General features: G+C 40.6%; 44 protein-coding genes and 2 pseudogenes (1 of these 46 running past the window's edge). 23 read left to right on the top strand and 23 right to left on the bottom strand.

The genetic code is table 11. The features are described from left to right. Both V7L20_RS20505 and V7L20_RS20500 read left to right on the top strand, forming a co-directional pair. On the top strand, window positions 1-165 hold the 3' portion of the coding sequence (locus V7L20_RS20505; RefSeq protein ID WP_334745858.1) for a substrate-binding domain-containing protein. Its footprint begins 1,974 nt before the window's first position; the window shows 165 of its 2,139 coding nt (coding positions 1,975-2,139); its start codon lies off the left edge, out of view; the stop codon is at window positions 163-165. Between the two features lie 14 nt (window positions 166-179). Next, window positions 180-719 (top strand): FHA domain-containing protein, encoded by a 540-nt coding sequence (locus V7L20_RS20500; RefSeq protein WP_334745857.1) that lies wholly within the window; start codon window positions 180-182, stop codon window positions 717-719. 435 nt (window positions 720-1,154) lie between these two features. Here the strand turns inward: V7L20_RS20500 and V7L20_RS20495 are convergent, their stop codons facing one another. The 3 genes from V7L20_RS20495 to V7L20_RS20485 form a co-directional block, all read right to left on the bottom strand. Further along, the gene (locus V7L20_RS20495; protein WP_334745856.1) at window positions 1,155-1,349 is read right to left on the bottom strand and encodes a hypothetical protein; all 195 of its coding nucleotides are present in this window, start codon (window positions 1,347-1,349) and stop codon (window positions 1,155-1,157) included. Between the two features lie 519 nt (window positions 1,350-1,868). After that, complete coding sequence (locus tag V7L20_RS20490) at window positions 1,869-2,210, bottom strand: hypothetical protein (RefSeq protein WP_334745855.1); 342 nt, start codon at window positions 2,208-2,210, stop codon at window positions 1,869-1,871. 29 nt (window positions 2,211-2,239) lie between these two features. Beyond that, entirely contained in the window at window positions 2,240-3,568 is a 1,329-nt protein-coding gene (locus V7L20_RS20485) for a DUF3626 domain-containing protein (RefSeq protein ID WP_334745854.1), read from the bottom strand. A 279-nt stretch (window positions 3,569-3,847) separates the two neighbouring features. Here V7L20_RS20485 and V7L20_RS20480 point away from each other — a divergent pair, with 279 nt between their 5' ends. The 4 genes from V7L20_RS20480 (at window position 3,848) to V7L20_RS20465 (ending at window position 8,865) form a co-directional block, all read left to right on the top strand. After that, window positions 3,848-4,270: a GPW/gp25 family protein gene (locus tag V7L20_RS20480; RefSeq protein WP_334745853.1), complete on the top strand. Its 423-nt coding sequence runs from the start codon at window positions 3,848-3,850 to the stop codon at window positions 4,268-4,270. Then, the gene (locus V7L20_RS20475; protein WP_334745852.1) at window positions 4,260-6,470 is read left to right on the top strand and encodes a putative baseplate assembly protein; all 2,211 of its coding nucleotides are present in this window, start codon (window positions 4,260-4,262) and stop codon (window positions 6,468-6,470) included. Before V7L20_RS20480 ends, V7L20_RS20475 begins: the two co-directional genes overlap by 11 nt. 3 nt (window positions 6,471-6,473) lie before the next feature. Further along, a complete protein-coding gene (locus V7L20_RS20470; protein WP_334745851.1) occupies window positions 6,474-7,589 on the top strand; it encodes a phage tail protein in 1,116 nt (371 codons plus the stop codon). Between the two features lie 76 nt (window positions 7,590-7,665). Continuing rightward, the gene (locus tag V7L20_RS20465; protein WP_334745850.1) at window positions 7,666-8,865 is read left to right on the top strand and encodes a DUF4159 domain-containing protein; all 1,200 of its coding nucleotides are present in this window, start codon (window positions 7,666-7,668) and stop codon (window positions 8,863-8,865) included. 774 nt (window positions 8,866-9,639) lie between these two features. Here V7L20_RS20465 and V7L20_RS20460 read toward each other — a convergent pair. The 7 genes from V7L20_RS20460 to V7L20_RS20430 all read right to left on the bottom strand — a co-directional run bounded on the left by V7L20_RS20460 (window position 9,640) and on the right by V7L20_RS20430 (window position 16,272). Further along, window positions 9,640-10,101 carry a hypothetical protein gene (locus V7L20_RS20460; protein WP_334745849.1) on the bottom strand — a complete coding sequence of 154 codons (462 nt, stop codon included), beginning with the start codon at window positions 10,099-10,101 and terminating at the stop codon, window positions 9,640-9,642. Between the two features lie 966 nt (window positions 10,102-11,067). Further along, complete coding sequence (locus V7L20_RS20455; protein WP_334745848.1) at window positions 11,068-13,083, bottom strand: VgrG-related protein; 2,016 nt, start codon at window positions 13,081-13,083, stop codon at window positions 11,068-11,070. Between the two features lie 222 nt (window positions 13,084-13,305). Then, on the bottom strand, window positions 13,306-13,806 hold the full coding sequence (locus tag V7L20_RS20450; RefSeq protein WP_334745847.1) for a CIS tube protein: 501 nt from the start codon (window positions 13,804-13,806) through the stop codon (window positions 13,306-13,308). A gap of 33 nt (window positions 13,807-13,839) precedes the next feature. Then, complete coding sequence (locus tag V7L20_RS20445; protein ID WP_334745846.1) at window positions 13,840-14,253, bottom strand: hypothetical protein; 414 nt, start codon at window positions 14,251-14,253, stop codon at window positions 13,840-13,842. 21 nt (window positions 14,254-14,274) lie between these two features. Next, window positions 14,275-14,790: a phage tail protein gene (locus tag V7L20_RS20440; protein ID WP_334745845.1), complete on the bottom strand. Its 516-nt coding sequence runs from the start codon at window positions 14,788-14,790 to the stop codon at window positions 14,275-14,277. Window position 14,791: 1 nt separating this feature from the next. Next, a complete protein-coding gene (locus V7L20_RS20435) occupies window positions 14,792-14,986 on the bottom strand; it encodes a hypothetical protein (RefSeq protein ID WP_334745844.1) in 195 nt (64 codons plus the stop codon). 167 nt (window positions 14,987-15,153) lie between these two features. Further along, window positions 15,154-16,272: a hypothetical protein gene (locus tag V7L20_RS20430; protein WP_334745843.1), complete on the bottom strand. Its 1,119-nt coding sequence runs from the start codon at window positions 16,270-16,272 to the stop codon at window positions 15,154-15,156. 506 nt (window positions 16,273-16,778) lie between these two features. On the opposite strand from V7L20_RS20430, the gene V7L20_RS20425 reads away from it, so the two are divergent. From V7L20_RS20425 to V7L20_RS20365, 13 genes and pseudogenes are all read left to right on the top strand, one after another. Further along, window positions 16,779-17,624, top strand: a complete 846-nt coding sequence (locus tag V7L20_RS20425; RefSeq protein ID WP_334745842.1) for a beta-sandwich domain-containing protein — start codon at window positions 16,779-16,781, stop codon at window positions 17,622-17,624. Window positions 17,625-17,669: 45 nt separating this feature from the next. Further along, window positions 17,670-19,376 carry a phage tail sheath family protein gene (locus tag V7L20_RS20420; RefSeq protein WP_334745841.1) on the top strand — a complete coding sequence of 569 codons (1,707 nt, stop codon included), beginning with the start codon at window positions 17,670-17,672 and terminating at the stop codon, window positions 19,374-19,376. 52 nt (window positions 19,377-19,428) lie between these two features. Continuing rightward, window positions 19,429-19,887, top strand: a complete 459-nt coding sequence (locus V7L20_RS20415; protein ID WP_334745840.1) for a phage tail protein — start codon at window positions 19,429-19,431, stop codon at window positions 19,885-19,887. Between the two features lie 119 nt (window positions 19,888-20,006). After that, window positions 20,007-20,495, top strand: coding sequence for a phage tail protein (locus tag V7L20_RS20410; RefSeq protein WP_334745839.1), 489 nt, complete (start codon window positions 20,007-20,009; stop codon window positions 20,493-20,495). An 85-nt stretch (window positions 20,496-20,580) separates the two neighbouring features. After that, window positions 20,581-21,573, top strand: a complete 993-nt coding sequence (locus V7L20_RS20405; RefSeq protein ID WP_334745838.1) for a Pvc16 family protein — start codon at window positions 20,581-20,583, stop codon at window positions 21,571-21,573. 207 nt (window positions 21,574-21,780) lie between these two features. Further along, entirely contained in the window at window positions 21,781-23,817 is a 2,037-nt protein-coding gene (locus tag V7L20_RS20400; RefSeq protein WP_334745837.1) for an ATP-binding protein, read from the top strand. A 589-nt stretch (window positions 23,818-24,406) separates the two neighbouring features. After that, window positions 24,407-26,053 carry a sigma-70 family RNA polymerase sigma factor gene (locus tag V7L20_RS20395; RefSeq protein ID WP_334745836.1) on the top strand — a complete coding sequence of 549 codons (1,647 nt, stop codon included), beginning with the start codon at window positions 24,407-24,409 and terminating at the stop codon, window positions 26,051-26,053. 22 nt (window positions 26,054-26,075) lie between these two features. Then, window positions 26,076-27,356: a DUF1822 family protein gene (locus tag V7L20_RS20390; RefSeq protein ID WP_334745835.1), complete on the top strand. Its 1,281-nt coding sequence runs from the start codon at window positions 26,076-26,078 to the stop codon at window positions 27,354-27,356. Window positions 27,357-27,718: 362 nt separating this feature from the next. Beyond that, window positions 27,719-30,031: a CHASE2 domain-containing protein gene (locus V7L20_RS20385; protein ID WP_334745834.1), complete on the top strand. Its 2,313-nt coding sequence runs from the start codon at window positions 27,719-27,721 to the stop codon at window positions 30,029-30,031. Window positions 30,032-30,062: 31 nt separating this feature from the next. Next, on the top strand, window positions 30,063-30,890 hold the full coding sequence (locus V7L20_RS20380) for a DUF928 domain-containing protein (protein ID WP_334745833.1): 828 nt from the start codon (window positions 30,063-30,065) through the stop codon (window positions 30,888-30,890). 73 nt (window positions 30,891-30,963) lie between these two features. After that, entirely contained in the window at window positions 30,964-34,803 is a 3,840-nt protein-coding gene (locus V7L20_RS20375; protein WP_334745832.1) for a two-partner secretion domain-containing protein, read from the top strand. 215 nt (window positions 34,804-35,018) lie between these two features. Further along, on the top strand, window positions 35,019-37,913 hold the full coding sequence (locus V7L20_RS20370) for a CHAT domain-containing protein (protein ID WP_334745831.1): 2,895 nt from the start codon (window positions 35,019-35,021) through the stop codon (window positions 37,911-37,913). A 105-nt stretch (window positions 37,914-38,018) separates the two neighbouring features. Next, window positions 38,019-38,208 (top strand): annotated as a pseudogene (locus V7L20_RS20365) (ISAzo13 family transposase); the annotation flags it as partial. 96 nt (window positions 38,209-38,304) lie between these two features. On the opposite strand, the gene V7L20_RS20360 reads toward V7L20_RS20365, so the two are convergent. Together V7L20_RS20360 and V7L20_RS20355 are read right to left on the bottom strand one after the other, a co-directional pair. Beyond that, the gene (locus V7L20_RS20360) at window positions 38,305-38,985 is read right to left on the bottom strand and encodes a methyltransferase (protein WP_334745829.1); all 681 of its coding nucleotides are present in this window, start codon (window positions 38,983-38,985) and stop codon (window positions 38,305-38,307) included. Between the two features lie 213 nt (window positions 38,986-39,198). Beyond that, the gene (locus V7L20_RS20355) at window positions 39,199-40,029 is read right to left on the bottom strand and encodes a methyltransferase domain-containing protein (protein ID WP_334745828.1); all 831 of its coding nucleotides are present in this window, start codon (window positions 40,027-40,029) and stop codon (window positions 39,199-39,201) included. A gap of 931 nt (window positions 40,030-40,960) precedes the next feature. Between V7L20_RS20355 and V7L20_RS20350 the strand changes: the two genes are divergently transcribed. After that, on the top strand, window positions 40,961-42,157 hold the full coding sequence (locus V7L20_RS20350) for an acyl-CoA dehydrogenase family protein (RefSeq protein WP_334745827.1): 1,197 nt from the start codon (window positions 40,961-40,963) through the stop codon (window positions 42,155-42,157). Between the two features lie 374 nt (window positions 42,158-42,531). On the opposite strand, the pseudogene V7L20_RS20345 reads toward V7L20_RS20350, so the two are convergent. After that, window positions 42,532-42,819 (bottom strand): annotated as a pseudogene (locus tag V7L20_RS20345) (DUF4336 domain-containing protein); the annotation flags it as partial. Window positions 42,820-43,091: 272 nt separating this feature from the next. On the opposite strand from V7L20_RS20345, the gene V7L20_RS20340 reads away from it, so the two are divergent. Both V7L20_RS20340 and V7L20_RS20335 read left to right on the top strand, forming a co-directional pair. Beyond that, window positions 43,092-43,472, top strand: coding sequence for a hypothetical protein (locus V7L20_RS20340; RefSeq protein WP_334745826.1), 381 nt, complete (start codon window positions 43,092-43,094; stop codon window positions 43,470-43,472). Between the two features lie 798 nt (window positions 43,473-44,270). Then, window positions 44,271-44,726 carry a gamma-glutamylcyclotransferase family protein gene (locus V7L20_RS20335; protein WP_334745825.1) on the top strand — a complete coding sequence of 152 codons (456 nt, stop codon included), beginning with the start codon at window positions 44,271-44,273 and terminating at the stop codon, window positions 44,724-44,726. A gap of 13 nt (window positions 44,727-44,739) precedes the next feature. Here the strand turns inward: V7L20_RS20335 and V7L20_RS20330 are convergent, their stop codons facing one another. The 3 genes from V7L20_RS20330 to V7L20_RS20320 all read right to left on the bottom strand — a co-directional run bounded on the left by V7L20_RS20330 (window position 44,740) and on the right by V7L20_RS20320 (window position 46,688). Continuing rightward, window positions 44,740-45,354: an anti-sigma factor family protein gene (locus V7L20_RS20330; protein WP_334745824.1), complete on the bottom strand. Its 615-nt coding sequence runs from the start codon at window positions 45,352-45,354 to the stop codon at window positions 44,740-44,742. A gap of 157 nt (window positions 45,355-45,511) precedes the next feature. Then, entirely contained in the window at window positions 45,512-46,168 is a 657-nt protein-coding gene (locus V7L20_RS20325) for a sigma-70 family RNA polymerase sigma factor (RefSeq protein ID WP_334745823.1), read from the bottom strand. Between the two features lie 367 nt (window positions 46,169-46,535). Then, on the bottom strand, window positions 46,536-46,688 hold the full coding sequence (locus V7L20_RS20320; protein ID WP_334745822.1) for a hypothetical protein: 153 nt from the start codon (window positions 46,686-46,688) through the stop codon (window positions 46,536-46,538). 291 nt (window positions 46,689-46,979) lie between these two features. Here V7L20_RS20320 and V7L20_RS20315 point away from each other — a divergent pair, with 291 nt between their 5' ends. Further along, window positions 46,980-47,951 (top strand): L,D-transpeptidase, encoded by a 972-nt coding sequence (locus tag V7L20_RS20315; RefSeq protein ID WP_334745821.1) that lies wholly within the window; start codon window positions 46,980-46,982, stop codon window positions 47,949-47,951. Between the two features lie 4 nt (window positions 47,952-47,955). Here the strand turns inward: V7L20_RS20315 and V7L20_RS20310 are convergent, their stop codons facing one another. The 7 genes from V7L20_RS20310 to V7L20_RS20280 form a co-directional block, all read right to left on the bottom strand. Next, window positions 47,956-48,528 carry a late competence development ComFB family protein gene (locus V7L20_RS20310; protein ID WP_334745820.1) on the bottom strand — a complete coding sequence of 191 codons (573 nt, stop codon included), beginning with the start codon at window positions 48,526-48,528 and terminating at the stop codon, window positions 47,956-47,958. 120 nt (window positions 48,529-48,648) lie between these two features. After that, window positions 48,649-49,563, bottom strand: coding sequence for a M23 family metallopeptidase (locus V7L20_RS20305; protein WP_334745819.1), 915 nt, complete (start codon window positions 49,561-49,563; stop codon window positions 48,649-48,651). Window positions 49,564-49,774: 211 nt separating this feature from the next. Then, complete coding sequence (locus V7L20_RS20300) at window positions 49,775-50,473, bottom strand: DevA family ABC transporter ATP-binding protein (RefSeq protein ID WP_334745818.1); 699 nt, start codon at window positions 50,471-50,473, stop codon at window positions 49,775-49,777. Window positions 50,474-50,561: 88 nt separating this feature from the next. Then, window positions 50,562-51,734, bottom strand: coding sequence for an ABC transporter permease DevC (devC, locus tag V7L20_RS20295; protein WP_334746023.1), 1,173 nt, complete (start codon window positions 51,732-51,734; stop codon window positions 50,562-50,564). A gap of 337 nt (window positions 51,735-52,071) precedes the next feature. Further along, entirely contained in the window at window positions 52,072-53,271 is a 1,200-nt protein-coding gene (locus V7L20_RS20290) for an ABC exporter membrane fusion protein (protein WP_334745817.1), read from the bottom strand. A 752-nt stretch (window positions 53,272-54,023) separates the two neighbouring features. Beyond that, window positions 54,024-55,250 carry a pentapeptide repeat-containing protein gene (locus V7L20_RS20285; RefSeq protein ID WP_334745816.1) on the bottom strand — a complete coding sequence of 409 codons (1,227 nt, stop codon included), beginning with the start codon at window positions 55,248-55,250 and terminating at the stop codon, window positions 54,024-54,026. Window positions 55,251-55,510: 260 nt separating this feature from the next. Further along, entirely contained in the window at window positions 55,511-57,529 is a 2,019-nt protein-coding gene (locus tag V7L20_RS20280) for a hybrid sensor histidine kinase/response regulator (RefSeq protein ID WP_334745815.1), read from the bottom strand. Window positions 57,530-57,671 lie beyond the last annotated feature (142 nt).

Genomic DNA, 57,671 nt, shown 5'->3' with positions numbered 1-57,671 from the left:
GCCTATCCTAGAGATAATAATTTGCCTGGAAATGTATCAGGACCACTCTTTGCTAATTTTCTCAAAACTCAAGATGGCCAGTATCTCCTTCAGCAAGCGGGTCTTGTGCCGCTACAAACTGCACCTAAAAACTACACTTTATCATCATCTATTCTGAATCGTTAGGGAGTGCAATTACTATGGCAATCCAAACTCATCGTTGTCCGGAACCAAGCTGCTCTTTCTTTAATCAGGTATTACCGCACAACGCTAAGATTTGTCCAATGTGCGGTACTTCTTTAGCACAGGCAGTACAACCCCCTGCTAGGGTAGCCTCAGCAAGCTACCATGCTCAAACTTTGGCTCCTTCGCCCCAGTTCTCATCAACAAGCAATAACCAAGAACGTCCTCAGTTGAAGTTGCTTCATCCCAACAAACAAAGTTTTGTATTGCTTAGGGAGTCTGGCATCATCGGTCGTCAAAGTCTAGATAATGGTATGCGACCTGACATCGATTTAACAGGACTACCCCATGCAGGTATCATCTCTCGCACCCATGCTCATCTCTACTGGGATCTTGCTCAACAAGCTTACATGATTGTTGATGATAGCCGCAACGGTAGCTACCTTAATGATAAATTATTAGCTCGTGGAGCGCCCCATCCATTGAGTCATGGAGATAAATTACAGCTAGGTCAAGAGCAGTTGATTTGCTTGCAAGTTGAGTTGATTAATAATTAAACTTAAATTGCAATGTATGAAACTTATATTTGTTTAGTTAGCAAGTGATTTTTGAGTAAAAATATTAGTTTTGTAACTTTCTTCTGAGATAAAACATAAACCAGGGCGCTTAAAATATTATTAGATAGCAAAGAACAGAGCGATCACTTTGTTTTTTGCTACAATTTTGTAATCCAAAAAGCCGTTAGCAAAACCAGTGGTAAAACTAACGGCATTGAGAGATTTAACTGTACTTTACGTTACAAAATTTTACGTTTATTTAGATAAACCTTGTCATTCTCCAAAAACTTAGAAAACCATATCAGAGCTATTTAGTATTTCATCCATTAGAATAATGAGTTGCTACGGATTTAGGGCTATCTATCCTGACTATTTAGGACTAATAGACAGTTTTAATTGCTCTAATTTTATCTCAAGTAAGTGACATGCTCTCAATTAAGACTTGGTATTTTTATCTTGGCGATCAGTTGTTGTTTGCTGGTTGTTTGTTGTACTTTGATTAAATGGTCTTTCAACTGTTTCTCTGATTTTAGATTCAGCAATATCGGTTATCTTGTATCTCATTTGATCGGATAGCCTATCAATAAATCCGCCGAAAACTCTAGCAAAAAAGTATCCAATTGATTCCATGATTTTCACCTTTAATTTGAAACGATATTAAAGAATAGCCTCAATTAATTTCATACTAGTTCAGCAGACTATGAAATGTGAATAAACTTATGTCTAGAAACAAGGTTATTCCATTTCTTTACAAGACTCTAGGCATAATTATTAAATTAAAGCCATTAGAATCTGTACAGTAACTATATGCTGAACTAACCTATTTACTAGTTTTTGAGCAATGTTGCTAAGATAAAAATTTCACTTCTGATTACACTAAACACTCAGTGGAGGGTGTGGCAGTTTTCTTATTATTGGGACTTTTAGGGTACGCTACGCAGTTAATAACGCACCATAAAAGAGCAATAATCAAACTTGCTTAGTGTATATCAAACCTAAAATTTTTCCTTTTTCCTTCGACGACTTCTGACCTGATTCTTCTCTATTTCTATTTTTCTTTCTGAGACTAGAATCACAATTGCCCATAATATCCTTGATGTATTAATGACTGAACTTTCTGTTTCTATACGCAGGTGCATCTTCCTCTGTTTAAAACCTTAACTCCAGTGTAGGTAATTCGTCTAAATCTGATATTTTTGTTTCAGGTATTTCAAGAAACGGGCTATAGCCATTCCATTGCCCAGAATAAGGATAAAAACTAGGAAAGCTCTTAATAAATTCTAAGTTTTTCGCTACTAAAAAATAAAGTTTATTATCCTCGATACTTTTGTTTTGCTCAATTTCCTGGAGAATTAGCTCTGGAAACTTAGCGTAAGACAAAATATTCTCTATTTCTCCTTTTTCAACTTCAAGCCAATATGAAGTAACTACTTTATTACTCCAGCTACCATTCAGAAAGTTACAATCTTCCCAAACTAATTTTACTTTCATTTTTTTAACCAATTACTCGTAGGTAATTTCTATGTAGGCTTGTATGTGATTTTTATATTGGGATACTTTTGATTAAACTTATCTACATACTCTTGACCCCAAATTTCAGGCGACTCGTTTTTTGGAAAAGCTACAACTAATTCTGCTACATCATCCAGAGAAAGACCTCCATGAATTGCTGCTTCAATGTATCGGCTATTAAGTTCCTTGCTTGATAATTCTTGTCCTTGTACCATCTTTGTCAAAGCCAAAAGTACATCTTTATTCTGTGCTAATGTAGCTCCTATATGTTCGTGTGTGCCTATTGATTCTTCTCGTTTTACCCCTTTGTTTTTTTGATTGCTTCGCATTTCTAAACTATCAAATGCTGTATAAGTTGCACGTTTTTTAACATGTTCCTTCCAGACAAAATAGCATTTACCATAACCTGAAGAAGCACCTTTAGGATTATTGAGAACATTGACAGCAGTATAAGCTGGACGATTTTCTCTTTGCTCTTCTGTGAATGGGCTATAACCCAAGTATCGCTCTGCATCTTCTCGTTGCTTTGCTCCACCCAACTCTTCTGTTCCTAAATCTCCTCCAGGGCTTTGATCTTTGTACATAGTTTGAAAAGCATTTTGCCAGTCTGTTCCACCCTTAAGGAAGGAATTCAATGTTTCAGCACGGAAATTAGTTGTCAATGGAGCTTGTTTGACCTTATTCAATAAAGAATTGATAAATTCATGGTCAGATATTAAGTGCTTGTTCTCTAACTCTGCTTGTATAAGTTGCTTATTTAATTCAGCATTTGTAGCTGCATCACTATTAATTGGGTCGAATACTTCTCTGTTAGTTTTTGTTTTATAATATAGAACCTTAATAATTGGTCTAATGCGTCCAAGAAAACTTGCTTTTGCACGATCTCCCTCATTGTTGTTTTGTCTATCAGGATTCTCTAACCAGCGCACGATCAATGATTGCATTTCTAAAAGCTTCCGAGTTCGTGCATCTCTATCACTTTCATTAAGAGCATGGTATTTATCTATAGTGTCAAGCAGCTTTCCATAATTGGTTTCTCTAATTTTTTTGAATTGATAAGCTGGTTTACCACCTTCATTAATTGCCTCAGCTTTGGTAGGAAGTGTATAAGTGTGGTCATCAGTGGCTGATTGGTGTACCTGAGCAGATGGTGTATCCGTAGTTTTCTTTGCTTCTGCTTCTTGGGTAGATGGGAGCATTGTAATTTCGTCTCCCCCTGTTGATGGTCTACGCTTTAACTGGGGGACTTTTTCCGCTTCTTTTTTCCCTGTCTGTTGCCTCTCTCTCTGAGATGAAGTAGAACTCGATCTAGAGCGTGACTGTCTCTCTGCGTACATGCGTTAGCCTCTAGTAGGGTGGGTTTAAGAAATGTGTCTAGACTGAATTTAGGTACAGTAATTTAGGGCGTATCTCTTTAGCAAACAATTTCCTTACGAATTCAAGATAGTTACTTCTAATTCGTATTTTTGTTTAGTTTAAGCATTTCGATTTTAGTTCTAGAGTGTATTTATAGTTTAATTTCAGTCTTTCTCTAAGCATATAGACCTTCGGCTGATAAAATTTCTGCGATCGCCAGATATCCTAAACTGTATACCCGAAGTTTAGGGACAATAAGCATGGCAAACCTAATAGACGAGCAGCCAAAGTATTTAGGTACAGGCTTATCTTTCCCATTGCAAAGCAATGTACAGGGAGGATTCAAGCTAAGTGCTGAAGCTCAGAAAGTCAAAGAATCAATCTGGTTAATTTTGCGTACCGATCTAGGCGAACGTGTCTACCGCCCTGACTTTGGCTGTCGCTTATCAGAACTAGCTTTTGCCCCCTTAAATAACGATACTTTACTCAGAATTCGGATCTACGTACTGGAAGCATTACAAAAATGGGAGCCTCGAATTGACGTTGATGAAGTTCGCGCAGATCCCGATACCGCTGGGCGCGTCAATATTACCATTGACTATCGCCTCAAATCTTATCCCGACCCCTACAGTTTTGTCTACCCATTCTATTTAGTTTCAGAGGAGGAGAATAGTGAACTTTGACTTTTTACCTCGGCTTCCCAGTTCTAGGCTGGACGATCGCAACTTTGACGATTTAGTAGAAGAATGTCTGCTGCGTATTCCCCGCTATTGTCCAGAGTGGACTGACTATAATATTAGTGATCCTGGCATTACCCTAGTCGAGCTATTTGCTTGGCTCACCGACCAGATGCTGATGCGATTCAATCAGATTCCCCGCAAAAACTATGTAGCTTTTCTAGAAATATTGGGAATCCGTTTACAGCCGCCGACTCCGGCTCAAGTCAGGCTGACTTTTTACCTCAGTACTCATTTACTGGAAAACTACACCATCCCATGCGGAACAGAGGTGGCAACAGAGCGTACTGAAACCCAAGAAGCCATTATTTTTACTACTGATCGAGACCTGATAATCGCTCAACCGACTATAAAACATATATTGTTTGCACCAGCTGCGGGTAATACTCCTCAATCGCTCCACGATCGCACCGAGCAATGGCATCGTCAACATGACGGTCTTGCAGTAACTCACGAATTTGAACTATTTCCGCAAAAGCCGCAGTCTGGCAATAGCTTTTATCTCGTAGTTGAGCCTGATACCAGCTTAGAAGGAAATGTGTTGGCGATCGCTTTCACAGGAGCGCAAGGCACGCCTACAGGCATCAATCCAAAGCATCCTCCCCGTAGTTGGGAAGCGTGGGACGGCGAATCATGGGTAAAGGTGATGTTGCGGGAAGCAGACGACACTACCAATGGCTTTAGCTTTGATGAGAATGGGGGAGATGACGAGAGCTTCGAGCAGAGTGGTGATGTGATCTTACATCTGCCCGAACGCTGGCCTACAGCCAGTTTTGATGCCTATCGAGGTCGTTGGATTCGCTGTACCCTCAGCGAATTTAGCAATCGTCAGCCAGGATATGCAAATTCTCCTCGGATTAAAACAATTGCCATGCGTTCCATTGGCGGATCGGTGCCGGCTACTCAGTGCGTTCTGGTAGAGGAGGAAATATTAGGTATCAGCAACGGCAAGCCGGGGCAGAGTTTTGAAGTTGAGACTGCACCCATTCTGGAGCGCCGGGGAGACGAGCAACTGCTTGTTCTTCCCCTGGGAAGACCCGCCGAAATTTGGCACGAGGTGGAAGACTTTGCTGACTCAACTCCCCAAGATCGGCATTATGTCGTTGATGCCTTGGCAGGCACTATTCAGTTTGGCCCATTGATTCGCGAACCTCAAACGCTGAAGAAGCAAACTCAAGCTCGTGCCTATCAACAGCAAGTGCTCCCAGCAGAGCGATCGCCCAGTCGAGACCTGCACGAGCAAATGATTGAGCAACAGTATGGGGCAATTCCTCCCCGTGGTGCTGAAATTATGTTTACCTATCGTACCGGGGGCGGTAAACAAGGAAACGTGCAGGCGAACAAGCTAAGTTTTATGAAAGCGGCAATTCCTTATATAGACCGCGTGACTAATCATCATGCTGCCGTCAACGGTGCTGATGCCGAGTCTCTCGAACGAGCTGTCTTGAGAGCGCCGCAGATGCTGCGATCGCACGACCGAGCCGTGACGGCTGCCGATTTTGAAGCCTTAACTCTCAAAGGTAGCGGCGGGGCGATCGCCCGTGCATTGACCTTACCAATGTCCGCCAATCAAACTGCTGGGAGCGTCAGCGTGTGCGTTGTGCCTCAAGCCAATACCGATTTGATTGACTTAGGACGCGGGATTGCTCCAGAAAACTTCTATTTAAATTCAGCTTTGCGGGATCGGGTCTTACACTATCTAGACGAAAGACGTTTGCTAGGCATTCAGGTGCAGCTACAGCAGCCCAACTATGTGGGCGTATCAGTTCAAGCCGAAGTTACCCTAGAGCCTGCCTATAAGAACCCAAGCGCTCAAGCCGAGATTATCCAAAAACTCAAAGTCGCGCTCTATCGCTACCTCAATCCTTTAACTGGCGGCCCAGAGATGACGGGCTGGCCCTTTGGTCGCCCCCTTTATCCGTCAGACATAATGGTTCTTCTTCAGCAAATAGCAGGAATTCAATATTTGGGCGCTATTTTACTGTTTCCTATTCAAAAAAATGGAGAATCTTGGGAGCGGCAAACAACGCCTGTAAACTACATAGATCCCGGCTTCTTAGGTTTATTCTGCTCCTGGGCAGATTCCCAGGCGCGCACAGGACATACTGTGAACGTTCTGACAGACCAATCTGCGGTGAGGATTTAAAGTATGGTACCAGTACTTACCTCCAAATCAGCTAGTCTTCAGATTTCTCCTATGCAGATTTCTGCGACCACCTCCCAAGGAGGCAGTCGGATGCTGGGAGCTGAAGCCACAGAAGGCTCGCAACAGCAATCTGAAATTGTCGTTCATCCAGGAGAACTCTGTCGGGTTGTTCTTGAGATTAAAAACTGGGAGTCTCAACTTCAATACCTTACCTTAAGACTAGATGGAACGTTCCCTTTGGAATGGTGTCAAGTGCAGACGGATGTTGAGACCGCGCCTCAATTTGAGACAGCCCTAGAGCAGAACTCAGTGGCGCAAACGTCAAACACTGCAATCGACCTGGTAACACTAGAAGTAGCTGCCAAGAAAAGCAGACATGCTAACTTATGGTTTCTGATTCCTGACGATTTTTTTGAGGGGCGAGATGCCCTTGAGGGGAGTAAAGAAAAGCAACTTGACTTTCGAGGCTGTCTGTCGATTTATGCTAACCAAAGCCTGAGTCAAGGGTTAAGTCCACATCCGATACAAGAATCCAATTTTGAGCTAAAAGTTCGACCGCGAAGTACCTATACTACTTTTTTGCCGATAGTTTATCAAGAAGTTGACTACATTCATCGCTTCATCAAAATTTTTGAGCAAGCGTTCGACCCGGTAGTGAATAACTTCACTTCAATGTGGGCGCATCTAGACCCACTGACTGCACCTCAGGCGCTGTTGCCGTTTCTAGCTCATTGGGTGGACTGGCCAATTGATGCACAGCTAGATTTAACCCATCAAAGGCGGCTGATTCGACGCGCCGTAGAAATTTATCGCTGTCGCGGAACCCGTAAGGGACTTCGATTTTATCTACATTTATACACGGGTTTACCGCTCGACGAACAAATTGATCGGGAAGAAGATAAATCAATCAGCATCACCGAACCCTTTGGTCAAGGATGTGTATTTGGATTAGCCCATGTGGGAGAAGATGCGATTATTGGCGGTGGCAAGCCCTATCACTTTGATGTACGCTTGCGCGCCCAGCCGAACAGCCCAATCGACGAGCAGCTTGTGCGGCGAATAATCGAGCAAGAGAAACCTGCATTTTGCTCCTACAGCCTGCAGATAGAGACAGACTAGATAAAAACAGACCATTGTTGAGCATTCACCGAAAACTTATTTAACCAAATTAGTGTATTGAATTGGAAATATCCTCATGACCCATCCTTTTCCCAACCCAGCGATCGCTCCTATGCAGCGCCAACAAGTTAGAGATGGTTTGCTCTTAACTGCTGAGCGTTGGCAACGTGCCCATGACTATCAGCGCAAACGCCAAAATCTTCACTATCAGTCAATCAATCAGCCAGGGATTGTTTGCGGGTTAGGAGTACGGGTAATTCCAGCCCCAGAAGAAGTTGCCGCTCAATATCGAGATAATCGCTGGGTGCAAATTCAGCCGGGAATTGCCATCGATTTAGAAGGAAATCCGATTGTCGTGCCTCATCAAATCAATTTTCGGATCGCAACCGAGTTAAAGGAGTCGGAACCTGTCACTATTTATTTGGTCGCTCAGTATCGAGATCCCGATCGGTTGGGGGTAAGTCCCGATCAAGAAGTCGTACAGGAAACCTTCAGAATTGACGAGAGGAGCCGTCCCCCTGAGCGGTCAGACGTGGAGCTTTGTCGCGTCCTGCTGCGATCTTCACAGCAAGAATTGCTCCGCACACCTGCCGATGTCTTTTTTCCGGGATACGGCGATTTAGACTTGCGTTATCGCCGTCAAGCACAGGCAAGACCCCAAGGCTTGGTTCAAATTGCCGAAATCAATTCTGATGATGAAGATTGTAGCCGAAATTTTTTCAATCTCACCTACTTACTGCGCGCAGTTGAAGATATCTATCCATCCTTAAAAGGTGCAGAAACCGTCGATCGAGTTACTTGGGATGGAGACCTGCATCTTTACGAACTGCTATATCTGACTGGGCATCAGGGTTTATCGTTAAATAACCAGCAATTCTCGAAGCTTTCAAGCTACCTGAAGTCAGGGGGCACTTTGCTGGTCGATGCCCCCGCCGAGAGTACAGAACTGATTCAATCAGTCCAGGCAATGGCTCAACATTTGCAAACACCACTGAAGTCTTTACAAGAAGCTCGGCGCGACCATCCCTTGCGGATAAAGCCGTTTCTATTTTCTGCGTTGCCAATCATGGATGGAACTAGAATTCAACTGTTATCTGGCGGGGGGATTATTCTCGCGATCGGCAATCTGGGCGGATTATGGGGTTTAGATGAACAATTGCAGCGATCGCGAACTGACATCAGAACCGCTCAAGAGTTAGGCATAAATATCCTACATTTCGCTTGGAAACGCAAACAGACGCTTGATTTACAGTCTGAAGAGGGCGCTGTTCCATAAATCAACCCAGTAAGATTAAGGGTTTCAAGTGAAATGGCAGGCTCGTTAAGATGAAACCTGATTAGTGACTGAATCGTTTTTATGGTCAGAGGGCGATGAGCAATTAATGACTTAGCAAGTTCTTGAGCAATGTTTAATACTGACTGCCCATAATCCAAAACAATTTTCAGGTCAAACAGGCAACCTTGTGTAGCGATTTGGCAAAGCATGATTATATAGTGTTGATTTTTCATGCCAAATTGGCGTAGCCGCAACACTTTCACTAATGCTTTATCGAGCTTGAGCCTGGGCGTGGGCGGTTACGCCTTCACAGATGATGCAAAGGCTTAAGCTCGACTTTCAAACTCAATTGTGGTTAAGCAGCCTTAAAACGCGTATCAGATTTACTCCTGAATTCAGTCACAGTAGGTTTGCTCAAGGAGTTCTTGGTTGGTTTAGTGGTCTTGGTAGTTTTGGTAGACTTAGGGTTAGTAGTTTTGGCAGTTTTAACCTTAGATTGAGGTTCAACTTCTAATTGTTTGTTATTCATTTAGCTGAGACGATAATTTTCACTCTTTTTTCGCAAAGCGCTAAAAAATTACTATTTCTTCTCTTCCCAGTCAGAGCGATCGCCAGAAACTTATGTAAAATACAAAGTGACACACGGGTAAAACAGTTGTATAAAGATGCAGGAATACACAATGCAGAAGGATTTAGATTGGTGACAAACAATCTGTCGCTCTGGTCAAATAATTCGTCCCTCTCTAGCCATCCTGACAATGGGTTTAATTAAAATTAAACTGCAAAAAATTCTTCAAAAAATGGATAAAACTTGTTTGCTAACAACTCAAAGTTTTCTCCAATACAATCAGGGCGAGCTATTTTATAACCTCTGCCATTGTACCAATCAGGATTCATCGCTGGAGAATAACATAGATAAGCTGTACCATCTTTGTAGTACCCAGATATAGTTAAGATATTTATTTTAGGTAAATAATTTACTTGAAAATTTCCTACAGCACGGTTTCCACTTTTAAAAGTAATAGCTAAATTATTATCAACAATGTTTTGATAGTCTTTATTTAATGATTTTAAATAGGTTTCTGGTACAACTAAAGCTGCATGAACCTTACCGATTTTTCGAGCCGATAACTGAAACTCAGTGTCGCTAAAAACTTGTCCAACAATATTAGTAACCTCTGTTTGAAAATCTATTTGTACCGTGTAAAGGAGTCGTTCTAAATCTATATTGAGCATTACTTTACCTTCCCAGATTAAACTATTATCAAGAAATATGATGAAATTTTTAGGCTCTAAAATGTTTGCTAGAGTTACATTCTTGTCTAAAAATGCAGATTTTAGTACTAATTAGTGAACTAAATATCAGGTTCATTGTTGAGGCAAAGGAATTAATAAAAATGAAATTGACAAAGCGATTAATCATTAGAGCCTCTAGAGCTAAATTGATATTTATCTTAGACTACATACGGTACAATCTGTTTTCCAGAAATACACTAAAAGTAAAGCAACTTGCTAATGCCCAATCTGTTCTTTATTAACTCACCATCAGCCAAGCCGACAGCTTTACTGATGAGACGCAGATTAGCTCTCGGTCAAACCGCAGTAATGTTTTTCAGTCGTTGCGGCAACTGATGAAGCGCATTTCCCCCGCTTTGGTAACGCCCCACGTTTTGATTTACTCTGTTCCATGCACGGCAGTAGGATTTGTCAACGGTTGTCAGCGGCTCCAGAGGAGTTTGACTTGTAATGAGGGTATAGCTATAAATGGCACGCTTGATAAGGAAAATCGTTGAGGTTCTTGGGTGCAAAGGAGCAAAGAAGCAGGGAGAAAGAAAAAGTTTTAGGCATAGAGATGGAAGAAATAGAAATTCCCCTCTGCACCGAATAGCACCCCTGCCCCTGGAGCATGCTTACGCTGCCTACCCTTGAGCTTAACAAGCGTGCCATTCCATTCACACACCAAGTAACCTGCGCTTGAGCTAGCCCAGCCCAAATTTAAAAACTCAACCTCCAAGGTATTGAGTCAATCTAGCTACGACCGAGCAAGGAAGTTATGCAGTAATAGCTTCTCAAATCCTTATAAGTGAGGCTTTTTAGCAGAGTAATCAAATTTTTTTTAATTGGTTTTCTTATTTGTGCCAAATTTCATTTCATAATTAATAGTCATTGAATGCAATAATCTATTGCAGGCTAATAGTTTTCTTACATAAGCTGTGGAATACCGTTAGCAGTGACCACTCCTAGCATTGAAACCGTCGGAGCCGTGATGGTGATTGCGGAACCTGACGTTAAGGTAATTGGAGCGGCTGACGTTGCTGAAATCGGCCCACCTGCCACTATATTAGCGGCACCTCCTGCCTTGACACTGACAAGACCACCGGCATTAACATTGACAGCACCGCCACTACTAACATTAACTGCTGCCATACCATTTACATTAATCGTCCCTGTAGTATTAAGGGTAACATTCATGCCAATATCGCGAAAAGTTAGGAATTGTCCCGCTCTAGTTCTAACGTTAACAGTAGAGCTTGTATCATTTAAGAGCACTCTATTTCTACCGCTCGTTGTAATATTGATCATTTTTGACATAGGTTTGTCGTCCATACGGATTTTATGTCTACCAGCAGTTTTAATTTCTATAAACTTCAAACTGTCGTTGAGGTCGATACGATGTCCGCTCTTAGTTTTAATATAGATTCCTGCTTTGGAACTTTTATCATCTTCCTCGACAAATTGAATTGTATGTCCTGTACGAGTTTTAATAGTGCGTACTCTCACTTTGCGGCTCTTAATAGTATTAGCAACCGTTTCAACCGTTTTGTCCTTGCCATTCCAGACACCCCCCATTATATAGGGTCGATGAATATCCCCATGCTCAAAACCGACAAGCACTTCATCATTAATTTCTGGTAAGCAATAAAATCCTCTTTTATCGGATGCCCCTAAACCCACCACTCTGGCCCAATTACTTTCATGCTGTTTTGTCAAAGTGGGGAATTGTACTTTAACGCGACCCCAACCTTTTGGATCTTTATTATTAGTCACCAGACCTACTAAGAGAGTTTGACCAGGTTGCAGATGGGTTTTGGGCGGCAGTGTAGAAAGTAAGCTTCCTTCTCTCAGCCCTCGAACTGTAAAATCAGTTTTGTAAACTCTATGACTGTAGCGGTGACAAGTTCCTGTTATGTAATATTTACCACTATAGCGAGTTCCCATATTTTTGAGTGCAACCACTTTGCCCGGTCGGATTTTAGGGTTTCCTTCAGCTTTGGCATCAGCAGTCACAAACTCTCCGCCTAGCTCATTACAAAGAGCCTGAGCCATCTGTTTTGCTTCTTTTGGACTATCTACAGGTTGGTCTACCACAATCATTTTAGGAGGTTGTTTCATTCTAAACTCCCGACTGATGCGGCTCCCGTCGCCATTTCCTGTTGCCGTCACCAACTGTTCCTTTGAGGCGGTTTCTGAGATTAACTTTTTCTGAGTATAATCCCAGCTATTAACTTCGACCGAACTAACTTGTTCAGCACTAGTAACTCTTACGTCAAAGCTACTAATGTCTTTAAGCCACTCCAGCTGAAGAGAGGCTTCACTTTTGGGCTTGCGAAAATAAAGCTTATTGTTCTGCACAAACAGTTCAAATCCTATTCTGGCGGCGCGCTCCCGCAGAAACTCCATATTGGTTTGATTTTCTTGGAAAACATATTCATGGGGAACACCACTCATATCTACTTGACCAATTTGAATCCGCGCTTCGGTAGCAACACGTCGCACAATATCGGTATCCGTAGAGTTTAAGAAAGATCGATTGTAACGACCCCGATGCAGTCGATGGGAAACGTCATAGCCACGCACGATAAGATGGGCTTCAGAGGTATGAGAAAATTTGACTTCAATACCCGTAATTTCACCCTCAATTAACCGCTGCTCTTTTTCACCCACCCGAAATTCAGGATCTTCTGTTGTACTAGCATCAAATCCAATCGTAATGCGATCGCCAATATTAAAGTACTTTTCGTTTTTCCAAGTCTCGGTGTTCTCGCTAGCGGCGACATAGACATTATGGACTTTGATGACAAACATACTTGGCATGTGTAAGCTTTCATCCACAATAATTTCTAGAATGTCCTTCATCAGTTCTTCTGGTGCATTGGCTCCACCCAGTTTGAGTATAGGCTTAGATAGATAAAGGGTTTGACTATTGTTGGTAGACATTAAAAAGTACTCCCAATATTGTTAGGCAAAAATTTAGAGGTTATTCTCTTGATAAATAATTGTTAATTTGTAATTTTTAAGTTGTAATTTACGAAGTAATAATTACGAATTACGAATTATTTCAGTAGTAGGTTCAAGCTGTGGCACTAATTGTAATTACGAATTATATTGACAGATGGGATAGATTCTTGAATTGAGATAACCTTTAGCAGGTTTTAAAATTTAAGGAAATGTTTTACCAGTGGCTCCTGTTGTCGGTGGATTTCCTCCCGGTAGATTTTCAGGATCGACTTCTTCAAGCCCAATATTAACGATCGCTTTAACCGGGGTGCCATCAGCCAGAAAAAGGGTGAGTCGATAGTTCAAACTCGTCATAACGCAGTGAAAATAGCTATCATGCCAGGTCAAGATATAGACTGGCGGGCGACTAAGAGTATTGTTACGAGCTGTTGCACCCTTTTTAATGTTGTTAATATATTCCTTAAGAACAGATGTCTTTTTTTCATAAGTATCAAATAACAAATTCTGTAATGTAAACGAATAGGGTTCTACTCCAGAAAAATTAACCTTTGGCAATAAAGTAGTTCCCCGACTGCCTGTATCACTATTCCAATTTACTCGCCGAGTAAAATCAAGTTCTGAGGGATTAAACATGAACTCAATATCTTTGGCTTGTCCGCTGGGGTCACTATGAACTATCAGCTTTGCTTTTTCAAGTTTCATTGCGTTTTTCTCTACCTTTTGAATGCATTAAAATTACCAGGGTAAACAGCCTACAAACCGTCCCCGTCGCTCGCACTCATGGATTAAACGGTGGTGTAAAAGCTGCTCGATTTCCTGAGCCAACTGTTCTAGTACATCTGTTGACTGTTCAGATTTTGAGGAAATCTGCTGGGTTGCAATCGTTTGGTGCGAAAAGATGCGATTGCTTTGATGGTAGCCGTTACGTTCCATTTCAAGGTTTAAATGCAAACTGATGCGATCGCAAATCATCTGCACAAGCAATTCTAAATCTTCTGCTGTTTGCTCAACACTATTGACGGCTGGAGTCAGGACTTCCACAAGTATGAGGTTTTGAGGCGCAAAAGTCCCCGGTGGAAGCTCACCCTCGTGCTGGTGGGTCAAGTCTTGGGTTAACGTGGACTCGATAGGGCGTTTAAACTCACTCATGATCAAACTTTCAACTTATATTCATTTCCAGGCGCTTTCACCAAAATATCCCTTCGCATCTCTAGAGACTGCATTACCACCAGCAGACTGCTTGCCAATTTTCAAACCTTCAAAGGCTAAAGTTAATTCTTCAACTGCAACCATATTCCCATCAGCTTCTAAACTTGGGAGTTTCCACCCCACTGGAATGGCACCAATCAGGCACCAGCTCTTCATGATTTCTCCAGCTTGGTTGTATGTCAAAATAGTCACGTTGCGTCGCTGCGTTTTTTGCTCAAATAATTCGCCTAACCATTGCGAAAAGGTATGATCGTCAGTTGTCCCCCGCTTTAGTGTGATATCTGAAAAACGAGTGTGTCCTAAACTAATTCTTTGCTGCTCGTTTACGCCACCCTCATAATATACCTCCTTTTCCACTTCAATACTGATGCCTGAACATTCTGAAAATGAAGCAACTATATTTTTCCCAATTTCTATATAGAATCGGTTGGTTGTGACGTAGTTATCACCGTGAGAATTGGATTGTTGTGTAGCCATTTTATTGTCTTCCTGTACTAGAGTTACCAATTCTTTCTCTCTGAATTTTGATGTCTGCGTGGAGTCGTTCGTAAACGCGATCGCATAATTGATGCATTAGCACCGGATTATTGAGATATTGTTGAGCTGACTGTGCCAGACGGTCATGCTCAAAATCTGTGTAGGTTAAGTTTGTATGACTAGAGTTTTGGGACATGGACATTACCGAATCATTTATGGGCGTTAACTTTCCAAGGACAGGCTTAGACGGCTGCTACACTATGATGTGCGTAAGTCAGTGGATAAGCCCATATTAAGGTGGGTAATGAAGCATGAAAACAGACTAACGTCGCATTTCAAATCCCAAAAGGCAGTTCCTTAAAATTACTTCCAAGTTTGAATCAGCTTCTGGGCTTCCTTAAAAAAGTGGCTCGTCTCAGAAATTTGTTCAGCCAGAGCTCGCGCATTGCGAAATTTACCATTTCTAGCCAACTCTTTGGCAAAAGAAAGTCGACAAAAATCTAACTCCTGCAGTTTTTTCTGATACTGCTCCGAGCTAGGCAGTTCTTCTGAAACCATCATGTTATAAGTAGAACGATTGATGCGGCTTGAAGATGGCTGTTCTAAAGTCTTCACCACAGCCTGCTCCCTGCCTAAATAAAAACGAGATTGTAGTTGCTTTAAGTCAATCTTTCTCCAGATTGAATCAAAAAATTGCCCTGTAATACTTATAAAGCGCGAGGTAAACGAGCCTGATGTCCGAAAGATATCCCGAAAAATATTTGGATGGAATAGTTGAACATGCGCCCGATTTTTTGGTACAATCTCAGCAGGCATCAACACTGAAGATTGTGGTATCCGCGATTGAAAAACCGTTTGATCTAGCTCGGTAGACAATGGCCGCATTGCTTGATAAACCGTTCGATCTGCTGGATTATGAATGGCTGAGTCCGAGTATTGGACAATAGTCCGATCTGTTAGGTTTTGAATGACTGAATCTGAATATTGAACAATGGTGTTGTTATGGTTTTGAACTACAGCAACCTCAGCACCATTAAGATTTTTAGAATCATTCTCTAAGGAAAATTGAGCAATGGGATTTGGCGTAAAGCTTACTGCCTCAACAGTTTGCGTAGGTTGGGATGAAGAGCCGATCCGTTCAACCACTCCAGGTTTTTGGGGTGAGAGAGATACATGATTGACCTGGGGGCTTGGGTTCGATAGTCTTTGCAAAATGGTCTTGTCATTTCCTGCTTCTGCTTTTGGAAAAGGACTTGCGACTTGCACAATCGTCACATTTTCAGAAATTTGTCCTGACAATGCTTCTGGGTTGATGTCGGTATTTATTGCAATCTGAGAAGGTCTGACCAATGGAGTTTTAACTGAGTCAGTCCCGATCCATTCAGGCTGGGGTGATATGCTGCGATCGCTCATTTTTACCTGTTCGAGTGCCTCCGGTAACTTTTGCTCTGAGGGGTCAAGATGGTTGGATGGATTCTGCATAAAAAACTGTCTCATAATCATTGAGGTATAAGTCAAGACATCAATAAACATTTATTTTTTAGACGCTAAGTCTAGAAAATATTGGTTGTTTTCGCACTCTTCTAAATGCCTATCCAATTAGGACAACGTTAAAAGAAAATAATCTAAAATTGGGGCAGAGGGAGAAACGCAGAAAACAGCCATACTTTTAAGCAACTATTTATTTCTAGACTATATAACTCTATATAAGGGAAGTTTAAAGCAGAAGAGATCAGACAGAAGTCTGATTCTGATTTATTCACATAAACAGAACCTGACTTTTGCCGTTAAGTCTCAAAAAGCTTGCTTATAAAGAATTGTAAAAAAAGCACAGCATACACGGTACAGTAATTGAAATTCGGTGCTAACTGGAGTTTTACCATAAAATAATTCTGCAAGAGGTCTATTTCAATTCGTACATAAGTCTGATTGCATTAGCCAGTAAATCGTTTAATTTGAGTATATAGAAACGAATTAGATATCTGCTTATGCTGAATTCGATTCTTCAAACTCTTGCTGAAATGTTGACTAACGGATCTCTTCTCACTAGCTCTGAGCAAATAAACTTTAGTCACCCTGCAAGTTTAGAAAATAGTAATAGAGAGCTATCACTTAATCTCTATTTGTATGATGTGCGAATCAGTAAAAAAATGCCAAATAATGGCAGGCAGGTCGAACGCTATTTTGATGATTCACGACAGGTTGCAGAAGTATGTAGAGCGCCTAATTGGTTCGATATCTCTATTGTAATTACAGCGCGCGATCGCACTGTATTAGGAGAGCTTCATCTTCTGTCTGAGACTCTACTGCTGTTAATGCGTAGTCGAATATTGCGAGAGGAGTTTCTAACTCCTGATCTTCGCGGTCACGGCAACTTATCATTATCAGTCACTAGCGACCCACCTATTAATGTAGAAAGTTTGTGGAGTTCTCTTTCTATTCCCATACGACCTGCTATTTATTTGACAGTAACTGTTCCCTTTAATGTATGGAGAAAAACAACTGTGCCTTTGGTTACTGAACGACATTTTGGAGTTAAAAATTCAATTCCAGCTATCAGCAAAAGCGGAGTTATAACTCAGCGATTTGCCATTGCTGGCATTGTCAAAAATACTCTGAACTCAAAGCCATTAAAACGAGTCAGAATCATGCTTCAAGGAACAGAAAAAGCAGTAACTAGCAACGATGAAGGGTATTTTATCTTTGAGAATTTGACCTCTGGAAACTACATTTTACACCTGAAACGATCTGGCTATAAGTTTCAAACATACAAAGTTTTTGTAGACGGAGAGCCATGTATCCCCAAAGAGATATTACTTATGCCCGCCTACTAAATTTCTATATCAATCAATTATCCAACAAATCAAGGAACACTTAACATGGCTAGACTAGACTACTTTGCACCAGGCGTTTATGTTGAAGAAGTTGATCGCGGCAGTCGTCCGATTGAGGGCGTTAGTACTTCGGTCGCCGGATTTATCGGTTTTACTGAAGATATACGAGGCGGGGCTGAACTCTTTAAACCCATGCTGGTTACAAGTTGGACTCAGTTTCTGGAATACTTTGCTAGGCCCAACTCTAACGGGTTCACAGACTTCGATGCTTATTTACCTTTCTCGGTTCGAGGATATTTCCTGAATGGAGGCGGACGTTGTTGGATTACAAGTATTGGAACGCAACTCCCCGGTCTTGGGAAAGAAAATGCAAAACGGCAAGCACCTCCCTTAGAGATCCCAAGACGCGGTAATCGCCCAAGTTTAAATTTATTCATCCGGCCGGAAGAATTCGATAACGGCCCAATTAATATCAAAATTCAGGATGGAAAACCTCTGGCGTTGCCTCCTGCTAAGGATATTGATGGAGCGAGCGACGAGATTGAGGGTGAATCGCAGGTAATCATACCTCGTAATTCAGGTCAGTTCTTCTCTTTAAAAGTGTGCCGAGACGAGCAAGTGCTTGAGGAATATAATCACTTGAGTATGGATCCAAAACCCCAAACGCAAGCTGCAACCTACGTTGTTGAGGCTCTGAAAAACTCTAAGTATGTTTCGATTCAAGACATTGCTAAACCTGGAATGCCTATAGCTCGACGACCTTTGAATGGCGAATACGAACTACTGCCTCCAGCACCAAATTCTACACCTGAGAAATTTGCTAATGAAATAGAAGGCGATCGCAGCGAACGAACTGGCGTTCTCGGCATCTTTGAAGTCGACGAGATTACAATGATATGTTTTCCGGATTTAATGCGAGCCTATGAAGCTCAAATTTTAGACCTTGAACAAGTTCATGGTGTGATGGAGACCATGATTAGCATGTCTGAAGGTTCTACAAGCGGCGATATGCCAGGGCCAACAAATCGCATGGTTGTGTTAGACCCTCCCCCCGATCGCACTAAACCTCAAGATGTCGTTGATTGGTTAGATGAGTTTGGTCGTCGTTCTATGTTTGGCGCTCTTTATTATCCGTGGGTTAAAGTACCCAATCCTCGAAATGCAGGGCGACCAATTCTTGTTCCTCCTTCTGGACACATGATGGGTGTATGGGGTCGAACCGATGAATCGCGGGGTGTTTATAAAGCTCCTGCGAATGAAGTCCCCAGAGGAATTACTGGTTTAGCATACGATGTCAACTTTAGAGAGCAAGAACTCCTTAACCCGCTAGGTATCAACTGCATTCGTAAATTTCCTAACCGAGGAATTCGGATTTGGGGTGCTAGAACCCTGGTTGAACCAGATAAAACCGAATGGCGCTATATCAGTGTCAGAAGGCTCATCAGCTATATTGAACGCTCAATCGAAGCGGGAACTCAGTGGGCTGTCTTTGAGCCGAATGACGAAGAGTTGTGGACACAGGTTAAATATACTGTTAGTAACTTTTTAGAGCGGATATGGCGCGAAGGTGCATTATTTGGGGCAACCCCAAGCCAAGCGTTTTATGTCAAATGTGATGCCGAAAATAATACACCTGAAACAATGACCTTGGGGCGTTTATATATCGATGTTGGTGTATGCCCTGTACGTCCGGCTGAATTTGTGGTCTTCCGCATCAGCCAGTGGAATGCTATGGAAACAGAACAAAGCTAACAATCCTCTCAAGTCAACTGCTCATTGAACGAAATAACTAGGAGAAAAAATCATGCCAGAGAATAAACTCATCACCTGTTCGGATTTTTACTTTACTGCAGGGTCCAAGGTCAAGGACTTACCAGTCCAAGAGTTCAGTAATATGGGGATGGAGGCTACTACCACCGATCAGGTCGCTGGAACTGGGAAAGATGGGGTTAAAGTAAGGCAATCAAAGCCGGGACCGGTCAAATCGGTCAACCCAACGATTGTTTTGGCTGGATGTAAAGATAAGAGTGCCTATGAATGGTTTTCAAAAGTTAACCCTTTTGGCAAGGAGGCTCCTGAGTATAACGCTCAACTTGAAGATGCAAAAATTACTGGGTATTCAGACGGCAAACCAGTTATGGAATGGCAGATTAAGCAATGCTTTCCCTGCAAGTATACAGTCTCTTCAATGAAGGCTGGCGGAGCAGAAATAGTTACTGAAACGATAGAGTTAGTTGCTCAAGAGATCAAGCGTGAAAAATAGCTGATATTTGCATTGCTCTCACGCAAAAATCACTAGCCCTCTATAAAAAGAGGGCAAACCTTTTCTTTTAATCCTGTTTGATTCGGCAATTAAGATATTTTGGTTCGACGAAATAGATTATGGCAAAGTTCTCTAAAGATCCAATTTTTTTTACTGGAGCTAACTTCTCTGTAGGTTTAAAGCTAGATGGTTCAAGCGACTTGATAGATGCAATTTTTTTAGAATGTCAAGGATTTAACTATTCACAAGATGTAATTGAGTTTAGTGAAGTTACTTCAGGTCGATGGGGCAAGGCAAAAAAAGGACAGGTTGTGCAAACGAAACTTCCAGGTAATGCTAAAAGCGGGAATTTAACACTACTTCGAGGAATGACAAGTTCGATGGCTCTATGGAACTGGTTTGAGTTGACTCAGGATGGCAACTGGGCTAAACAGAGAAAAAATGCTCTTATAACGATCTATGATGATGGAAAACCTCAGGCAAGATTTGAACTTACAGCAGCTTGGCCTACCAGATACAAATTTTCGGATGTCAAATCAGATAGTCAACAGCTAGAGATTGAAGAAGTAGAAGTAGCCTACGAAGGGTTCAAGCGTGTAAAAATCTAGCAGCTATTTCGTGGTTTACTAATTCTAAGTTTCTTCTTAGATATTAGATGTCCATTAGAAAAGATATTTCATCAGTTGAAAGCTTATGAATAATGGATTAGCGATCGCAGCGATGACAGCTGTATTCAAAAACTTGATAGAAGACGGTTTGGTTCAGAATGCAGCACTAGCGAGTATGGGAAATGTCCTAGTAACCACACTTCCCCCAGATCAGATTTCTATTGGAGTTGATGGTCAACCTCAGCTAAATCTATTTCTCTACCAGGTTTCGCAAAATCGTAATGCAGATATGGGTGAGCGCGATGCCAAAGGCGGCAAGCTACGCTACCAACCAGCCCTTCATCAAGCCAGTACAGAAGAAGGTGCAATTCTCCCCTTAGCCATCAATCTTCATTATGTATTGACCGCTTACGGAAACAAAGACTTTCAGACGGAAATCTTGTTGGGTTATGTCATGCAGCTAATGCATCAAACTCCGGTTTTATCCAACGCCGCGATTCGAGCAGCGCTAAATCATGTCGCAACTATCAATCGTTCTGGTCTTTTGGCACAAGTGATTGAATCGACTTCTGTTGAAGCTTTGACCGAACAGTTAGACCAAGTAAAGATTGCACCAAACTTATTCGATACAGAGCAAATGTCCAGATTGTGGTCGCTCTTACAAGGCTCTTATCGACCCTCAATTGCCTACGAAGTATCAATGATGTTCATTGGATCTAAGAAATCCTCACTTGCTCCAGGTTCTAGTAAAGGGGCATTGAATCAGCCGCAAATTGAGAAAATTGTTGCATCGCCTACAAATAGCGAGATTGTCGCGGGGAGCACCCTAATCATTTATGGCAAAAATCTGAGTGCGGATATAACTCTGCTGCGTCTGAATGGAGGAGAAAATTTATCAGAACCACAAATTGTTGAAGACAACAGAATTTTGTTTAAACTGCCTCAAAATCTACATGCTGGGGTTCAAAAGGTTCAAGTTGTTCATCAACAACTATATAAGTACCAAAACTATAAAGAATTAGAGGTAATGTCGAATGAGCTGACTTTCATTTTACATCCAACCAAAAACAAACGATAGCGCTGTTATGGCTTTTAAAGATTAATATGTGCGTCTACACAAATTAGTTTTGGCAGGTAATTTTGCTAAATAAATATTCTCTTAATTATAATAGTAAATTTTCGTTTATTTATACAAATAAATATAGTCAAAACTATTGAGTTTATAAAATGTAATTTAGTATTTATAGAAACCTATATATTTTTTAAACTTAAAGGTTTATTTTATATGTATACCTCAAATGATTCTGAAAATTGGTATGAATATAATCGAAATTATTTCATCGCAGTCATTAACCAGCTTCACACAATTCTTCAGAACTATATTAATCAGCTTGAAAATAATTCTGAAGTAAAGCTTACTAGCCAGAATCAAGATTTATCTGAGCTTATGAAGTTGGAAGCAGTGATGTCGCAGCCTCCAGCTTTAAAACAACTTTGTCAAAGGTTTGAGCTTTCAGAATTTGAGCGCTCTATATTAGTATTTTGTACAGCTATTGAAATCGATCCGCGTTTTTCAGAGTTATGTGTTGAAGCCTACAAGGACAATAGTCAATATCATCCAACATTTGGTTTAGCTCTTAGCGCACTGCCTAATGCCCATTGGAGCGCTTTGGCACCAGATGGAAAACTTCGCTATTGGAAACTACTCAACTTCGGCTCAGGTAGTACCCTGACCAACACATCTCTTCATATAGATGAGAGAATTCTTCATTATCTTATAGGTGTGAAAACAACAGATCCGTTCCTGACAGAAATTACTGAGCTATCATCCTACACACAACAACTGATTCCTTCTCATCAATGCTTGGCAGATAGTATAAAGGCTCTCTGGGAATTGAATTCATTGCAGAATTCTCCGCCTCTGATTCAGCTATGTGGTTCAGAAATGGAGGATAAAATCGACATTGCTCAAGTTGTCTGTCAGCATTTTAATCTACAAGTAAGTCTTTTGAACTGCCATCGTATCCCTATCAAACCCAGTGAATTAGAGACTTTTATCCGCCGACTGGAAAGAGAATGTATTTTGGAGTGTAGAGCGCTGCTTCTGGTTTGTGACGATATTGATCGCTCTGACAAGCTACAACTCGCTTCTCTCCATCAGCTGCTTGAGGAACTACAATGTTTTGCGATCGTTACGACACTTTCTCCACTTCAAGGCATAAAGCGTCAGATGATTCGCTTTGATGTTCCTAAACCCCTGCCTCAAGAGCAGTTAATGATTTGGAAAACCTCTGTCGCTGAACTAAAAACTCAACTCAATGGGCAAGGAAAGCTTATCCCAGAGTCCGAACATTTAATGCAAGATTTGCAAGAACTTACTTCTCAGTTTCAAGTTAGTACCTCTACGATTCGTCGAGCTTGTGAGGCAGCTGTTGGGCAGTTAACAATGCCCTCCGCTCCTTCCCTAAAACAAGCTCTATGGCAAAGCTGCCGCGTCCAAGCTCGTCCTGGATTAGATGAGCTTGCAGAGCGAATTGAGTCTAAATTGTCCTGGGAAGATTTGGTATTGCCGCCCCTTCAAAAAGGAATCCTCAAGGAAATTTCGGCTCATGTCCGACAGAAGGCCAAAGTATACGAAAAGTGGGGATTTGGATCTAAAAATAGACGCGGACTGGGTATTACAGCGTTATTTTCTGGGCCTAGCGGAACCGGAAAAACTCTGGCAGCAGGTGTTCTTGCCAATGAGCTGAACCTCGATCTCTATAAAATTGAACTTTCTGCTGTTGTCAGTAAGTACATTGGTGAAACCGAGAAAAATCTACAGCAGATTTTTAATGCGGCTGAGAGCGGGGGTGTAATTTTGCTTTTTGATGAGGCAGACTCTATTTTTGGTAAACGCAGTGAAGTTAAAGATTCTAAAGATCGCAATGCCAATCTAGAAGTCAGTTATTTACTTCAGCGAATGGAATCCTATCCAGGAATGGCTATTTTAACAACGAATTTACAGAGTAATTTAGACCCTGCATTCATGCGGAGACTTCGGTTCGTGACTCAATTTTCTCTCCCAGATGCCGCCCATCGAGCTGAAATTTGGCGACAAATTTTTCCACTTGATACCCCAACTGAAGGCTTAAACTTTGAAAAACTGGCTCAACTTAACGCTCCTGGTGGTAATATCCGCATCATTGCCCTCAATTCAGCCTTTATGGCCGCTGATGCAGAAGAGCCTGTCCAAATGAAGCATATTCTTAGAGCAACTCAAACAGAGTATGAAAAAATAGGAAAATCATTAACGAGTGTAGAAGTTTCTGGCTGGATTTAAGGTTGTGTCGCAAAAACTTACTGAGAACAAAACCCGGTATTAAACACCGTACCAGTTGTAGTCCTTTTTATACGTATTTAATACTACTTATTTATTATACTCCAACTGTCTGTCAGTTGCGTAAGGTTTGAGATTATTTATTTTTCCTAGCTTGCTAAAACTAGTCTTTTTGTTGTTTGATAAATAAATATTCTATGGTGACAAGGTAAAAGTATAAGCATTTTAACCAATTTTTACTCTCAAGTTTTTATAATGCCTACAGCCTGCATAATTAACTTGCTTTGCTCCCAATAAGTTCAGTAAAGCTAAAATCACACAAAACAATGCAGCGTATTTGATACTTGTATATTGCTGGGAGCAACGCGATTTGATGAAATTGGAGTGAAATTATCAATTACATCGGTAAATTATCAATAAAACCAGATTTTTTTGTTGCGATGCTGACGGTAGCTACGCGTAGCGTAACGGAGGTAATCGCATTCCGAAATAGACTATTTCCGTTCTTAGTTTTAGCACATCACTAAATCGTGTTGCTCCCCTTGCATATATTATTGTAAACCTCATTTTGTTGTCCACTAGGGGAAAAATAATGGTGCTTAATTTTACCAAAATTTATAATAGTATTCCTGTACTACCCAAACGGAGGGATAATCTTAATAAATTTTCTACCTATATTATGCTTACTAACCAAAATAATCAATTAGCGTTGCAATGGAAACATCAACCTTCTTTACAACGTAATTTGAAGTTATATGAAGAAAAGCATCAGGAGTTTTCTAATTTATTTTGTTACCAGGATAAAGGAATAGATATCGCAAATTTTTGGCGAAAAGTAGCATTTGATGAATCACAATCAATAGCAGATTGGGAGCCAAGTAATAAAATACAACTTGCCTATGAACATTTAGCAAGTTACTTTGAAGAAAGATGCTATTGGGCTGCTAAAGACTTATGTAAAGAGCGTAATGCAAATTCTTGGGAAGAATATCTATGTATTGCTAGATTACTAGTTTACAATCCAATAAAATTGAAAGAGATTTTAGTTAAATATGATTCTCAAAGTGCAAATATAGATACATATATAACTAATACATTAACAAACCATATTAAATATTCAGCAGAAGTTAATAGATTCTCGCGGTGGAGATTGTTATACAAAAAAAGTGATAAAGAACTTATAGAAGCACTAAAAGTATTCGGAATCATCGAACCAGAAATTTCATTAATTATTTTTGCTAGAAAATATTTTAAGCAAGTTTATTTAATTAATAAGATTAAAAATCCAACTAGAATTACAGGTAAAAAATGGATAGCTCCTGACGAAAAAGATTTTTCAAAATCTGCTCAATGTTATAATGCAGAAAAGATATTACCAACTGCACCCCATGAGGTATTTGCTAACTTTACTAAGGTGACTGCAAAACAAATTCAAGATTGGATGGAGATTTGTATTAAAGCTTTAGAAAGTTATCCGATGTCAATTCTACCGAAATTTTCACTTGATGCTTTGCAATTAGATGGATTTGAAATTAAATCAGAATTACAAGTTCCAGAAATTGAATGGGAAAAGATATCAAGCACTGAGAATACAAGCGAACAAGGATTTTTGGCGAATCAAGCTAATTCAATTTTATCTGAGCAACTTCAATCCATGAAACTGGATGAACGGAAAATTTTACTTCTCTATTATGGATTTGGACTCAATCAAAAACAGCTAGCAGATAGATTGGGAATGAATCAAAGTACAATCTCTCGTTATCTAACTAAATCTACAATCAAATTATTAGAAGCTATAGCAAGAATTTCCCAACCACAACAATGGGTTAAACAGTATGTAAGACGATGGTTAGAAAGTGAGTATCATGCACCCGTACATTCAGATTTGATTCAAGCAGCTTTGGTGTCAGCCATCAAGAAGTTAGTAAACGAAGAACGCAAGATTTTACAACTTTATTATGGAGAGGGAATGGATGAAGTAAAAATTGCTTCTCAATTAGATATTAGCTTGAATGAAATATCTACAATACTTACTAAAACAAGAAATCACTTACAAGAAAAATTGATACAGGAAATAAATATTTGGATTAAAGAATATTTAGAAAAATGGTTGATTAATTATTACAAATATTTCACCGAATTAGTGTTTAAAAACGAAGCTAAATTAGGAAAGAATGAATTAAAACTAGAAGAAAAAATTTTTCTAGTAGAAAGATATATTCAAAATCAATTGTATTAACTTTATCACGGAGGAGAAGATTATGTTAAGTTTATCAGATTTCGTAAATATTGATAATAAGCATATTTGGTTGCAGGTAGAGACAGCCGAACAAAAAAAAATATGGCAGCTTTCTCAACATAACTCAAATGCGATCGCAATTTACAATGCTTATCTTAATCGCATCTGCTTGAGCCGCTTAATCACTTGGTTTCAATTGTCCTTACAAGAATCCACGTTACGCGCAGAGGTATTTCCTAGTGAAGAAAATTTACCTACGATCTTAGAGATAGTAAATGGCACAGCAATTAAGGTGGGTGAAACCAAGATAGTATTAGTGCCAACTGAAATAATAGATATAGAAGAATTGTGCGTACCGCAAGAATGGGTAGATATTAGTAGTTGGGCGGCTGACTATTATATATCAGTGCAGGTCAATTTGGATGGCGATGATGATGATTCTTGGATACGAGTATGTGGGTTTGCTACCCATCGTCAATTGAAAAACCAAGGCAAATATAATTCAAGCGATCGCACTTATTCTTTACCTATCGAACAGTTAACTGAAAATTTCACCTTACTTTTTGCTACACTGGGACTGCATTGGCAAGAAGAAGTACCACCTGAAGTAACTTTGTCAGCAGCAGAAGCTCAAAACTTATTGCAAACATTAAGTGATGCTTCTATTTATTCTCCCAGGGTGCATTTGGATATACCATTTGCTCAATGGGCGGCATTAATTTCCAACGAACAGTGGCGACAACAACTGTATAATCAACGTTCAAGTAAAGAAAAAAATACTGTATCCACCGCTAAGAAATACTTGTCACCAAGCATAGAATCAATGAATAGCGTCTCTGTAGACTCCTCATTGATTCCGGTGAACCTAAATCAATGGTTTCAGAAGCTGTTTGCAGCAGGATGGCAACCTATTGACGAAGTTTTAAATTCACAGCTAGGAACTTTAGCATTTGAGTTCAGAAGTTTTTCTGCAACTAGTAGAACAGGTGTAAATGGAGTCAAGCTAATTGATTTAGGTGTACAATTAGGAGGACAATCTTTAGCACTGATGCTTGCTCTCTCGCAGGAAGAAGACAAAAAAACTGCTATTATCGTACAAGTTCATCCCACTGGTAATAAGAAATATTTACCACCCAATCTTAAAATTATGCTTTTAGAATCGGGAAATATTCTACAACAAATTGAATCGAGAAGCCTGGATTGCTACATTCAACTTAACCGTTTTAAAGGTTTAAGCGGAACCAGGTTTTCTATCCAACTAACTCTTGATGATTTCAGAATGACAGAAAATTTTTCTATTTGAAATTATATCAAGTTTGGGTAATTACTTATATTATCAATACAGCATAGGTTAGATTTCACAAGGTTTAACCCTAGATGAACTCTAAACTGGCGTTGGGTTACGCTTCTCTTATTTAAGACGCTGCTTGTAGGTTGCTTCCACAAAGTGGTACGGGAAGCCGCTAGCTTTTTTTTAACAAAGAAGCTTTGCGAACACGTTTACGTTCCTCAACTTAATAACCTACAGATATTATAAGTGTTTTAACAAACCTGAAATTAGCTAATTAGTATTTTCAAGTCATGAATTAACATAAAAATGCTTAATAATATGCATGAAAACGATATGCATTCTGACTGTAAATTATAGTTATCTGATAATTAAAGATGAGTAAGTTAATTGTTATCAGCTTAGAAAAAGGTAACTTAAATGATGGCTTTTTCCCTGTAACTGCACAATTGTGGGAAACTAATAACTCTCGTCCGATAAAATTTACAGCTAGTTTACCTCCTGCACCAAACATTGCTGAACTCTATAAACGCTTTCAATTAATATATCAAGCACTTTATAAAAGATTCGCGAACCGTTCGGGACTCGAAGTAGAATCGACAGGTTTAAATAATGTTAGTGAAGTAGATTTTAATGAAGTTCAAGAACAGTTATATGAAGCAATCAATTCTTGGTTAAATTCTGATTTATTTCGCCCAATCGATCAAAAATTGCGAGAAAAATTAGCTTTAGATGAAGAATTTCAAGTTATTATTGAAGCCAGCGATTATCTTTTGCAACGGCTACCTTGGCATTTGTGGAATTTTATCGAGCATTACCAATTATGCGAAGTTGCTGTAAGTACTCCTAAATATGAGCGAGTCAGACCATTACTTAAACATAAAACAAATAAAGTTAGAATATTGGCAATTTTAGGTAATAGTCAAGGAATTGATATTCAGCAAGATAGAAATATTTTAGAACAATTACCAAATGCATCGACAATATTTTTAGTAGAGCCTTCACGTCAGGAGTTAGATAAGTGGCTTTGGGACGAGAAAGGCTGGGATATACTGTTTTTTGCGGGCCACAGTCAGAGCCAAGATGATAGAGGTCAGATACATATAAATCAAACTAGTAGTTTAACGATAACCGAGTTGAAAAATGCGTTGAGCCACGCAATTTCACGCGGCTTAAAAATAGCTATTTTTAATTCTTGTGATGGTTTGGGATTAGCGCGACAGTTAATTGATTTGCAAATTAATCAAATTATTGTCATGCGAGAAGAAATACCGGACTTTATAGCACAAGAGTTTGTGAAATATTTCTTGGGAGCTTTTTCTGAGGGTCAATCTTTCTATTTAGCAGTGCGTTATGCACGTTCAAGATTACAAGGTTTGGAAGAGGAATTTCCTGGTGCTTCTTGGCTACCTGTGATTTGTCAAAATATAGCGGAAGAGACTCTAACTTGGCAAGAATTATCTGGTGGAACTAAGATAACTGCTTTCCCGAAATTGACAGTGCGGAATCTGAAAACCACATTTTTAGTGAGTGTTTTGGTCGCCAGCTTAATTACGGGAGTGCGATCGCTTGGCTTCATGCAACAATGGGAACTGTCAGCTTTCGACTCAATGATGCGGATGCGACCTGACGAAGGTGCAGATGAACGTCTTTTGGTGATTACTGTCACAGAAGCAGATATTCAGGCTCAAAAACAAAGACAAAAATCATCACTGTCAGACAGTACACTACAAGAATTATTACAAAAATTGTCACTTTACAAACCAAGAGCTATTGGTTTGGATATTTATCGAGATTTTCCAGTAGGTTCTCAATATCCAGATTTAGCAAATCATTTGCGAACAAACAACAATTTTATTGCTATCTGTCAAGTTAGCGGTAGTAAACAACAAGCAGTTGGAATTTCACCACCACCGGAAATTCCACCTAACCGCATAGGTTTTAGTGATATTGTCTTTGATAGCGATTTGATAATCCGTCGTAATCTACTATCTATAACACCAGAACCGCAATCAAATTGCAAGTCGCCTTACTCCCTCAACTTTCAACTTGCACGACAATATCTAGCTAAACAAGGCATCCAATTTAATATTACTGACGAAGGCTATTTACAGCTTGGCAAGATAGTCTTTAAACCCATAGATGTTCCTACAGGTGGTTATCAACAATTTGACGCTAAAGGACATCAAATACTACTTAATTATCGCTCTTCGCGGCAGGTTGCAAAACAAGTCAATGTAGCACAAATCCTTAACGATCAATTTAACCCCAACTGGGTAAAAGATAAAATTGTTTTGATTGGCGTTGACTCACAAGGCGCTAAAGACTATTTTCTTACACCCTACAGTATGGCAACTACCCCATACCAAGAAATTCCAGGGGTACTACTTCAGGCAGATATGGTTAGTCAAATTCTAAGTGCTGTTTTAGACAAGCGTTCCCTGCTGTGGGTTTTACCTGCATGGGGTGAAATCCTGGGGATTTGCGGTACGTCTTTAGTAGCCGGAATATTAGCTGTATATAGTCGGTCACTATTAAAATTTGCTATTCTCATCAGTGCTGAATTACTCATCCTTTATGGTTGCTGTTTTATTCTCTTGCTATATGGAGGTTGGATGCCATTTCTTCCCTCTGCACTGGGATTAGTAATCACTGGAATCAGTGTAAAAAAGATGAAAAATTATTCATAAAAAATAACTGTAAATAATTGAAAATTTAATCATGACTAAAATCAACTTTCTTTCACCAATAAAAGCATTAGTCTTGAGTGCAACTTTTTTATTAGTTAATATTACGCAATTATCAGCCCAATCTCAGCAATCAAACACTACAAAAATACATTTTGTTCAGCCAATCTTAGATAGACAACCAGAAAATCGGGGCGCACCAAGAGACAGAAGAGGAGCAGGAACTCGTGGTGATTGCCCAGTTAGCTCAGTTATGAACAAACCTCTCACCGCCTTAGTACCTTTAGTATCAAAAACCGCAAATCAGAAGCAAGCAACAACAGGCACAGATACCACACAATATGTTTTAAGCTTAACCACAGATAAACATCCAACTTTTTGGTTTTACGTTCCCTATTTACCAAAGAATATCAACTCGGTGAAATTTGTTTTATTGGATGAAAAAAATAACTCTCTCACAAAAGAACCAATTTTGATTACTTTATCTAACACACCAGGAGTGATTAGGATTAGTGTTCCGACAACAGAGAAACCCCTGGAAATTGGACAATATTATCACTGGTACTTTTTGATTGATTGTAACCCGCAAAGCCGCTCAGAAGATATAGCAGTTGAAGGGTTAGTGCAACGCATTGTCCCAAAAGATGAATTAACACGTCGCTTACAGACAGCAACCCCACGTCAACGAGTAGCTCTTTATGCTCAAGCAGGTATTTGGCAAGATGCTCTAACTACTTTAGGAGAACTTCGCGCCCGCCAAGGCCAAGATACAAGCTTGGCGACTGATTGGAAAGATTTGTTGGATTCTGTGGGGTTGGAAGATATTTCTACTGAAGCGATCGCACCATGTTGTACTCTCTAACATGGGCAAATGGCATTGGATATCTGCGAAAACTTTTTTACTTTTTTAGAGGAATACAATTTTGAAAAAATATATGTGTTTTGGGTGCTTTAGAGGGTTAGAAATTGCGATCGCCTATCCGCGCTGCGCTTCGCTTATCGCCCAAATCCTAACTTGTCAGTTGGCTGGTGCAATCATATTCTCTGCTAATTGCGCTACTGCCCAAATTACGCCGGATGGCACTCTCCCAAATAATTCTACTGTGAGATTAGATGGCAACACCACAATTATTGAGGGTGGAACGACAAGAGGTGCTAATCTATTTCACAGTTTCTCTGAGTTTTCTGTTCGCAATGGAACTACTGCTTTTTTCAATAATTTACCAGATATTCAAAACATCCTGACACGAGTAACAGGTAAGTCAATTTCTAATATTGATGGCTTAATTCGTGCTAATCTTAACGGGAAAGCAAACTTATTCTTACTTAATCCCAATGGAATTGTATTTGGACCAAATGGCAGCTTAGATATTCGTGGTTCTTTCGTTGCGACAACAGCCAACGCTTTACAATTCGGTAATCTAGGCAGCTTCAGCGCTACAAATCCAGAAGCACCTTCATCGTTACTGACGATTAACCCTTCAGCTTTTTTATACAACCAAATCCCTACAGGAGCAATTGAAAATAACTCAGTTGCACCTGCTGGCCCTCATTTAGCAGGTTTTGATACATACGGTTTGCGAGTACCTGATGGTAAAAGCTTATTACTAATCGGTGGTAATGTGACGATGACTGGCGGACAATTAAATGCTTATGGTGGACGAATCGAATTAGGAGGATTATCTGCTCCAGGAAGTATAAATCTTGCTATTAATGGCGACATTTTTACTACTCAAGTACCTGAATTTTTCCGAAGTGATGTATTTTTGAATAATGGAGCGATCGCGAATGTTTCTTATGAGAGTGGTGGTAGTATTGCAGTCAACGCACGCAACATAGATTTATTTAAAAACAGTTCACTCAATGGTGGTATCGAGGCAAATTTGGGATCGGCCACTGCTATTGCAGGAAATATTACTCTTAACGCCACGGAAGCAATTAGGATAGAAGAGCAAAGCGAAATTAGAAATCAGGTTCGAACGAATGGCATTGGCAATGCTGGTGATATTAATATTGCTACTGACTTATTGTCCGTAAAGGGCGGATCTGGAATTTACACTCGTTCCTTGGGCGATCATTCCTTGCAGCGTCCAGGTAATGCCGGCAATATCAATATCAATGCTCGCGGACAAGTTTCTTTTCTAGATGGAAGTTTTGGCTCGACTACTTTAGAACCTACAGAACCTACAGGTGTAGGAAAAAGTGGAGATTTGCAGATTCAAGCTGATTCTGTGTTAGTTGGTAACGGCTCTCAATTAAAGGTTAGTACTTTAGGTACCGGAAATGCTGGCAATTTAACAATTGATGCTGCTAATACTGTTGATTTTTATAATAATTCCTTTGCCTTGAGCCAAGTTGAAAAAGGAGAAGGTAATGGCGGGATTATAAAAATCAACACGGGTTCACTTACGGTGGCAGATAATTCATTTCTTAGTGCCAGTACCATTGCCAAAGGAAATGCAGGTAGTGTAAAAATACAGGCTCGTGATACTGTATCCTTTGCAAATAATAGTAAAGCGGATACCGCAGTTCAACCAGGCGGCCAAGGAAATGGAAATGACCTTTCAATCCAAGCAAGGTCAGTTTCGGTTACTGATGGGTCATTTTTAACAGCAGGTACTTTCGGTGAAGGCAACGCAGGTAATGTACTAATTGATGCTACCGATTCGGTTCTATTTGATGGTACTAATAGTTATGCCGCTAGCAGCGTAGGTTTACGAGATTATGGCGTAGGATTAGGCAACGGAGGTATAGTAAAAATCTCTACAGGTTCGCTTCAGCTTACCAACCAAGCCATATTAACAGCAGAAAGCTACGGCAAACAAGGAAATGCAGGTAATGTAATAATTGATGCCCGCGATGCCGTCTCTTTATCAGATGGAAGTTCTCTAAAAACCCTGTTAGGAGGGCAAATAGAGGGTAAAGCAGGTAATATCAGCATTACCACAGGCTCACTCTCAGTTGCCAGTGGTTCCTCGTTCCAGGCTGATACTTATGGACAGGGAGACGGCGGTAATATTAATATTCAAGCACGAGATAATGTGTCTTTTCTAACTGAGGGAGGAGCTTATACCAGAGTACAATTAGGTGCAAATGGCAAGGGGGGCAATATAGATATTACAACGGATTCTTTAACCCTGAGTGATGGTTCCTTTTTAGCAGCAAGTACTCTAGGAGAAGGAAATTCTGGCAGTGTAACCATTAACGCCGCTAATGCCGTTAATTTAAGTGGAGTCAGCAAAGAAGGTTTTCCAGGAGGCATTTACAGCGAAGTTGCGACCATTCAACCAAATAGCAATGGAGGTAATGTAAATATCACTGCTAGATCGTTGAAAGTCACTGATGGTGCCCGCTTGGCTACTAGTACAAATGGTAATGGAAATGCTGGTAGTGTCAATATCAATGCGACTGATTTCGCTTTATTCGATGGTGTAAGCAGTAACAATAACAGAAGTGGTGCTTATAGTCTTGTGTTACCTCTAGGAACAGGTGCGGCAAATGATATTAACATTAATACAGGCTCACTTTTTTTGCAAAATGGTGCGATTTTGAGTGCAGGCACAGAGGGAGAAGGGAATGCAGGAAACATAAATATTATTGCCCAAGATATGGTATCTATTGATGGAGCAAGCGCTAATGAATTGCCAAGTACGATTGAGAGTAGGGTAGCAGAAAATGCTGTGGGCAATGGAGGTAATGTTGATGTTACAACTAGGTCGCTTTTTATTACCAATGGCGCGAACTTGAGCGCAAGCACACAGGGAGATGGGAATGCAGGAAAAATAAATATTATTGCCCAAGATATAGTATCTAGTGATGGAGCAAGCGCTAAGGGGCCAAGTACGATTGAGAGTAGGGTAGCAGAAAATGCTGTGGGCAATGGAGGTGATGTTGATGTTACAACTAGGTCGCTTTTTATTACTAATGGCGCCGAACTATCTAGCAGCAGTCAGGGAAATGGAGCAGCAGGCAATTTAACGGTAAATGCTAATTTGATTGATCTTGACAACCGAGGCAAAATTTCAGCCGACACCATCGCCGGACAAGGCAATATAAATCTAAATCCCAGAGATTTATTATTAATGCGTCGTAATAGTGAAATCACTACTAAAGCTTCTGGAAACAATATTACTGGTGGTAATATTACAATCGATGGCAAAAATGCCTTTGTTGTTGCGGTTAAAGATGAAAATAGTAATATTCGTGCTGATTCGGAAAACTTTCGAGGTGGAAATGTTAAGATTAATGTAGCTCAAATCTTTGGTTTTCAATCTCCAACAACATCATTCCCGCTAATAAGTAGCATTACTGCAAAAGGAGCAACTCCTGACTTGAGCGGAAATATACAAATCAATACCTTTGATACAGACCCTAGTAAAGGATTAGTTTCTTTAACAACAGATGTGGTTGATGTCGCCCGTTTAGTAGACGATAATATCTGCGCCAGAACCGCTAAAAGTAGCTTCACTTATACTGGAAGTGGTGGTTTACCTCCCTCTCCCAACAACACACTTAACAGTGATGCGGTATGGGAAGATTGGCGACTCACTGCTGTACCAAAGGGAAGAGAGGGAGAAAAAGATAAGGGAAACTCGCAGTCTCTTGTGGAGATAAAGGGAGAGAATAATTCCTCACGCCCTACTCAAATTGTGGAAGCGCAGGGGTGGATAATTAATCAAAATGGGGAAGTGACACTCACAGCTTATCCTTCCACAGTTGCACTACACAAAGTAGGAAGCTCATCATTGGGATGTCAACCGCCAATTGCCAATTAATGGACACGCGGTATCAGGCAATGATGATTAGACCTCTTGCAAAAATAATTCATGGTATAATGATGGGCTTTAAGATTTGCGCTCCATTTGAATCAGACATACCAATGAGGTGATAAAAGTTGTCTGCATCAATTTGGATGTGCATTTTTAAGTAAATCCCTAATCATACCACAAAATAATTTTGCAAAAGGTCTATTGTTTAGGAAAGGATTGGAATGGCAAGACTTAATTTTTGGGACACGGCTAGAAAAAAGGGTGTATTTGGCAAGTGGCAAATTATCCTGTTAGCTTTGCTGGGATTGACTTTCAGCTTTAGTGTTCATCTGCTATCGGCTGCTTCCGTTGTCCCAGTTATTGAGAAAGTTCCCGTCCGATCAAGTCAGCCAATTAGCAATGCTTCTATATCTTATACCGAAGTGCCTGAAAGCATAGAACAACTGATGCAAAAGGGCAAGACTTTATACCAATCAGGACAATTTGCCTTTGCGGCGCAAAATTTTCAGCAGGCTGCACAGGTTTATCAGTCCCAAAATGACGCACTCAATCAAGCTTTGGCCTTAAATTTCCTTTCTTTAACTGAGGAAAAACTGGGACATTTAAACCAAGCAAGTGTGGCAATAACAACTAGTCTTGATTTATTAAAGCAAGCAAATTTAAGTACTAGTAACGCAAAACACATTCTTGCTTTGGTTCTCAACACTCAAGGCAATTTACAATTAGTACTGGGACAAGTTGAAAATGCTTTGCAATCATGGCAAAAGGCGGCTAAAATTTATACTGAAATTGGTGATAGCGCTGGTAATACTGGTACTTTAATTAACCAGGCTACGGCTTTCCAATCTTTGGGGTTTTACCGCCGCACAATGAAAATATTTGAGCAGGTAGAAAAAAATCTCCTTTCCATGCCAAACTCGCTTTTAAAAGCAGCTGGATTACGAAGTTTTGGAAATTCGCTCCTAGCTAGTGGAGATATAGAAAAGTCTCAGAAAATGCTGGAGCAAAGTTTGGTAGTAGCGCAACAGTTGCGATCGCCACAAGAAGAAAGTGCAACTTTACTCAGTTTAGGTAATGCCTCATTCGCAAGGGGCAAGAGAAATCTCATCAAAGAAAGCACTACTAAAGAGGATAATTTTCTCCCGTCGCGGTGTGGACAAACAGCCATGTCTGACGACAAGCTCTTACGCATCTACGCCCAAACAGAAGATACCAATTACTTTAAAAAAGCATCTAGTTTTTATCACGAAGTCGCAAATAAGTCAAGTTATCCGATTACTGCTGTACAAGCCCAACTCAATCGCTTGAGCGTATTGCAGTTTCTTGGGCAACAGCCGACGAGCGAATATCTTGGATCAATTAAATCTGCACTCTCCAATTTAACCCCCAGTCGAGCCGCAGTATACGCCAGAATAAATTTTGCCCAGAGTTTGGTTTGTCTTGAAAAGGCACAGAAGCAGATAACAAGAGAAATTTTCAATTCCCCAACCCAAAATCAGGATTTCCAAGCAGGAGCCACGGAACAAGCTAAAATTCAAAATCCCGAAGAAATTATCGAGCTATTAAACACTGCTGTGCAACAAGCCAAAGACATTAAAGACCAACGAGCCGAGTCTTATAGTCTGGGTTATCTGGCTCAATTTTACGAGATGAAAAAACAATTGCCAAACGCGCAGCGATATACCGAGTCAGCTTTAAATCTTGCTCAACTCGTAAATGCACCGGATATTGCTTATCAGTGGGAATGGCAACTCGGACGCCTGCTTTCGGTACAAGGAGATTCAGAAAGAGCAGTAGCAGCTTATACCACAGCAGTGGAAACTCTTCATACTTTACGCGGTGATTTGGTAACTCTTAATCCCGACATTCAATTTGACTTTCGAGATGAAGTAGAACCAGTATATCGTCAATTGGTAAGATTACTTTTACAATCAGACCAAACCTCGACTAATAAAGCAGTAACTCAACAAGTCAGTCAGAAAAATTTAAAGCAAGCTCGCGATGTGATTGAAGCTTTACAATTGGCTGAATTAGACAACTTTTTCCAAGATAGTTGTATTACCATCCAGCCAACGCAGATTGACGAAGTGGTGAACAATGCTAATCCAGTCACAGCAGTTTTTTACTCAATTATCTTAGCAGACCGCATCGAAATAATTGTCAAATTACCGCATTCTGAAGAATTACGGCATTACACGACTTACAAATCCAAAGTTGAAGTAGAAAAAATTTTAGAAACACTGCGACAAAAACTAGAACAACGTTATACATTTCGCGATCGCGAGGAGCTTTCTCAAAAAGTATATAACTGGATTATCAAACCTGCCATTGCAGACTTAGAGCAAAATAATGTCAAAAATCTAGTCTTTGTGATGGATGGTTCGTTGCGGAATATCCCAATGGCTGCGCTTTACGACGGCAAACAATATTTAATAGAAAAATACAGCGTTGCCCTCTTGCCCGGTTTGCAATTGCTAGCACCCAAACAAAAACAGAGACGATTGGAAGCATTAATCGCCGGATTAACAGAATCTCGCTTCGGCTTTAGTTCCCTATCAAATGTCACTACCGAATTGCAGCAAATAGAATCTATTATTCCTTCTAAACAACTCATCAACCAAGCTTTTACTGATACTAACATTGAGCAGCAAGTCAGTTCAGTTTCTTTTCCTGTGGTTCACTTAGCAACTCATGGCAAATTCAGTTCTAAAGTTGAAGATACATATATTCTTACTTGGAATCGCAAGATTAATATTAAACTGTTGCGTGAAATACTGCAAACTAGAGAACAAGTAGTAGGGCGCTCCAATCGCGTACCACCTCCAATTGAATTACTTGTTCTCAGTGCTTGTGAAACAGCGACTGGAGATAAGCGTGCTGCTTTGGGACTCGCTGGTGTCGCTGTGCGTTCCGGCGCACGCAGTACCCTGGCTTCACTGTGGCAAGTAGACGATAAATCTACCTCCGTTCTGATGAGTGAATTCTATCGACAATTAACACAAGATGCCAATTTAAGTAAAGCAGAAGCCCTACGTCGCGCTCAAGAGGTTGTTTTGAAGGATAAAGAACATCCATTTTATTGGGCACCCTATGTTTTAGTGGGGAATTGGCTTTAGAGTACTCCAAAGAAAAAATGATCCAAAAGCCAGGAATACTAAGAGAATAATCAGTGTGCAGTAGGGTTTATGTCTCCAGAATCGTTAATCTAGCTAAGTGATAGTCTGAGGTCGTTGTACATTAAGCACAGCACAAAAGCTCAAAGGAAGTGACCGAAGACAATTCATGGCAGAGTTAGTAAAAGGATGGGGACGAGGAGGAGCAACAATTGCAGAACAAGAACTAGGATGGAATCGACGGACAATTCGTAAAGGGATGCAGGAGTTAGAGCATGGAATGTCAATACCTGGATTTCTCACAAAGAGATAAAAAAAGGGTCAAAAACTGCGAAAATGTATATAGAATAAGCATATTTTTTACTCTTGTACTTTTAATATAAAAGAATTGAATTTACTTCCATCCTACAAAAAAAGCAACACATCCTATAATACGGATATTATAAGTACGAAAGTATTCTTTAAGAATGGTTTCTAAATCTTCATGTGTATCATTTATGTTACCAAATATTCCTTTAGCATTATATGTACGCATTAATTGTCTGGCAAAAAAATTGTGTAATACTCCTTTGCCAAGAATAGTTGTTCCAAATATCACACCTCCATTATTTAGCGAATTATTAAGATTTCTGAAAACCACAGCTTTATTTAAGATGCTATTACCAGGAAGACAATGTAACAAGTAGTTTAGTCCAATGGAATCAAAAGTTAACTCTGAAGGTAATGGTTGGAAAATATCAGCAAGCAAAGTAGTTGGATTGTATCGATGTATCCGCTGTGCAGTATATTCGAGACTATTAGGATTTAAATCAACTAAGGTAATAATAGGATTAGAATGAGGAAACTTACAATTATCTAAAAAATAACCAGTTCCTACTCCGACATCTAAATGTTTAGCCGAGATGTTTTGGTTATAAAAGTCAAGAATTAATTGAGTTGGGCATCTCCAAAAAAATGTATTTGATAAACCTAATACAAAAAAATCATAAGTCGTTAAAAGTGATTTATTGTAAATAGCTGCGCCGGAAGTTGTATCAATAGTAATTTCCGATTTTTGAGTAGAATTATCTTTCATGCTTCTTCAGTAATATTTCTAGCATTAGTAGCTAATATATCACTGAGTTCCTCAAATTAAGACAGCGATTATAATCGGGTATTTTCGGTATACTACCAGTTATACACGGGAGCTTTTGCTTCTTCAAAATCAAGCACTCCTCCAATTCTTGCCGTGCACGTCGGTCAACAGGAGCATTCTACTAAAAAGAGGATTTATTACTGGTAATATTTTTTACAATACAACCTCATTTCCTACTTTAGCTTCAGTTTGACCTTTCTGCCCCACAGCTTCACACCAAGCTGAAGCAAACCATCCATCGGGGTGCTGACTCAATTGTCGCAAAGCACGGCTCATAGCTGTAATTGATTCTTCTGTAGCCCAATTGTTTTGCACAACTTGATCAACTTTTGCAAAAGCTTCGATTATTAGTGCTAGATATTCTGTAACAGAACTTAAAGATTCATTACACTGATAAGAAGCAGAAGCTTTAATATTAGTAAATCCAGCTTGGCGCAGCAATCCAGATAACTCTCTACCTACATAAGGATTGCCAGAATTCTGCTGTAAAATCCATTTAAGATAAGCGATCGCTTGATCCAATTGTGGTGTAGTAGGTGTGATTAAAAAGCCACCCCAGTCAGGACTACGAAGACCTATTGTTCCTCCTGGTTTGAGTACTCGCCACAGTTCTTCTAATGCGAGTGCAGGTGACTGAAGATGTTCAAACAAAGCATGGGAAAAGATAGCATCAAACGAATTGTCTAAAAAAGGTAGAGCGTAAATATTCGCCTCCAGAAAATTAGTATTTTTGATATCTTGAGTTACAGCATTTTCAGCAGCTATACGAATTTGAGAAGCTTCTTTGTCAATACCTGTAACTGTACCTGGAGCTACAATTTTAGCTAACCCCATTGTAATTGTACCGGGGCCACAGCCTATATCCAGCAATTTCATCCCTGGATATAGGTAAGGCTTAAAAAATCCAGCATGGCTATCCAAGGTTCGATACGCCATGAAATTAATTGTATTGCTGGAATAACCTGGAGTGTACTTCTCTGACATATATCTAACCCCTTTTGATAATTACGTATGTTTTATACTTCAGATCGGTGACCCAAGCAAAGCAATTGTGAGGCGAAAAATTACAGTGCTGTTTTCTCAATTTACTAAAGGGAGGCACAAAACAAGTCACAGACAGTACTCACTATTCATTGGCATGGCAGTTTTCCACAATGGCTTCATCTTGCGACATCTGTTGCAATATAAAAAACCACAATTTTAACCGCACTGAAGATTTATTAGTGATTGCCGACTTACTTATCTAAACAGAGTCCAATACTGGTTCTCCCTAAGCTTAGAGTGATGCGATCGCTGTTATTAAGTTAGCATAAGGTAATGGTAGCAATGCAACGAGAGTATTAAATTGCAGATGTTACAGATGGCGATATCTGAGAGAAAACTAAATGCAAGACCCTGTGTTGAAAACATTGGCTGTAAATTGTTAGTCGAATACTCTTGTGTCAAGCGCACTTACACAAAAGCTGATCGACGTGGCCGATTAGTCAGCAGACATTGAGTTATTGCCCAAACAGAAGAGACGTTTATTTACTTTGTAATGAACCGTATTATAGTCAGGTCACTGGCATAAAAGTTGATTCATCAAAACTTTTCAAACGTCCTAGCTATCAGCATTTCTAAAATATTTCATGCAATTGAATCTAAAAATAATCCATTCTTTATCAAAAAATAAATCATTGAAGTTGTAAATAAACAAATTTAAAATATTTTTAGGACTTACGCAAAAATTGCTAAAAAGCTTAATTTATCGAACCGCCAAGACGCCAAGAGCGCTGAGAATTCGTAGAGTGTGCGTAAGTCCTAATTTTATAATAATGGTTCAAAATTAGATTAAATAATGTTGAAAAAGCATATTGTAAAGCATTTGCTTAGAAAGCTATATATTTGCGCTGTAAGAATAAATAAAAAATAAAAAATGATTGACTTTAGCCTGACTCAAGAACAGCAAAAGTTGCAGTCACTTGCGCGTGACTTTGCTCAAAATCAGATTGGGCCTATTGTTGAGATAATCGAAGGGTCTAACAATCTAGAGATGGAACCTTGGGATTTCTGCAAACAGGTGTTTTATAAAGGGGCTGAATTGGGATTCACATCCTTAATGGTTCCAAAAGAGCTAGGAGGTGTGGGTGGAAAGTGCATAGACTTGGCTATAGTGTTAGAAGAAATAGGCGCTGTTGATGTCAGCATTGCTTGTAGTTACTTTAATCTCACCGCAGCGATGTCGCTGTTTGTCAGCAGAGCAGGAACCCAAGAACAGCAAGAACGAATACTATCTTTTGTCAAATCAGGAAAACCACATCTATTCAGCGCCGCAGAGAGTGAACCTAATGTTGCCACCTCCGATATCTTCTGCCCGTTCCCAGATTCCAATATTGGGATGAAGACCTTTGCAGCACGCCAGGGCAATGGATACATCCTCAATGGAACAAAATCCTCCTTAGTTACAAATGCTGGAATTGCGGATGCCTATTTTATCATTGCCCGTACAGCAATGGATAAACCATTGCGCGAAAGTTTGTCTATCTTTTATGTTCCAACAGATACACCTGGAATTAAGTTTGGCAAAAAGACACAGATGATTGGTTGGAAAGCCTCGCATCATGCAGAGATTTGCCTGGATAACGTCCTAGTCCCTGCACAAAATCTGATTGGACTTGAAGGGGAGGCAGGAAAACTATTGATGTTGGTTCCAGAAGTAGCTATTGGGCTGGCAGCTTCTTATGTTGGTTTGGCTCGTGCTGCTTATGAGTATGCTTTGAATTATGCCAAGCAAAGAGTTAGTTGGGGTCGTCCGATTATTGAACATCAGGCAGTGGCTTTAAAGTTAGCCGATATGATGATTAATACCCAGGCTGCACGACTGGTAGTATGGGATGCTGCCCTTCAAGCAGAAACTTCTCCTCAACTTGCCACCACAGTCAAAGCACCAGCCGCCAAAACTTTTGCAGTGGATGTTGCAATCAAAAACGCACAAACAGCAGTTGAAATTCTTGGGGGCTATGGGGTGATGCGAGAGTGTTTGGCTGGCAAGTTTCTTGCCGATGCAACTATCGGTTATTCCTGCGACTTTACACGAGAAGTTTTGCGCCTGGGAATCGTGAATTTTTTGTAATGGTTGGTTGTATGCCTTGGATGCAGAGATTAACCTCAAGCCAAATATGAACCGCGAGCAACTACTGAATGCGATCGCCAATGCAGTTTATCATGCGACAGGCAAACGCATTCGTGAACTGCCTATTACGATCAACAAACTGTTATGACAAAACGGGAGCAACACGATTTTCTGAAGTCGGACAAAAAAAGAGCGATGCCTTCTCTGCGAGACGCTACGCCAACGGCAGGTTACACCTACGCGTCATCTTGATAGGTATCATTCATTCTTGCCTCATAATTTCAGTGTAATTGTTTAAATTTATACTTTTTCTGAGATTTTTAAGTATAATTTCTAATTGACAAAAAGAATAATTTCTTAAACTATCACCGATGCCCCTGACCTCGTAGAGCATCGAATGCCTGTTTCCAGGTTTCTTGCCAGCGAAAAGGAAATAAACCAAAGTAAGTTTTTAGCGATCGCTGTGGTGCTTTGATCGCATCACAAAACATCTGTCCGATTGAAGTAACTTCCACCACACTGGGACGGAAGTAAAGCGCAAACAATGAAATGCGTTACCATCCCTTGCGGCGGTTGTCTTCATTGTCCTTGATCGTCTCCAAGGTATCGTCCCTTGCATGAAACAGTAAGGCATAAGGATCTAATTGGACAATTTCTGGTGGCTATACTCTAATAGCTGTTGTACCGAAAGAACATCATCAGTATTCAAGCAGGAATACATAACACGTTTTCCCGATTTCAGTGGGGACAGCAAGGTTTTAGTGTTAGCGATTGCATTTTGAAAATATTAATCAAGTCGAGTTGATAAGTCGCTCTAAATGCATATTTTTATTCAGTCATCAGAGATAACTCATTTTGATAGTACATGAGTATTATAAAGAGAGGAATATGTTTAAACCTGTCTCAAAAATTGAAGTGAAGGAATCGACAGCAAATGGCAATTGAAGAACTACGAAAAAACGACATGATGGCACACCTGCTTGATTCCCTTGATGCAGGTAAAGATATTGGTCATTACGGAAGGTTAATATTTGCAATGGTGGCGCGTCATTTTTTAAGTGAATCTGAATTAATTAATTATCTTCACAAAGACAAAGACTTCAGCGAAGAACAAGCGCGTTCACTGTATCTACAAGTGCAGGGTAAAGATTATAATCCTCCTCGACGAGAACGCGTTCTTCAATGGCAATTACAACAAGATTTTATTATTTGCCCTAATGCCGATGACCCAGATGCTTGTAATGTCTACAAGGACTTACAGTTTCCTGAAGAAACTTATGAGCATATTTCTGAATACCACGAGCAAAAAGCCTGATACATTATCCACTGGTGTCAAATTAAGACATCAGCCCAGATGTTAACAAAGCGAGCAGCCGTTCGTCGGTGACGTTGACGGACGGCTTTAACCAAGCCCATCGAACGATAATGTTCGACAAGCTAACGAATAAATTATAACTTAAAGTAAAGTAAAAATGCGTAGTAAAATAAATATAAACTGCGAAACACCATTTGTACGGAAATGCGTTCAATAGGCTGTCGTAGAGCGATTGCTACATCAACTGATAATTTCTTGAGAGTGAGTTTCCAGCAGTCGGTTAGTTTGTTCTACTAATACTCTGTCACATCAACTTTGCGGAGTAAACCAAGTTTTAGAACCTCTCTTTTCCTCCTCCTTTGCCTTCTCTGTGCCTCTGTGGTTTGTTCCCTTACCCCTCAAACTTTGTATGACAGAGTACTAGATTCATCTCATCATAGATGCCTGCGACTATGCCGCAGTGGTCAATATCCTGTACCCTGATATCTGATGGTGATGCTGTCATGCTTCTAAAATGCAGCATTTAGGTCATTTTTAAAATACAGCATTTATGATCGCACTTGCGGAATCTGGGTTATAGAGCAATACGCTTGGGTTAAGGCTAAAACTCTTTGTCAAAGTCAACAGTTCGGCTTCGCTCACTGTTGACCTTGAGCGTTCGCGTAGCGTTTCGTAGAGAAGCCGAAGGGTCAATTTTTTTTACGAACCGCAAAGGACGCAAAAGACGCAAAGAGAAGGAAGAAATGCTTAACTGAACTGTATTAGGTTATAGAGTTTCTCTAATGGTTAAAATAGGCGATGGTTAAATCAAATATAAAATTTTCTGATTTGGTGCGGGTTTTTGTCTATGGCACGCTTAAACCAGGTGAAGCTAACTATAAAAAATACTGTGCTGACAAACTAGTTGATTTTAAAAGAGTCTTTGTACAAGGCAAATTGTTTGCTTTGCCAATGGGCTACCCAGCGATGACGCTAGGGGATAGCCAAGTTTACGGATATTTACTCTCTTTTTCTAACCCAAGGATTTTAAATGATTTGGATGTGCTAGAAGATTACCAACCCACTAGACAACCACCAGAAAACCTCTATAATCGACAAATTATTGAGGTTTATGAGCCACAGTCGCTCTCTCTGGGTTGGGCTTGGGTTTATCTGATGACTTTAGACCGAGTTGAGCAACTAGGAGGCTTCCTCCAACCTGACGGCTGGTGGAGTGGCTGTGGTTTAACCGCAAAGTCCAGTTATGATCTGTGAACTGTTAATGCGATTAGTTTATGTCCTGTTTGGGGTCGTGTCGTTGCGGCTGTACCTGATAAATTGAATTTTCTGGAGAAGCTACTGCTGCTTTAGGAATTTCAATTACCGGGTTATTTAGTCCCACCATCAAAGGGGAAGGTGGAATTATAGACGCTGAGGATGTTTGTATGGGTTCTATTTCTGGTCGTTGTGCCAGTTGCGGCGCTCTCGAACCAATAGGTACTAAGCTAGATACTGCACCAATTACACAAGCAGCGACGGCTACACTTCCCGCCATCCAGTTTAAACGGGAACGACGGCGCAAACGTGTTAATACTTGACCAACTGTTGCTTCTGGTGACTGTTGGGCTGTTGGTACTGGGAGAGTTCGCAAGCCTTGGCGCAGCTTTAAAAGTCGGGCATACAAGCATTGAACTGAGGTATCATTTGCCAGCCATTCTTCTACTTGCCTGCGTTCGGCGGCTGTGACTTCACCATCGAGATAAGCACTCAATAACTCGAAGCGATCGCGCTTCACCATATCCATAAGACCCGTTGATTCATTGGTATGCTTGGCCATTCCATCTGACAAATCTTGAGGAAGTTGCAAAGGAGAACGGTCGTAAAACTGAGAATCAGTAGTCATCTTAACATTATTACCAATTCATACACGGGTAAACTGGGCGGGAGATTCGCAGAAATTAGCCAATTTTCCTCCTCAGGGCAGAAGCGATCTACGTCTTTGGTGTAATTCTTAATCAATCCTTAAATTCTGCCATTGGGCAGAAGCAAGAGACTGTAAATTAGCAATCTAGATAATTCTGCAAGTGAGCTTGCAGCCTCGATCTAGCTCTGGCTATTCTTGACTTGACAGTTCCTAGAGAAACTCCAGTGATTTCGGCAATTTCTTCATAAGCCATGCCTTCGATTTCTCTCAGGACAATGGTAGTACGAAAAACTTCTGGTAAATCCGCGATCGCTTCTCGCAGTTGTTCGTAAAATTCTCTAGTTGTCAGTTCTTCTTCAGGGCCAGGGGTATCGCCAGCGATTTCCCAATCCATTTCGCCGTCCTCTAAGGAACGGGGAGCATCCAGTGATAAAGGACTCATAACCCGCTTGCGTTTCCGCAACTCGTCGTAAAACAAGTTGGTGGCAATACGGCTTAACCAGCCCCGAAATTTGGCAGGTTCTTGTAATCGGTTAATATTCCGATATACTCGAATCCAAACTTCTTGAGCCAAATCGGCTCTGTCAGGCCAATCTGGAGCCAGGTGGTATAGAACTCTATCAACTTGACTTTGATAACGGCGTAATAGTTCTGCAAACGCAACACGATCTGGTCGCAGTCCGGCTTGACAGCGCAAAATTAAATCGTGGTTAGGGAGTTTGTCAACTTGCACTGATGCTTCTGAATATTTGGCATCAACCGTTGACCAGGATACAGAGATCGACTGACTCATAGATCGTACTGGCTCTAAATCATCCCTATCTATTAGACCTGCTAATGGGACATAAGTTCCATGCTAAGGTGACGGATTTATGACTGGAACACTGAGGCAGACAATTTTGGATACATTTATTGCAATAACGAGGGTCACTTTTTCCTTATACTGCTGGCATAGTTACCCAAGACCCATAAACGAATAAAAGCGCGACAATATGCACATTTTGGTACTTTTCGCAACTGGGTATATACGCTTGATAAAAATAATTAAATCTGGTTATAAGGATGAAGAGAAAAATTTTGTAATTCTAACTTCTTAATACTTTTAAAGTTCAAGTATTAATTTCTGGAAGTTAGGTTGCTATGGTGACTATAATGGTGATTTATTTTTTTAATTTTGTTACCAGAATAGCTGTTGATTGTTCTGGTTGTAACCCGTAGGTAGCACCAGAGTGATGTTGCTCTGGTACCCGAACTTGAAAAATAAAATTGAGGGAAAATGTAATTGTGACTGCTAAGAATAGTTTTTCAAACATGGTTTTTCTCCCACCGACACCACTAATAATTGATTACTGCATTTCAAAAGTTGCACCAGAAAGTCCAAATATTGGCTTACAACCTCCACTTTGGAGGAATGAGGTTGGTCACTTGGAGTTTTGCAGCTGGGACAATTTGCATAGTATTAGTTTGCATAGTATTAGTTTGCCCAGAGGTGTTGGCAGATTTATAACAGAAATGATAAGTATTGATAAATTTTTGATGATCGGATGATGAACTCATCCAATTACTCGGCTGGATATGTCAGGGATAAATAATAGGCGATAGCAATGGCAAGAAATGAATCTATAGGGCGGATGGTAATGTTGGTCTTTGGCACAGCATTTTTATCTTTAGCTGTCCATTGGCGCATTACTACAGCAGAACGGCAGTTTGATAAGTCTGCATCTACTGCGATGCGGCGAGATTCTACCCTAACCAATCCTAAGAGAAGCCACCCAGAGGGAGTCTACAGGAATCTTTCCCAAGTTAGTTTAGGGGAAATTGCACTGGGTGCATCTGTGCCAGTTGATGAAGCCACACAAAGGACAACTGTCCAGAGGGTGTTTACACCAAAATCCTCTGTTATTAAGCCTCAAACTAAGTCGAAAGTAATTAATAAGAATCTAGCGAAAGCAAATAAGTCGAAAATAATTAAGAATAATGTCGCAAAAGAGGCTAATTTAAACGCAATTATTTCTCAAACTCAGCCGCAAATCATCAAAAAGAATGTAGCTAAAGAAACCGAATTACCAACTAAGACGCGCCTGGTGGCGCAAATAGAAAGAGAAAATCCAGTTACAGATAGTTGGCCAAAAAGTCTATGGTCTCAAGCTTCAGCCCAACAAGTACCAGCTAATAGCCTAGCAGATGCTAAGACACAAGTAGTGGTTGATTTAAGTGATCGCCGAACTTATGTATACGCAGGAGATGAGGTGATAGCCAGCTATCCCATTGCTGTTGGTAAGAAAGGTTGGGAAACCCCCACAGGTTCTTTCCAGGTGATTCACATGCGACACTATCCAGTTTGGCGTCATCCGATTACTGGCAAAGTATTTAAGGCTGGTACAGATAGTCCCTTGGGAGACAGATGGATTGGTTTTTGGTCAGATGGACGGAATGAAATTGGCTTTCATGGCACGCCTGATATTGACCTGGTAGGAACGGCTGTATCCCACGGCTGCTTGAGAATGCGTAATTCTGATGTCCGATTGTTATATGAGCAAGTCAGTATAGGGACAAAAGTGTTAGTACGTGATTAATTAATTAAGAGTCATCGTCATTTGGCTCATCATCTGGCTCGTCATTTTGCTCAAAATTAGGTGCGTATGTTTGGAGTAAAGCACTAATTTGGCGTTGAACCTCATTTTGAGTGTTTTTACCCAAGGCTTGCCGTTCTGGGAAGAAATTGGGTTGATCGAGGTAACGGTTGATCGCCTCACTTATTTGCTGAGAAATTAAGTCTTGCAGTTGTGCCTGAGCCGTTTGGCGCTGAAAGTTAGCACCTTCTTCTGTAGTAGCATACAAAGGTGGTAGCCTGTTGAGGGCGTAAGCAGCAATATCGCCGACATCTAAAGAACTTTCGCTGGTAGCTTCAATTTCTGCAACTCGGGCGATCGCTTCTGTCAGTACCAATTCTTCCATCACGTTAATGAATTGTTTGCGAGGTACCGCCACTACCTCACCAGTCAATAGCGCACCCATCAGCCGATCCAGCGCCATATACTCTTCAATTGAAAGTTCCGAGGCGTTATCACAGATTCTACCGACTTCTGCTTCCATTGCTGGTGTCAAATAACCGTCTTGGAGAGCTTGTTCGACAATTTTTTCGATACTCATAATGCTTATTATTATTTATGTTAGCCAAGCAAGGTAGGGACGGTATCAATCCAATTTATTTTGGATAATTCTCAGCAAAAAAATACAAATTATCCACAGACGCGATTGACTTTGCCTCTACTACTTAACGACCTTAGTTCGCCAAGGTGTTGGATCAACAGATTGTCCGTTGACATACAGACCCCAGTGCAAATGTGGCCCCGTAGCAGCACCTGTTGAACCTACTGCGCCAATTAGTTGACCAGCTTTCACAAAATCACCTTCTTTAACGTTAATACGACTAAGGTGCATGAAAATACTGGTTACTCCTTGACCGTGGTCAATGCCAACTACGTTACCGTGTATCCGAAATCCTTGGGATACTCTACCTACCAAAGCAACTCGCCCAGAGGCTGGGGCAATTACCGGTGATCCGGCAGCACCAGCGTAGTCAAGACCACGATGATAGTAGTCTTTTGCAAATGTACCATTATAGTAGCGACGTACACCATAGTTTGTACTCATCCGCCCTGCATTTGGCTTCAGAAATATTCCATTCCAATACTTTTCTGGTGTTTGTAGTGCCTTGAAAGCTGCTACCCGCTTGAGTTCATACTCTGTGGCATCCACTCCGGCTTTGCCAGGTGGCAAAGTAATGCGTTGTACGGGGAACTTGCGATTAAGCACATTCACTGTTAAGTTTTGTACTTGACCATCACCTGTAACCCGAAGTGTTCTAGCTCCAGCTTTTTCTAATGGTGTTGTGGGAACAAAAGCCCGATACTGATTAGGCGCAATCTCAAAGGCTGGGTATGTATTTTTACCACTAGCTACTGTTGGATTTGTCCTATTATGGGGATTATCTCGATTAATCTCCACCGAGATTGTATCCCCTAATCTAGGATTAGTTGGAGTCACCTTTACTTGTAAAGCATTTACAGGCAATGCCAGGGTTAAAGGAAGAATAGCAAATATTCCCCTCAACACATTTATTGCTTTAACATTAAAATCGAGCAACTTCTTGTTTGAACTACTAGCGCTATTTTCAATAATCATAGAGCTACAAAAATCCCTCACTTGTGTTGGAAAATAGACTAGCTTATTTTTACTAGTGTTTCCTGTTTTAAGTAAATGTTGTTGAAAACCATAAATATAGGACTAATATTTGATTTATGAAAAAGCTCGGTACAACTCGAAAAGCCTAATTCCCTATTCCCCACTTCCCGCTTATCGCGCTTGCGCTGCACTTCTGTGCGAGAGAGACACTCTAAGCTGATAGTTTTACTTTTGATTTGAGTTTGCCATCTTCCATGTGAACAATGCGATCGGCAATATCTAGGATGCGGTTGTCATGAGTAACCATCAAGATGGTACAGCCTTGTTCTTTTGCCAGTTTTTGCATGAGATTGACTACATCTCGTCCCGATTGACTGTCAAGGGCGGCGGTGGGTTCATCGGCTAGGATTATTTGAGGATGACTAACTAAGGCACGAGCGATCGCTACTCGTTGTTTTTGTCCCCCAGACAGTTTATCAGGATAGTAATGCAAATGATTTCCCAATCCTACCTGTTCTAGCATTTGGGCTGACCTAGCTAGCATCTTTTTTAAGCCAAGATGTTTATGCAATTCCAAAGCCATTTTGACGTTTTGGAGTGCTGTTAAACTACCATGCAAGTTATGTGCTTGGAAAATATAACCGTTACGGCGTCGCGCCTGCATTAATGTTTCAGGACTAGCACCACAAAGTTCTTGTCCCAACACCCGCAAACTACCAGATTGGGTAGAACGCAATCCACCCACTAAGGTGAGCAAGGTAGTCTTTCCAGAACCAGAAGGGCCAGTCATAATAATAATTTCACCGACGTTAATCTCTAAGTTGATGTTAGATAAAACTTGCTTACGGAGTGAGCCTTGACCAAAATGGTGGTCGAGATTCTGGATAAAGATGATGGATTGACTAGTCATAAATAGATCGATTACTCGTGACGATAGTCATTGGTCATTTGTCCTTTGTCCTTTGCAAATGACTAATGACTAATGACAAATGACAAATTTAAAACATATCAGCAGGATCGGTGGCTTGGAGCTTGCGGGTGGCGATCGCAGCCGAAATTGTACACATAATGATAGTCAGCAATAATACCTGCAATGCTCGAATCGCAGTCATGTACATGGGTAAATTTGTGGCACTGCGAGTCAGTTGGTAAAGTGCTAAGGACACTCCTAATCCGGGAAAGAAACCCAGTGCTGCCAATATCAACGATTCTTCAAGCACCACACCTAGCAGGTAGTAATTGCGATATCCCATTGCTTTAAAGGTGGCGTATTCCCGAACATGGGCATTAACATCAGTGGAAAGGACTTGATAGACGATAATCACGCCCACCACAAAGCCCATCGATACACCAAGGCTGAAGATAAAGCCAATTGGGGAATTTGTTCTCCAAAAGTTATTTTCAAATTCAATAAATTCGGCGTGGGTTAAGACTCTGACATCATCTTTTAGGTAGGCTTTCAATGTTGCTGCTACCTTTTTCGGGTCATAACCTGGTTTAAGAACAATCAAACCTAAACTGACACTGCTGGACTGTCGCCCAGAAAATAGCCGCAAAAAGTTTTGATCGCTGGTAATCAAATTGCCATCAGAGCCAAAGGAAGCGCCGACTTGAAATAAGCCACTAATGGTAATTGTGCGCCGTTCTATTTCGGTGGTTAGGGTTTTACCTTGGTCAATTTGAGCGATCGCTTTTTGATAATCTCCTCTAGCACCACGATCAAACAAGACGGCACCTGGTAGCTTGATTGTCTGCAATTGCTGGTTAACATCTGGTAAGTCAAAGGCTGGCTTATCTGGATTAAACCCAATAACTAACACCCCCGCCTCACGGTGTGTTTGGGGATTTTTCCAGATTGTGTTGTTGAAATACATTGGTTCTGCTGACTTCACGCCTGGTATATCCATTGCTTGGTAAAGTCGCCGCCGAGAAAATGTAGACAAGCTTGGCAGGTTACGGGCTTGGGGACTGGTTAAAACAATGTCTGCTTGCAAACTGCGATGTAGTCTAGTGTTACTGTCATACAGCGCAGTCTGAAAGCCTAGTTGCATGAACATGAGAAGATCAGCAAAGGCAATCCCTGACAATGCCACTAACAAACGGCTTTTTTCATGATTCAGTTGCAGCCATCCTAAAGGTGTTCTTCGTCGTAGTTGTTTGATCAATCCCATCATAAGAAGTGGGGAGTGGGGGAGCAGGGGAATGGAGTTCAAAGACTCATTCACGGAGTTCAAAGACTCATTCACGGAGTTCAAAGACTCATTCACGAGTATCAAAGACTCGTCAGCGAGTATTAAAGACTCATTCACGAGTATCAAAGACTCGTCAGCGAGTATTAAAGACTCGTCAGCGAGTATCAAAGACTCGTCAGCGAGTATTAAAGACTCATTCACGAGTATCAAAGACTCGTCAGCGAGTATTAAAGACTCATTCACGAGTATTAAAGACTCATTCACGAGTATTAAAGACTCGTCAGCCAATATTAAAGACTCATGCCCAATGCCCCATTCATAATTCAATTACTGTCTTAACTTGCATATTGGTTAAGGTGGCGGCTTTTCGGCTGGAGGCTTCATCTAGTCGGATATGGACTTCGACTACTCTGTTATCGATGTTGTTAGCAGGATCTGTGTTAATAACATTCTGCCGCCGCACTTGTAAGCTCTTGCGATCTACAATTCCCTGCAATTCAATCGAGAGGGAATCACCAAATACTCGCACTTGCTGCCCTGAATGCACTTTGCCGATATCGCTTTCGTAGACTTCGGCTATGACATACATCTGGTTTGTTTGTCCGATATCAGCAATGCCATCATTTGATATTAATTCGCCTGGATGGGTATGGATCTCAAATACCTGTGCATTTTGAGGCGATCGCACTTCGGACTGTTTTAGATTGACTTTTGCCAAATTCATGGCTGCTATGGCACGATTGACTTCTGCTTGGGCAGCTTCTACATCCACTCTTCGCACCTCAGCAATTTCATTGAGTGTTGCTGTGGCTTCTTTTACCTTTTGCTGGCTAGTTGATTGAGTCCGATTTAACTGCGCTTGTTCTTCTTGCAGGTTTTTTTGGGTGGTTTCCAAGTTTAAACGCTTGTTATCTCGTTGGGAGGCAGAAATTGCCCCCTGTTGATATAGCTGCTGATAGCGTTCATCTTCTGCTTGGGCGTTACGCACTTCGGCTTGGAATCGCTCAATTGTGGCTGCTTGGGCATTAATATCACCTTGGCGTTCTGCCTCTAAACGAGCGATCGCGGCTGTTTGGGCGGCAATTTCACCGGGTTTAGCACCTGCTTGGGTGCGGTTTAGGTTTGCCTGGGTTACTTTTACTTGTTTCTGTGCCTCATCTAATTCTGCTTGCAAGCGATCGCGGCTATTTAAAATCGCAATCACCTGTCCTGCTTTTACTCTATCCCCCTCCTTCACTAACAACTTTTCTACCCGACTTCCTTCCGCAGACACCGCAGCAGACAGTTTAATTACCTTTCCCTGTGGTTCAATCCGCCCTAAAGCTGTTACCGTTTTTAACTGTAGCAACTGTGTTGCTGGCACTTGTGCTTCTGAATTTGCGTAATTTTGCCAGCTTTTTAGTATATAAAAACTTATTCCGCCAATTGATAAAAATGCAATTATACCTATACCAACGGATAGACGCAGAATAGACTTAGGGAACGTTCTATACCCTAGCTTTGAGTTTCGCACCATAGATTACCTCTTAACTAGTGGCGCAGAAAAAACTAAATAGTTATTGTTAATTTTGCGATTCCGAGTTCATTAAAAATGGTCATTGTTAATAATTTACCAACCTACTGTGATTTAGCTTGGATAATAACAAGTTACTCTCCATTATTAATAGACTTATGTTTTTGATGGAAGATTTTTGTTTTTTCAAGTACTCAGGTATAGTAAATGTTTTCCAAGTCGCAGGTTGTAACAGTGCCAACAATTAGAGACAAATTCAGTCAAAATAACATTTTTATTAGAAAATACAAACAAATAAATTCTCATTTATAAATAATATCTTTAAATTTGAGATTTATATAACTTTGAGTGATATAAGAATCGTCTTTGATTTTTGAAATTATCTACGTGGTGTGCGAACGCGAGTAGCGTGTCGCAGACAAGCCTCTGTGCAAAGAGAAGCGTCTCGCACAGAAGCGCAGCGCAAGCGCAATAGGCGGGGAGTGGCTTGCCGTGACTTGTACGCTCGCTTGTCCTGAGTTTAGCCCGAGCTTGTCCTCTTGGTAGTCGTAAAGCCTGCGGCATAGCTACGCTTAGGGCGCAGCCTAAGAAGAGAAGGGCAAAGCCGAGGGGCGTAGTCGAAGTAGCGTAGTCGAACGGGAGTAGGGAATTAAGCTTTTCGAGTTGTACCGAGCTTAGAAACCGCGTCTATACAAAATAACCCGCGCAAGCGAGTTATCACAATAGGCTTAATTAGCTGAAACTTTAGCTTTTTGTTACTTCCAGCTTTTAGGTATTTTAAAGTTTTCCGGTAGGATTGTTGTGCGATCGCCAAGTGCCTGTTCAATTTGCTGTAATTCAAGGTTTTCACAGCCGCTCAAGTTTGCTCTAGAGAGGTTAGCTTCTTGGAAGTTAGCATCTTGCAGGTTGGCTGTACTGAGTAACACAGCTTCTAAGTTGGCTCCAGCAAGTTTTGCGTTTTGCAAGTTACTACCAATCAGGTTGGCATCTTGAAGGTTGCTATCCTCAAGGTTTACTCCTTCTAAGTTAGCATCACAAAGAATTGCTCCTTCTAAGTTGGCACCACAAAGGATTGCTCCTTCTAATTTGGCATCACAAAGGATTGCTCCTTCCAAATTGGCATCGTAAAGGACTGCTTTTGAGAGGTTCGCTTTTCTGAGGACTACGCCTTGAAGATTGGCTTCTGGGAGGATTGCTTTTTGCAGGTTGGCTTCATAGAATATTGATCCACAAAGATAGGTTATTGATAAGTCTGCTTCTGAGAGATTTGCTCGGGTGAAATTGACCCATTGCAAGTTAGCTCCAACGAGAATTGCCCTAGAAAGGTTAGCTTCGGTTAAGTCTGCATTACTGAGGTCTGTATTGCGTAAATCTAGTTTTTGATTTACCGGATCTTTATGTGAATCGCGTCGTCCAATCACAGTCAAGGCTGTTTGAATATCTGTAGGAAGTTTTGATGAGTTGTGTAACTCGTCCTCATATTTTTGATTTATTGGGGCATTCTGGCGGATAAACGCAGCGAGAATTTCCATAATTGTCCAATGGTCTTTGTGAGAATCTTTGGCAATTCGCTCTAAAGCATAAATTGCGGCAAACCGCGTTTCAATCTTTTCATTTCCCAACTGTTCAATTGCTTTAGAAAAACGTTCTGGAACTATTTCTTCTAAAGTTTCTTGGGTATTCTTAATGTCAGTTACAATGTTGTTGTCCCAAATTAGTGTCCTAGCAAGGAGTTTGGTGAATACACTCTGATTTTCACAAAAAGAGAGTCTGGAAGTATAATAAGCATTAATTATTAATGCTAATCCTACAATGATAATGGCAACAGTTGTTAATGCTTGATTAATATATTCTATTTTTTGTTGATTTGTAAATCCTGCAATGTTTTCAAAGAATGAAAATATTAGAGTTAATGTGAAAATAAATATAATTGAGATAAATACAAACAAAGTCGTGAGTCCATTTGTCTTTATGAAAGACATGTCATAAGTCTTCATATCTGACCCCTTACGGAAATAATTTTAGGTTGATTTTAAGAGGATATGCAAGGTTATGATAGAGTACAAATACGTAACTACTTAACAGATTCTTAAATCTATCCCATAGAAATTATCTATAAAATCTTTGATAACTTATTTTTCAAACATCCCCTGAACTGGGGTGGTTAGTGGTAGAGACATAAGATAGTTGTGCCTAAAGGGAAGATATTCTACGCAATTGAAACGCTTACTGCAAGGCAAAGTCACACATGCTTTAATTTTGAGCTTTCTGACTGTAATGAAATAGTAGGTTTATTTCCGCCGTCTTGGACTAGATTAGAAATCGCCATCAGTAATTCCTCTGGTGCTACAGGTTTAACGATGTACTGTTGAAAGCCTGCTTTTAGTGCTTGCTGCTGATTGATTTCGCCTGCATAAGCAGTCAGAGCGATCGCTGGAATCTGTTTTTCTCCTATTTCTGCTTCTAGAGTCCGCACCTGTTTTATCAGCATATAGCCGTTCATCTCTGGCATCCCAATATCGCTGAGTAAAATATCTGGCTTTGACTGTGTTAGCGCTTGTAATGCTTCATCTCCTGATGCTGCTGTAGTGACGATCGCTCCAAACTGTTGCAGCACAAAGCTGAAAAAGTCGCGGGTATCAGCATTGTCATCTACAATCAGAACTTGTAAACCCATCAGGGGAGAAGAGGCAAAAACGGCTGTTGAGGAATCAGTGTTGGTATCATCCATAATTGTTGCAGATTCCTTGAGCCGTGGTAACCTAACTGTAAAGATAGCTCCTTTGTCCTCGCCAAGACTTTCGGCCCAAATTGTTCCACCGTGCATTTCGACTAGGTGACGAGCGATCGCTAAACCTAACCCTAGCCCACCAAACTTTCTAGTTGTTGTACTGTCAGCCTGACGGAAATAGTCAAACACATGAGGTAGAAAGTCAGGATGAATGCCCTTACCTGTATCGCTCAGAGTAATCTGCACTTGAGCGTCGATGCACTCTAATCGCACATTTACTTTTCCCCCAGTGGCTGTAAACTTGACGGCATTCGATAACAAATTCCATAAGACTTGCTGTAAACGGGCTGAATCACCCAAAACTTTCCCCTGCAGATCAAGTTTTGTCTCAATCTCAATGGTTTTTGCCTCTGCTGCTAAACGCACTGTTTCCATTGCAGCTTCAATGGTGAATGCCAGATTGACTGGCATCATCTTAAGGTTGAGTTTGCCTTGGAGGATGCGAGAAACATCTAGTAAATCTTCAATTAGTTGAGCTTGTAATTTGGCATTGCGTTCAATAGTTTCAAGAGCTTTTTTAAGCTCTGTCTCATCAAATTTACGGCTTTGCAACAGTTTTGTCCAGCCGATAATCGGATTTAGTGGCGATCGCAATTCATGAGAAAGTACTGCCAAAAACTCATCTTTGATCCGGTTAGCAGTCTCTGCTTCCGCCCTGGCTCTCTGCTCAAGTTGCAAAAGGTGATCGCGTTCTGATTCAGTGCGCTTGCGATCGGTGATATCAGTTAACATAGCGATCGCGCCTAAGAACTCATTTTGTTCATTCAAAATCGCTCTCGCAGAAATCAGCGTCCATATGTACGAACCATCTTTGCAGTGCAATCGAGCTTCTTTAAGATCGCTCCCTTCTTGCTTGTGCCACTCCAGTTTCTCTTGGGCTGCTACCCCATCAACGCGATCAATAAAATTAAACATAGAACGACCGAGCATTTCTTCTGCCGGATAGCCCAACATCTCACAGAGGCGTTGATTCACAAACTCTGTTCGTGATTGAGAGTCAATCATCCAGATTCCCTCATAAGAAGTATCAACAATTTGGCGATACTTGGCTTCACTCTTTTGTAACGACTCTTGTGCTTGCTGGCGCTCCCGGCGCTCATTAGCTTCCCGTAAGGCCCGTTGCACTGAGGGAACTAACCGCCCTAATCGTTGCTTTAATACATAATCGGTTGCACCATTCTTCAAGGCTTCGATCGCTAATTCCTCACCCAATGCGGCAGAAACAAAGATAAAAGGAACATTAGGAGTGCGATTTCGGGCAATTTCTAAAGCAGAAATTCCATCAAAAGATGGCAGAATATAATCGGCAAGAATTAAATCGAAAGTCTCTGCTTCCAAAGCAGCCAGGAAATCAGCACCAGTTTCAACTCGTATTAGTTCGCAATTAATTCCGCTTTCAGTTAACATCGCTTCGGTAAGCTCTGCATCTAACAGACTGTCTTCCAAAAGCAAGAAACGCAAGACATTCATCAGTTCTTCTCCTGTTGACGATGAGGTGCTGGAGGTAGAGCCCCAACAGGGCAGGGCTAATTTATTGTGATGAGAGAAAAATTAGGGTAGCCAGAAATTAGATACACTAAATCTTTATAGCGGCTGATTTGATTTTTCTACT

Source organism: Nostoc sp. (assembly GCF_036916735.1).
Taxonomy (GTDB): Bacteria; Cyanobacteriota; Cyanobacteriia; order Cyanobacteriales; family Nostocaceae; genus Nostoc.
Note: the sequence above shows the minus strand (reverse complement) of the source record. Positions and strands in the feature narration are given on the sequence as shown.

Coding starts and splice junctions, on each gene's coding strand:
- V7L20_RS20500 (WP_334745857.1), top strand. CDS start 180: ATGGCAATCCAAACTCATCGTTGTCCGGAACCAAGCTGCTCTTTCTTT.
- V7L20_RS20495 (WP_334745856.1), bottom strand. CDS start 1,349: ATGGAATCAATTGGATACTTTTTTGCTAGAGTTTTCGGCGGATTTATT.
- V7L20_RS20490 (WP_334745855.1), bottom strand. CDS start 2,210: ATGAAAGTAAAATTAGTTTGGGAAGATTGTAACTTTCTGAATGGTAGC.
- V7L20_RS20485 (WP_334745854.1), bottom strand. CDS start 3,568: ATGTACGCAGAGAGACAGTCACGCTCTAGATCGAGTTCTACTTCATCT.
- V7L20_RS20480 (WP_334745853.1), top strand. CDS start 3,848: ATGGCAAACCTAATAGACGAGCAGCCAAAGTATTTAGGTACAGGCTTA.
- V7L20_RS20470 (WP_334745851.1), top strand. CDS start 6,474: ATGGTACCAGTACTTACCTCCAAATCAGCTAGTCTTCAGATTTCTCCT.
- V7L20_RS20465 (WP_334745850.1), top strand. CDS start 7,666: ATGACCCATCCTTTTCCCAACCCAGCGATCGCTCCTATGCAGCGCCAA.
- V7L20_RS20460 (WP_334745849.1), bottom strand. CDS start 10,101: ATGCTCAATATAGATTTAGAACGACTCCTTTACACGGTACAAATAGAT.
- V7L20_RS20455 (WP_334745848.1), bottom strand. CDS start 13,083: ATGTCTACCAACAATAGTCAAACCCTTTATCTATCTAAGCCTATACTC.
- V7L20_RS20450 (WP_334745847.1), bottom strand. CDS start 13,806: ATGAAACTTGAAAAAGCAAAGCTGATAGTTCATAGTGACCCCAGCGGA.
- V7L20_RS20445 (WP_334745846.1), bottom strand. CDS start 14,253: ATGAGTGAGTTTAAACGCCCTATCGAGTCCACGTTAACCCAAGACTTG.
- V7L20_RS20440 (WP_334745845.1), bottom strand. CDS start 14,790: ATGGCTACACAACAATCCAATTCTCACGGTGATAACTACGTCACAACC.
- V7L20_RS20435 (WP_334745844.1), bottom strand. CDS start 14,986: ATGTCCCAAAACTCTAGTCATACAAACTTAACCTACACAGATTTTGAG.
- V7L20_RS20430 (WP_334745843.1), bottom strand. CDS start 16,272: ATGCAGAATCCATCCAACCATCTTGACCCCTCAGAGCAAAAGTTACCG.
- V7L20_RS20425 (WP_334745842.1), top strand. CDS start 16,779: ATGCTGAATTCGATTCTTCAAACTCTTGCTGAAATGTTGACTAACGGA.
- V7L20_RS20420 (WP_334745841.1), top strand. CDS start 17,670: ATGGCTAGACTAGACTACTTTGCACCAGGCGTTTATGTTGAAGAAGTT.
- V7L20_RS20415 (WP_334745840.1), top strand. CDS start 19,429: ATGCCAGAGAATAAACTCATCACCTGTTCGGATTTTTACTTTACTGCA.
- V7L20_RS20410 (WP_334745839.1), top strand. CDS start 20,007: ATGGCAAAGTTCTCTAAAGATCCAATTTTTTTTACTGGAGCTAACTTC.
- V7L20_RS20405 (WP_334745838.1), top strand. CDS start 20,581: ATGAATAATGGATTAGCGATCGCAGCGATGACAGCTGTATTCAAAAAC.
- V7L20_RS20400 (WP_334745837.1), top strand. CDS start 21,781: ATGTATACCTCAAATGATTCTGAAAATTGGTATGAATATAATCGAAAT.
- V7L20_RS20395 (WP_334745836.1), top strand. CDS start 24,407: ATGGTGCTTAATTTTACCAAAATTTATAATAGTATTCCTGTACTACCC.
- V7L20_RS20390 (WP_334745835.1), top strand. CDS start 26,076: ATGTTAAGTTTATCAGATTTCGTAAATATTGATAATAAGCATATTTGG.
- V7L20_RS20385 (WP_334745834.1), top strand. CDS start 27,719: ATGAGTAAGTTAATTGTTATCAGCTTAGAAAAAGGTAACTTAAATGAT.
- V7L20_RS20380 (WP_334745833.1), top strand. CDS start 30,063: ATGACTAAAATCAACTTTCTTTCACCAATAAAAGCATTAGTCTTGAGT.
- V7L20_RS20375 (WP_334745832.1), top strand. CDS start 30,964: ATGTGTTTTGGGTGCTTTAGAGGGTTAGAAATTGCGATCGCCTATCCG.
- V7L20_RS20370 (WP_334745831.1), top strand. CDS start 35,019: ATGGCAAGACTTAATTTTTGGGACACGGCTAGAAAAAAGGGTGTATTT.
- V7L20_RS20360 (WP_334745829.1), bottom strand. CDS start 38,985: ATGAAAGATAATTCTACTCAAAAATCGGAAATTACTATTGATACAACT.
- V7L20_RS20355 (WP_334745828.1), bottom strand. CDS start 40,029: ATGTCAGAGAAGTACACTCCAGGTTATTCCAGCAATACAATTAATTTC.
- V7L20_RS20350 (WP_334745827.1), top strand. CDS start 40,961: ATGATTGACTTTAGCCTGACTCAAGAACAGCAAAAGTTGCAGTCACTT.
- V7L20_RS20340 (WP_334745826.1), top strand. CDS start 43,092: ATGGCAATTGAAGAACTACGAAAAAACGACATGATGGCACACCTGCTT.
- V7L20_RS20335 (WP_334745825.1), top strand. CDS start 44,271: ATGGTTAAATCAAATATAAAATTTTCTGATTTGGTGCGGGTTTTTGTC.
- V7L20_RS20330 (WP_334745824.1), bottom strand. CDS start 45,354: ATGACTACTGATTCTCAGTTTTACGACCGTTCTCCTTTGCAACTTCCT.
- V7L20_RS20325 (WP_334745823.1), bottom strand. CDS start 46,168: ATGAGTCAGTCGATCTCTGTATCCTGGTCAACGGTTGATGCCAAATAT.
- V7L20_RS20320 (WP_334745822.1), bottom strand. CDS start 46,688: ATGTTTGAAAAACTATTCTTAGCAGTCACAATTACATTTTCCCTCAAT.
- V7L20_RS20315 (WP_334745821.1), top strand. CDS start 46,980: ATGGCAAGAAATGAATCTATAGGGCGGATGGTAATGTTGGTCTTTGGC.
- V7L20_RS20310 (WP_334745820.1), bottom strand. CDS start 48,528: ATGAGTATCGAAAAAATTGTCGAACAAGCTCTCCAAGACGGTTATTTG.
- V7L20_RS20305 (WP_334745819.1), bottom strand. CDS start 49,563: ATGATTATTGAAAATAGCGCTAGTAGTTCAAACAAGAAGTTGCTCGAT.
- V7L20_RS20300 (WP_334745818.1), bottom strand. CDS start 50,473: ATGACTAGTCAATCCATCATCTTTATCCAGAATCTCGACCACCATTTT.
- devC (WP_334746023.1), bottom strand. CDS start 51,734: ATGGGATTGATCAAACAACTACGACGAAGAACACCTTTAGGATGGCTG.
- V7L20_RS20290 (WP_334745817.1), bottom strand. CDS start 53,271: ATGGTGCGAAACTCAAAGCTAGGGTATAGAACGTTCCCTAAGTCTATT.
- V7L20_RS20285 (WP_334745816.1), bottom strand. CDS start 55,250: ATGTCTTTCATAAAGACAAATGGACTCACGACTTTGTTTGTATTTATC.
- V7L20_RS20280 (WP_334745815.1), bottom strand. CDS start 57,529: ATGAATGTCTTGCGTTTCTTGCTTTTGGAAGACAGTCTGTTAGATGCA.